General features: G+C 74.7%; 59 protein-coding genes and 3 pseudogenes (1 of these 62 running past the window's edge). 32 read left to right on the plus strand and 30 right to left on the minus strand.

The features are described 5' to 3' along the window. Positions 1-304: 304 nt before the first annotated feature. Positions 305-787, plus strand: a complete 483-nt coding sequence (locus tag ACGFIS_RS24685) for a DoxX family protein (protein ID WP_392972661.1) — start codon at positions 305-307, stop codon at positions 785-787. 91 nt (positions 788-878) lie between these two features. Here ACGFIS_RS24685 and ACGFIS_RS24690 read toward each other — a convergent pair whose 3' ends face one another. Continuing rightward, positions 879-1958: a 3-oxoacyl-ACP synthase III family protein gene (locus ACGFIS_RS24690; RefSeq protein WP_392972663.1), complete on the minus strand. Its 1080-nt coding sequence runs from the start codon at positions 1956-1958 to the stop codon at positions 879-881. Positions 1959-2086: 128 nt separating this feature from the next. On the opposite strand from ACGFIS_RS24690, the gene ACGFIS_RS24695 reads away from it, so the two are divergent. The 3 genes from ACGFIS_RS24695 (at position 2087) to ACGFIS_RS24705 (ending at position 5649) form a co-directional block, all read left to right on the plus strand. Further along, entirely contained in the window at positions 2087-3100 is a 1014-nt protein-coding gene (locus ACGFIS_RS24695) for an ACP S-malonyltransferase (protein WP_392972665.1), read from the plus strand. A 13-nt stretch (positions 3101-3113) separates the two neighbouring features. After that, positions 3114-4922 (plus strand): acyl-CoA dehydrogenase, encoded by a 1809-nt coding sequence (locus tag ACGFIS_RS24700; RefSeq protein WP_392904307.1) that lies wholly within the window; start codon positions 3114-3116, stop codon positions 4920-4922. Positions 4923-5073: 151 nt separating this feature from the next. After that, positions 5074-5649 carry a TerD family protein gene (locus ACGFIS_RS24705; RefSeq protein WP_392904304.1) on the plus strand — a complete coding sequence of 192 codons (576 nt, stop codon included), beginning with the start codon at positions 5074-5076 and terminating at the stop codon, positions 5647-5649. Positions 5650-5724: 75 nt separating this feature from the next. On the opposite strand, the gene ACGFIS_RS24710 is transcribed toward ACGFIS_RS24705, so the two are convergent. Further along, the gene (locus ACGFIS_RS24710) at positions 5725-7428 is read right to left on the minus strand and encodes a class I adenylate-forming enzyme family protein (RefSeq protein WP_392904301.1); all 1704 of its coding nucleotides are present in this window, start codon (positions 7426-7428) and stop codon (positions 5725-5727) included. A gap of 187 nt (positions 7429-7615) precedes the next feature. Between ACGFIS_RS24710 and ACGFIS_RS24715 the strand changes: the two genes are divergently transcribed. Beyond that, on the plus strand, positions 7616-8395 hold the full coding sequence (locus ACGFIS_RS24715) for an HAD-IIA family hydrolase (protein ID WP_392972667.1): 780 nt from the start codon (positions 7616-7618) through the stop codon (positions 8393-8395). A 20-nt stretch (positions 8396-8415) separates the two neighbouring features. Here the strand turns inward: ACGFIS_RS24715 and ACGFIS_RS24720 are convergent, their stop codons facing one another. Continuing rightward, positions 8416-8835 (minus strand): ester cyclase, encoded by a 420-nt coding sequence (locus ACGFIS_RS24720; RefSeq protein ID WP_392904297.1) that lies wholly within the window; start codon positions 8833-8835, stop codon positions 8416-8418. A gap of 88 nt (positions 8836-8923) precedes the next feature. Between ACGFIS_RS24720 and ACGFIS_RS24725 the strand changes: the two genes are divergently transcribed. Continuing rightward, positions 8924-9550 carry an IMPACT family protein gene (locus ACGFIS_RS24725; protein WP_392904294.1) on the plus strand — a complete coding sequence of 209 codons (627 nt, stop codon included), beginning with the start codon at positions 8924-8926 and terminating at the stop codon, positions 9548-9550. A gap of 22 nt (positions 9551-9572) precedes the next feature. Here the strand turns inward: ACGFIS_RS24725 and ACGFIS_RS24730 are convergent, their stop codons facing one another. Together ACGFIS_RS24730 and ACGFIS_RS24735 are read right to left on the minus strand one after the other, a co-directional pair. Beyond that, positions 9573-10562, minus strand: a complete 990-nt coding sequence (locus ACGFIS_RS24730; RefSeq protein ID WP_392972669.1) for a GlxA family transcriptional regulator — start codon at positions 10560-10562, stop codon at positions 9573-9575. A gap of 7 nt (positions 10563-10569) precedes the next feature. After that, complete coding sequence (locus tag ACGFIS_RS24735) at positions 10570-11196, minus strand: cysteine hydrolase family protein (RefSeq protein WP_392972671.1); 627 nt, start codon at positions 11194-11196, stop codon at positions 10570-10572. Positions 11197-11411: 215 nt separating this feature from the next. On the opposite strand from ACGFIS_RS24735, the gene ACGFIS_RS24740 reads away from it, so the two are divergent. The 4 genes and pseudogenes from ACGFIS_RS24740 to ACGFIS_RS24755 form a co-directional block, all read left to right on the plus strand. Continuing rightward, positions 11412-12701 (plus strand): glutamate--cysteine ligase, encoded by a 1290-nt coding sequence (locus ACGFIS_RS24740; protein WP_392972673.1) that lies wholly within the window; start codon positions 11412-11414, stop codon positions 12699-12701. Next, positions 12698-13840: an iron-containing redox enzyme family protein gene (locus ACGFIS_RS24745; RefSeq protein ID WP_392904285.1), complete on the plus strand. Its 1143-nt coding sequence runs from the start codon at positions 12698-12700 to the stop codon at positions 13838-13840. The genes ACGFIS_RS24740 and ACGFIS_RS24745 overlap by 4 nt, the downstream gene beginning before the upstream one ends. Beyond that, a complete protein-coding gene (locus ACGFIS_RS24750; RefSeq protein ID WP_392904283.1) occupies positions 13837-14577 on the plus strand; it encodes a HemK2/MTQ2 family protein methyltransferase in 741 nt (246 codons plus the stop codon). The genes ACGFIS_RS24745 and ACGFIS_RS24750 overlap by 4 nt, the downstream gene beginning before the upstream one ends. 97 nt (positions 14578-14674) lie before the next feature. Further along, positions 14675-14833 (plus strand): annotated as a pseudogene (locus tag ACGFIS_RS24755) (CDGSH iron-sulfur domain-containing protein); the annotation flags it as partial. 206 nt (positions 14834-15039) lie between these two features. Here the strand turns inward: ACGFIS_RS24755 and ACGFIS_RS24760 are convergent. The 6 genes from ACGFIS_RS24760 to ACGFIS_RS24785 form a co-directional block, all read right to left on the minus strand. After that, entirely contained in the window at positions 15040-15291 is a 252-nt protein-coding gene (locus tag ACGFIS_RS24760; protein ID WP_392904281.1) for a hypothetical protein, read from the minus strand. Positions 15292-15370: 79 nt separating this feature from the next. Further along, on the minus strand, positions 15371-16444 hold the full coding sequence (locus ACGFIS_RS24765) for an NAD-dependent epimerase/dehydratase family protein (protein WP_392904279.1): 1074 nt from the start codon (positions 16442-16444) through the stop codon (positions 15371-15373). Between the two features lie 129 nt (positions 16445-16573). Next, entirely contained in the window at positions 16574-17401 is an 828-nt protein-coding gene (locus ACGFIS_RS24770; RefSeq protein WP_392904277.1) for a methylated-DNA--[protein]-cysteine S-methyltransferase, read from the minus strand. Further along, positions 17398-18051 carry an RNA polymerase sigma factor gene (locus tag ACGFIS_RS24775; protein ID WP_392972675.1) on the minus strand — a complete coding sequence of 218 codons (654 nt, stop codon included), beginning with the start codon at positions 18049-18051 and terminating at the stop codon, positions 17398-17400. Before ACGFIS_RS24775 ends, ACGFIS_RS24770 begins: the two co-directional genes overlap by 4 nt. A gap of 55 nt (positions 18052-18106) precedes the next feature. Next, on the minus strand, positions 18107-18772 hold the full coding sequence (locus ACGFIS_RS24780; RefSeq protein ID WP_392904273.1) for a response regulator: 666 nt from the start codon (positions 18770-18772) through the stop codon (positions 18107-18109). Further along, complete coding sequence (locus ACGFIS_RS24785; RefSeq protein ID WP_392972677.1) at positions 18769-18903, minus strand: hypothetical protein; 135 nt, start codon at positions 18901-18903, stop codon at positions 18769-18771. The genes ACGFIS_RS24780 and ACGFIS_RS24785 overlap by 4 nt, the downstream gene beginning before the upstream one ends. Positions 18904-19241: 338 nt before the next feature. Here ACGFIS_RS24785 and ACGFIS_RS24790 point away from each other — a divergent pair, with 338 nt between their 5' ends. Continuing rightward, entirely contained in the window at positions 19242-21164 is a 1923-nt protein-coding gene (locus tag ACGFIS_RS24790; RefSeq protein ID WP_392972679.1) for a sensor histidine kinase, read from the plus strand. Then, positions 21161-21829, plus strand: a complete 669-nt coding sequence (locus ACGFIS_RS24795) for a response regulator (protein ID WP_392904265.1) — start codon at positions 21161-21163, stop codon at positions 21827-21829. Before ACGFIS_RS24790 ends, ACGFIS_RS24795 begins: the two co-directional genes overlap by 4 nt. A 32-nt stretch (positions 21830-21861) precedes the next feature. Here ACGFIS_RS24795 and ACGFIS_RS24800 read toward each other — a convergent pair whose 3' ends face one another. Together ACGFIS_RS24800 and ACGFIS_RS24805 are read right to left on the minus strand one after the other, a co-directional pair. Next, the gene (locus ACGFIS_RS24800; RefSeq protein WP_392904262.1) at positions 21862-22578 is read right to left on the minus strand and encodes a phosphatase PAP2 family protein; all 717 of its coding nucleotides are present in this window, start codon (positions 22576-22578) and stop codon (positions 21862-21864) included. Between the two features lie 105 nt (positions 22579-22683). Beyond that, positions 22684-23358, minus strand: coding sequence for a DedA family protein (locus ACGFIS_RS24805; protein WP_392904259.1), 675 nt, complete (start codon positions 23356-23358; stop codon positions 22684-22686). A 186-nt stretch (positions 23359-23544) separates the two neighbouring features. Here ACGFIS_RS24805 and ACGFIS_RS24810 point away from each other — a divergent pair, with 186 nt between their 5' ends. The 3 genes and pseudogenes from ACGFIS_RS24810 to ACGFIS_RS24820 form a co-directional block, all read left to right on the plus strand. Beyond that, the gene (locus ACGFIS_RS24810) at positions 23545-23976 is read left to right on the plus strand and encodes a DUF1707 domain-containing protein (RefSeq protein ID WP_392972681.1); all 432 of its coding nucleotides are present in this window, start codon (positions 23545-23547) and stop codon (positions 23974-23976) included. A 71-nt stretch (positions 23977-24047) separates the two neighbouring features. After that, positions 24048-24701 (plus strand): HAD family hydrolase, encoded by a 654-nt coding sequence (locus ACGFIS_RS24815; protein ID WP_392904255.1) that lies wholly within the window; start codon positions 24048-24050, stop codon positions 24699-24701. Positions 24702-24898: 197 nt separating this feature from the next. After that, positions 24899-25468: pseudogene (locus ACGFIS_RS24820) on the plus strand (sigma-70 family RNA polymerase sigma factor); the annotation flags it as partial. Between the two features lie 57 nt (positions 25469-25525). Here the strand turns inward: ACGFIS_RS24820 and ACGFIS_RS24825 are convergent. Continuing rightward, positions 25526-26110 (minus strand): dihydrofolate reductase family protein, encoded by a 585-nt coding sequence (locus tag ACGFIS_RS24825; RefSeq protein ID WP_392904253.1) that lies wholly within the window; start codon positions 26108-26110, stop codon positions 25526-25528. 117 nt (positions 26111-26227) lie between these two features. Further along, the gene (locus ACGFIS_RS24830) at positions 26228-27295 is read right to left on the minus strand and encodes a tyrosine-type recombinase/integrase (protein ID WP_392904251.1); all 1068 of its coding nucleotides are present in this window, start codon (positions 27293-27295) and stop codon (positions 26228-26230) included. A gap of 53 nt (positions 27296-27348) precedes the next feature. Between ACGFIS_RS24830 and ACGFIS_RS24835 the strand changes: the two genes are divergently transcribed. Beyond that, entirely contained in the window at positions 27349-27810 is a 462-nt protein-coding gene (locus ACGFIS_RS24835) for a hypothetical protein (protein WP_392904248.1), read from the plus strand. A gap of 33 nt (positions 27811-27843) precedes the next feature. Here ACGFIS_RS24835 and ACGFIS_RS24840 read toward each other — a convergent pair whose 3' ends face one another. Further along, positions 27844-28176: a YnfA family protein gene (locus ACGFIS_RS24840; protein ID WP_392904246.1), complete on the minus strand. Its 333-nt coding sequence runs from the start codon at positions 28174-28176 to the stop codon at positions 27844-27846. Positions 28177-28355: 179 nt separating this feature from the next. On the opposite strand from ACGFIS_RS24840, the gene ACGFIS_RS24845 reads away from it, so the two are divergent. The 7 genes from ACGFIS_RS24845 to cydC all read left to right on the plus strand — a co-directional run bounded on the left by ACGFIS_RS24845 (position 28356) and on the right by cydC (position 36456). Continuing rightward, positions 28356-28889: a GNAT family N-acetyltransferase gene (locus tag ACGFIS_RS24845; RefSeq protein ID WP_392904244.1), complete on the plus strand. Its 534-nt coding sequence runs from the start codon at positions 28356-28358 to the stop codon at positions 28887-28889. A gap of 229 nt (positions 28890-29118) precedes the next feature. Then, positions 29119-29685: a TIGR03086 family metal-binding protein gene (locus ACGFIS_RS24850; protein ID WP_392972683.1), complete on the plus strand. Its 567-nt coding sequence runs from the start codon at positions 29119-29121 to the stop codon at positions 29683-29685. 119 nt (positions 29686-29804) lie between these two features. Next, positions 29805-30953 carry an MFS transporter gene (locus ACGFIS_RS24855; protein WP_392972812.1) on the plus strand — a complete coding sequence of 383 codons (1149 nt, stop codon included), beginning with the start codon at positions 29805-29807 and terminating at the stop codon, positions 30951-30953. 120 nt (positions 30954-31073) lie between these two features. Further along, positions 31074-32324 (plus strand): cytochrome ubiquinol oxidase subunit I, encoded by a 1251-nt coding sequence (locus ACGFIS_RS24860; RefSeq protein WP_392905109.1) that lies wholly within the window; start codon positions 31074-31076, stop codon positions 32322-32324. A 13-nt stretch (positions 32325-32337) separates the two neighbouring features. Then, entirely contained in the window at positions 32338-33084 is a 747-nt protein-coding gene (locus ACGFIS_RS24865) for a cytochrome d ubiquinol oxidase subunit II (RefSeq protein ID WP_392904239.1), read from the plus strand. Positions 33085-33145: 61 nt separating this feature from the next. Beyond that, positions 33146-34723 carry a thiol reductant ABC exporter subunit CydD gene (cydD, locus tag ACGFIS_RS24870; RefSeq protein WP_392904237.1) on the plus strand — a complete coding sequence of 526 codons (1578 nt, stop codon included), beginning with the start codon at positions 33146-33148 and terminating at the stop codon, positions 34721-34723. Continuing rightward, a complete protein-coding gene (gene cydC, locus ACGFIS_RS24875; protein WP_392904234.1) occupies positions 34720-36456 on the plus strand; it encodes a thiol reductant ABC exporter subunit CydC in 1737 nt (578 codons plus the stop codon). The genes cydD and cydC overlap by 4 nt, the downstream gene beginning before the upstream one ends. A gap of 30 nt (positions 36457-36486) precedes the next feature. Here the strand turns inward: cydC and ACGFIS_RS24880 are convergent, their stop codons facing one another. After that, complete coding sequence (locus ACGFIS_RS24880) at positions 36487-38013, minus strand: PLP-dependent aminotransferase family protein (RefSeq protein ID WP_392972685.1); 1527 nt, start codon at positions 38011-38013, stop codon at positions 36487-36489. Between the two features lie 28 nt (positions 38014-38041). Here ACGFIS_RS24880 and ACGFIS_RS24885 point away from each other — a divergent pair, with 28 nt between their 5' ends. Further along, positions 38042-38893 carry a methyltransferase domain-containing protein gene (locus tag ACGFIS_RS24885; protein WP_392972687.1) on the plus strand — a complete coding sequence of 284 codons (852 nt, stop codon included), beginning with the start codon at positions 38042-38044 and terminating at the stop codon, positions 38891-38893. A 12-nt stretch (positions 38894-38905) separates the two neighbouring features. Here ACGFIS_RS24885 and ACGFIS_RS24890 read toward each other — a convergent pair whose 3' ends face one another. The 9 genes from ACGFIS_RS24890 to ACGFIS_RS24930 all read right to left on the minus strand — a co-directional run bounded on the left by ACGFIS_RS24890 (position 38906) and on the right by ACGFIS_RS24930 (position 43296). Continuing rightward, the gene (locus ACGFIS_RS24890; protein WP_392904228.1) at positions 38906-39403 is read right to left on the minus strand and encodes a gas vesicle protein K; all 498 of its coding nucleotides are present in this window, start codon (positions 39401-39403) and stop codon (positions 38906-38908) included. Beyond that, the gene (locus ACGFIS_RS24895) at positions 39400-39606 is read right to left on the minus strand and encodes a gas vesicle protein (protein ID WP_392904227.1); all 207 of its coding nucleotides are present in this window, start codon (positions 39604-39606) and stop codon (positions 39400-39402) included. Before ACGFIS_RS24895 ends, ACGFIS_RS24890 begins: the two co-directional genes overlap by 4 nt. After that, positions 39603-40505 (minus strand): GvpL/GvpF family gas vesicle protein, encoded by a 903-nt coding sequence (locus tag ACGFIS_RS24900; RefSeq protein ID WP_392972689.1) that lies wholly within the window; start codon positions 40503-40505, stop codon positions 39603-39605. Before ACGFIS_RS24900 ends, ACGFIS_RS24895 begins: the two co-directional genes overlap by 4 nt. Beyond that, positions 40502-40882, minus strand: a complete 381-nt coding sequence (locus tag ACGFIS_RS24905; protein WP_392904223.1) for a gas vesicle protein — start codon at positions 40880-40882, stop codon at positions 40502-40504. The genes ACGFIS_RS24900 and ACGFIS_RS24905 overlap by 4 nt, the downstream gene beginning before the upstream one ends. A gap of 49 nt (positions 40883-40931) precedes the next feature. Further along, complete coding sequence (gene gvpO, locus ACGFIS_RS24910; RefSeq protein WP_392904220.1) at positions 40932-41192, minus strand: gas vesicle protein GvpO; 261 nt, start codon at positions 41190-41192, stop codon at positions 40932-40934. A 10-nt stretch (positions 41193-41202) separates the two neighbouring features. Beyond that, positions 41203-41466, minus strand: coding sequence for a gas vesicle protein GvpG (locus tag ACGFIS_RS24915; RefSeq protein ID WP_392972691.1), 264 nt, complete (start codon positions 41464-41466; stop codon positions 41203-41205). Positions 41467-41469: 3 nt separating this feature from the next. Next, the gene (locus tag ACGFIS_RS24920; protein ID WP_392972693.1) at positions 41470-42255 is read right to left on the minus strand and encodes a GvpL/GvpF family gas vesicle protein; all 786 of its coding nucleotides are present in this window, start codon (positions 42253-42255) and stop codon (positions 41470-41472) included. Further along, on the minus strand, positions 42252-42689 hold the full coding sequence (gene gvpJ / locus ACGFIS_RS24925) for a gas vesicle protein GvpJ (protein WP_392904211.1): 438 nt from the start codon (positions 42687-42689) through the stop codon (positions 42252-42254). Before gvpJ ends, ACGFIS_RS24920 begins: the two co-directional genes overlap by 4 nt. A 199-nt stretch (positions 42690-42888) precedes the next feature. Then, entirely contained in the window at positions 42889-43296 is a 408-nt protein-coding gene (locus ACGFIS_RS24930) for a hypothetical protein (RefSeq protein ID WP_392972695.1), read from the minus strand. A gap of 288 nt (positions 43297-43584) precedes the next feature. Here ACGFIS_RS24930 and ACGFIS_RS24935 point away from each other — a divergent pair, with 288 nt between their 5' ends. Next, the gene (locus tag ACGFIS_RS24935) at positions 43585-43728 is read left to right on the plus strand and encodes a hypothetical protein (RefSeq protein WP_392972697.1); all 144 of its coding nucleotides are present in this window, start codon (positions 43585-43587) and stop codon (positions 43726-43728) included. A 213-nt stretch (positions 43729-43941) separates the two neighbouring features. Next, positions 43942-45147: a hypothetical protein gene (locus ACGFIS_RS24940; protein ID WP_392972699.1), complete on the plus strand. Its 1206-nt coding sequence runs from the start codon at positions 43942-43944 to the stop codon at positions 45145-45147. Positions 45148-45183: 36 nt separating this feature from the next. On the opposite strand, the gene ACGFIS_RS24945 is transcribed toward ACGFIS_RS24940, so the two are convergent. Both ACGFIS_RS24945 and ACGFIS_RS24950 read right to left on the minus strand, forming a co-directional pair. Next, positions 45184-45813 (minus strand): hemerythrin domain-containing protein, encoded by a 630-nt coding sequence (locus ACGFIS_RS24945; RefSeq protein ID WP_392972701.1) that lies wholly within the window; start codon positions 45811-45813, stop codon positions 45184-45186. An 85-nt stretch (positions 45814-45898) separates the two neighbouring features. After that, on the minus strand, positions 45899-46870 hold the full coding sequence (locus ACGFIS_RS24950) for a LysR family transcriptional regulator (protein WP_392972703.1): 972 nt from the start codon (positions 46868-46870) through the stop codon (positions 45899-45901). Between ACGFIS_RS24950 and ACGFIS_RS24955 the strand changes: the two genes are divergently transcribed. The 4 genes and pseudogenes from ACGFIS_RS24955 (at position 46869) to ACGFIS_RS24970 (ending at position 50940) form a co-directional block, all read left to right on the plus strand. Then, the gene (locus ACGFIS_RS24955; RefSeq protein WP_392972705.1) at positions 46869-47363 is read left to right on the plus strand and encodes a nuclear transport factor 2 family protein; all 495 of its coding nucleotides are present in this window, start codon (positions 46869-46871) and stop codon (positions 47361-47363) included. The two genes, ACGFIS_RS24950 and ACGFIS_RS24955, sit on opposite strands and share 2 nt — an antisense overlap. A 57-nt stretch (positions 47364-47420) precedes the next feature. Further along, positions 47421-47624 (plus strand): annotated as a pseudogene (locus ACGFIS_RS24960) (DUF1330 domain-containing protein); the annotation flags it as partial. A 114-nt stretch (positions 47625-47738) separates the two neighbouring features. Continuing rightward, a complete protein-coding gene (locus ACGFIS_RS24965; protein WP_392972707.1) occupies positions 47739-50048 on the plus strand; it encodes an ATP-binding cassette domain-containing protein in 2310 nt (769 codons plus the stop codon). A gap of 151 nt (positions 50049-50199) precedes the next feature. Beyond that, positions 50200-50940, plus strand: coding sequence for a class I SAM-dependent methyltransferase (locus ACGFIS_RS24970; RefSeq protein WP_392904193.1), 741 nt, complete (start codon positions 50200-50202; stop codon positions 50938-50940). A gap of 120 nt (positions 50941-51060) precedes the next feature. Here ACGFIS_RS24970 and ACGFIS_RS24975 read toward each other — a convergent pair whose 3' ends face one another. Then, on the minus strand, positions 51061-51486 hold the full coding sequence (locus ACGFIS_RS24975; RefSeq protein ID WP_392904191.1) for a VOC family protein: 426 nt from the start codon (positions 51484-51486) through the stop codon (positions 51061-51063). Between the two features lie 108 nt (positions 51487-51594). Between ACGFIS_RS24975 and ACGFIS_RS24980 the strand changes: the two genes are divergently transcribed. After that, on the plus strand, positions 51595-52572 hold the full coding sequence (locus ACGFIS_RS24980; protein WP_392972709.1) for a helix-turn-helix transcriptional regulator: 978 nt from the start codon (positions 51595-51597) through the stop codon (positions 52570-52572). 21 nt (positions 52573-52593) lie between these two features. Here the strand turns inward: ACGFIS_RS24980 and ACGFIS_RS24985 are convergent, their stop codons facing one another. Continuing rightward, the gene (locus ACGFIS_RS24985; protein ID WP_392904185.1) at positions 52594-53094 is read right to left on the minus strand and encodes a MarR family winged helix-turn-helix transcriptional regulator; all 501 of its coding nucleotides are present in this window, start codon (positions 53092-53094) and stop codon (positions 52594-52596) included. Between the two features lie 102 nt (positions 53095-53196). Between ACGFIS_RS24985 and ACGFIS_RS24990 the strand changes: the two genes are divergently transcribed. Next, positions 53197-53430, plus strand: partial view of a GNAT family N-acetyltransferase gene (locus tag ACGFIS_RS24990; protein ID WP_392904182.1) — the 5' portion only. It continues 111 nt past the right edge of the window; the window shows 234 of its 345 coding nt (coding positions 1-234); its start codon is at positions 53197-53199; its stop codon lies off the right edge, out of view.

Raw genomic sequence — 53430 nt, forward strand, 5'->3', positions numbered from 1 at the left:
TGAAGCGGCCGTGGTGAAGCGGCCGTGGTGAAGCGGCCGTGGTGAAGCGGCCGTGGTGAAGCGGCCGTGGTGAAGCGGCCGTGGTGAAGCGGCCGTGGTGAAGCGGCCGTCGTGATGCGGCCGTCGTGAAGCGGCTGTCGTGAAGCGGCCGTCGTGACGACTGCCCGGCGGCCTCTCTCACCTGCGCTGATACGGCCGCGGGAAAAAACTCGAAGAAAAATCCGGGGAGATGTCGATCCGGCGGGCGCCCGTGCGACGCGTCAGTGAAAGGCCGATGAGACACCCGCACGGAAGGACCACCGCCATGACCGCCACCCAGATCCCCGCCACCCAGATCCCCGCCGCCCGGAACTCCGCCGCCCGGAACTCCGCCCACGACACCGCCGCCGGCGAGAACCGCCGCGTCCTGCGCAAGGCGCTGTGGGGCGCGCAGATCTTCATCGCGGCGTTCCTGTTCTTCGCCTCGGCGCTGCCGAAGTTCGCCGGGCAGGTGGACGCGGTCGAGACCTTCAACGAGATCGGCTGGGGCCAGTGGTTCCGGTACGTCACCGGCGCCGTCGAGGCCGCCGGCGCGATCGCGCTGGTGATCCCGCGGCTGGCCGGGCTCGCCGCGGCCGGCCTGATCGGCCTGATGGGCGGCGCGGTCCTCACCCAGATCCTGGTGCTGGAGCCCGCGTGGGCGCTGCTGCCCGCCGCGTACGCCGCCGTGCTCGCCGCGGTCGCCTGGGACCGCCGCGCCGAGTCCCGCCGGGTGCTGCGCTCCCTGCGGGGCCGCACCGGGCGGTGACACCGCGCGCACCGCGACGGCGGACGACCCGAGGCCACCCGGCCCGGGTCGTCCGCCGTTGCGCGGGGCCGGGGCGTGCTCGGGACGGCGGTCAGGCGGGCGGCCAGGTGATGAGGGCGTGCCCCCAGGTCACGCCCGCGCCGAAGCCGGCGAGCAGGACCAGGTCGCCGGCCGCGATCCGGTTGTCGCGGACGGCACGGTCCAGGGCGTAGGGGAGGCTGGCGGCGCCGATGTTGCCGACGTCCTGCCCGGCGATCGCCAGCTGCGACGGGTCGAGGCGGGCCTCGCCGGCCAGCGCGGCGACCAGCCGCGGGTTGGGCTGGTGCGGGACGACCAGCGCCAGGTCGGCGGGCTTGATCCCGGCGTCCTCGCAGGCCTCGGCCACCAGCCGCGGGAAGACGTCGGCGATGAAGCCGCGCACGGCACGGGCGTCCATGTGGATGGTGTGGCCGAGCCCGGCGACGGTGCCGGCGCCGGCGGGGGAGCGGCTGCCTCCGGCGGGGATGAGCACGTCTCCGGCGCGGGAGCCGTCCGACCCGAGCGTGACCGGGCCGATCCCGTACGGCGGCGCGACGGGCCCGATCACCGCGGCCGCGGCGCCGTCCCCGAACAGCGCGGCGGTGGCCCGGTCGGCGGGGTTGAGGAAGCGCGAGTACACCTCGACGCCGATGACCAGCGCGTGCGGCGCGGGCTCGGGACGGCCGGCGAGCCAGCCGACCGCGGCCTGCAGCGCGTAGACGAACCCGGTGCAGGCGGCGGAGACGTCGAACGCGGCGGCGCGGCGGGCGCCCAGCAGCGCCTGCACGCGGCAGGCGGTGGAGGGGCCCAGCTCGTCGGGGGTGGACGTGCCGAGGACGATCAGGCCGATGTCGCCGGCGCCCAGTCCCGCCTCCTGCATCGCGCGCCCGGCGGCGGCCGCGGCCAGGTCCGAGGCGGCCTGCCCGGGACCGGCGACGTGCCGGTGGCGGATGCCGGTGCGCTCCTCGATCCAGGACGGATCCAGCCCCATCGACCGGGACAGCTCCTCGCTGTCCACCCGCCGGGCGGGCAGGTACGCGCCGGTTCCGCGGATCGCCCACCCCCGAGGCCCGCCGTGCTGGTGGACGCCGTGCTGGTGAACGGCCTGGGAGTGGACGCCGGGGGAGGGGAGTTCGTGCGGTGCTCGTGCCACTGACGGTTGCCAGACGGATCCCATAAGCGAATAATCCCATTTCAGGGCTTATGTTCCATAACTATTGGTTAAGCGGCCTTGTACCAAAAAGAAAAGAGAGCCTTCCTTCGAGGTAAGGAGACCCCCGCGTGTCGTTCTCTCATCTTCATCCGGCCGAGGAGCTCAAGCCCGACGACGTGTGCGCGTTCCTTTTCGCCGGCACCGGCTCGGCGGGGGCACCCGACCTGTCCGCGCTCGCCCGCACCGGGCGCGCCGCCGCCCGCGCCGTCGCCGACGTGCTGGACGCCGTCCAGGAGGGCCTGCCGCGCACCGGGTGGCCGTCCCTGCGCTCGATCCTGCTGGAGGACCCCGGCGCCTACCGCGCGGCGGTCCGCGCGCCCGGCGTCGCCCAGCTCACCGGATACGCCGCCTCGGTCGCCGTCGACCGGGTCCTGCGCACCGCCGGGGTGCACCCCGGCCATGTGGTCGGGCAGAGCTTCGGGGAGATCGCCGCGCTGGTCAGCGCGGGCGCGTTCGCGATCGCCGACGGAGCCCGCATGGCCGTCAGCCTCGTCGGGGTGCTGACGCGGCGCGGCCGCGGCGGCGGCCTGGCCCTGCTGGAGGCCGGTGAGGACGGCGCCCGCGCCTGCATCGAGGCCGCCGCCGCCCCGCAGGTCGTGGTGGCGTGCCTGAACGCGCCGTCGGTGACGGTCGTGTCCGGCCCGGACGGGCCCCTGGAGCGGGTCCTGGACGCGGCACGCGTCCGGGGGGTGCGGACCGTCCGGCTCGCCGTCCCCTACCTGTCGCACCATCCGGCGATGGCCGGAGCCGACGACGAGTGGTACACGATGATCCGCCGGTTCCCGCAGCGGCCGCTGGAGCTGCCGGTGCACTCGCCCGTGCGGGGCCGCGCCTACCGCGACGGCGACGACCTGCACCGCGCGCTGGCCGACTGCATCGTCAAGCCGGTGCGGCTTCCGCAGACGCTGCGCGCGGTCCACGAAGCGGGCGCGACGGTGTTCACCGAGGCCGGCGCCGGGAACGCGCTGGCCCAGTGCGCCCGGCTGACGCTGCCGGGCGCGCGCACCCTGACGCCCCTGCACGACCGCCCGGCCGGGCCGCGTCCCGGCACGCACGCCCCCGCCGCCCGTCCCCGAGCCTGACGGAGGAACCGCGATGGACACCTTCACCGGCGCCGTTCCCGACGCGGGCCTGCTCGGCTTCGTGCGGGGCACGTCCCTGGACGCCAAGACGCGGGCGCGGCTGGCCGAGGCCGTCCCCGACGAGTTCTTCGCCTACCCCGGCGGCCTCACCGCCCGCGACCACCAGGAACTCACCTACGAGCGGCTGCGGCGGGCGGGACTGGCCGCGCCTCCCGCGACCGACCTGCTGGACGACCCGCCGGCGCTGTGCGCGCTGCTGGAACGCGCCGCGATCGCCGACCCCGCCCTGTTCCACGTGATGCTGCTGCACTACACCCTGGCGCTCGGCCCGATCCTGCGGTTCGGCGCCGGGCAGGACGGCCCCCGGCGGGCGCGCGAGGACCTGGAGTCGATGACCTCGTTCGGGACGCTGCTGATGACCGAGGTGGGGCGCAGCAACAGCCACCTGTCGCCGCGCACCCTCGCCCGCCACGACCCGTCCACCGGCGGGTTCGTGCTGAGCACACCGGACGCGCAGGCCGCCAAGTTCCCCACCAATACCGCCCACCCCCGTGTCCCCAAGACCGCCGCCGTCTACGCCACCCTCGTCCACGGCGGCCGGGAGCAGGGCGTGTTCGTGTTCGTGGTGCCGCTGCGCGGCGCCGGCGGCGCCGTCCCGCCCGGCGTCCGGATCGTCGCGGCGCCCGAGACGACGGGCCTTCAGGTCGACTACGCGGCCGTGCTGCTGGACGATCTGGCGGTGCCCTACGAGTCGTGGCTGCGCGACGGCGCCCGCATCGACGCCGGCGGGGCCTTCCACGACCCGGCCGGGTCCCCGGCGGCGCGGCTGACGCGGTCGATGGGCATCGCCCCGGCGGTGTGGCGCGCCGTCATCTCCGCGTCGGCGGCGATCACGCGGGCGTCGGCGGGGACGCTGCTGGCGCACTCGGCGGGACGCGCCACGCTCGGCCGGCTGGCGCCGCGCCGCCCGCTGACCGACTACCGCAACCAGCAGGAGGCGGTGCTGGGCGCGCTCGCGTCCGGCTACGCCCTCACCGCCGTCGCCGCGCACGTCCAGGCGCGCCGCTCCGCCGGGCCCGCCGCCGGGGACGGGGGACCCGGCACCGCGTGGGCGCCATGGTCGGCGGTCGACCGCGACCTGGCGCTGCTGAAGGCCGCCGCGACCGCGCAGGCGCAGGAGACGGTGTCGGCGTGCCGGGTGCACAGCGGCGCGGCCGGGTTCGCCGCCGCCGAGCGCCTCAACGCCTACCGGGGCCTGGCGCACGCCTACACCAGCGCCGGCGGCGACAACGAGCTGATCCTCTACGACACCGCCCGCGCGATGGCCGAACTGGACCGCTACGCCCCGCCCGAGCCGGGGGCCGGGCCGCCCGACGGCGGCGACCTGGAATCCCCGCGGGTGTGGCTGTTCCTGGCCCGCGACGCCGAGCGCCGGATGCGCGACCGGCTCGCCGCGCGGGTGCAGGCCGCCCGCGGTTCGGGCGAGGACGCGTTCACCGCGTGGAACGCCAACCTGGTGCTGGCCGCGCGGACCGCGGCGGCCTGCGCCGACCGGATCGTCCTGGACATCCTCGCCGCCGCCGTCGAGGCGGGGCCGCCCGAGCTGCGCCCCGTGCTGCGCCTGCACGCCCTGAACCGGCTGGAGCACCGCGCCGCCGACCTGCTGAACGAGGGCGTGGCGCCGCCCGGCATGCTCGACGAGGTGTGGGCGTCGCGGCGGGCGGTGTGCGACGAGCTGGCCCCGCGCGCCGGGGAGCTGGCCGCCGCGTTCGGGCTTCCCCCCGCGATCGGCGCGCCCGCCGCGTTCCTCGGCGGCGGGTGAGGGCCGCGGCGGCGGGGAAAACCGGCACGCCACGCCGTGATTTTGCCAAGGAGGCGGGGGAACCCGCGTGAGGTGGCTACCGTTCTCGTAAGACAGACGAAACGCGCGCGGGTGAATCGCACCCGCAGAGGCCGATACGGAGGTAGACACAGTGGGAGTCAGTCTGAGCAAGGGCGGCAACGTCTCGCTGACCAAGGAGGCTCCCGGACTGACCGCCGTCGTGGTTGGTCTGGGCTGGGACGTGCGGACCACGACCGGCACCGACTTCGACCTCGACGCCAGCGCCCTGGTGTGCTCGGCGGAGAACAAGGTCCTGTCGGACCAGCACTTCGTGTTCTTCAACAACCTCAAGAGCCCGGACGGGTCGGTCGAGCACACCGGCGACAACCTCACCGGTGAGGGCGAGGGCGACGACGAGCAGATCAAGGTGAGCCTGTCGACCGTCCCGGCCGACGTCGCCAAGATCGTGTTCCCGGTGTCGATCTACGACGCCGACGGCCGCCAGCAGAGCTTCGGCCAGGTCCGCAACGCCTTCATCCGGGTGGTGAACCAGGCCGACAACTCCGAGATCGCACGCTACGACCTGTCGGAGGACGCCTCGACCGAGACCGCGATGGTGTTCGGCGAGCTGTACCGCAGCGGCGCGGAGTGGAAGTTCCGCGCGGTGGGCCAGGGGTACGCCTCGGGCCTGTCGGGCATCGCCTCCGACTTCGGCGTCAACGTCTGAGCGTCCGCGGCAGGGCGGGGCGTCCCGGGCAGGTCCCGGGGCGCCCCGCCGCATGTCCGGGCGCCCCGGGGCGGGTCAGCCGAGGAGCTCCTCGCGCAGCCGGGTCTTGAGGATCTTCCCGCCGGGGTTGCGGGGCAGGCCCTCGTCCCGGAACCAGTAGTGCACCGGGACCTTGAACGCCGCGATCCGCCCGGCCAGGAACTCCGCGATGTCCTGCTCGGTGACGGCGGCGCCGGGACGCGGCACGATCACGGCGCCGACCTCCTCGCCGAGGACCTGGTGGGGGACGCCGATCACGGCGCAGTCGGCCACGGCGGCATGCTCGTAAAGGGCCGCCTCGACCTCGGCGCAGTAGATGTTCTCCCCGCCGCGGATGAGCATGTCCTTGGCGCGGTCGACGATGTAGACGAACCCGTCGTCGTCCAGGCGGGCCAGGTCGCCGCTGTGGAACCAGCCGCCGGTGAACGACTGCGCGGTCGCCTCGGGCTTGTTCCAGTAGCCCTTGATGACGTTGGGGCCCTTGATGAGCAGCTCGCCGACCTCCCCGGCCGGCAGCTCCTCCCCGGCCGGATCGACGACCTTGACGTCGCATACCGCGACGGGCGGGCCGACGCTCTCGGGCCGCTCCAGGTAGTTGACGCCGCCGTTGTAGGTGGTGACCGACGACGTCTCGGTCAGGCCGTAGCCGTTGCCGGGGATCCGCTCGGGCAGCCGCTCCTTGATCTTGTCGACGAGGGCGGGCGCGGCGGGCGCGCCGCCGTAGCTGACGCCGGTCAGGCTGGAGGTGTCGTACTCGCCGAAGTCGGGGGAGGTCAGCACCTGCCACGCCATGGTGGGGACGCCGCCGAACCCGGTGACGCGTTCCCGCTCGATCAGCTCCAGCGCGGTCCGCACGTCCCACTTGTACATCATCACGACGGTGCCGCCCTGCAGGGCGCTGGTGACCAGGACCGAGTGGCAGCCGGTGGCGTGGAAGAACGGGACGCTCAGCAGCGTCACCCGCGGCTGCGGCGCCGTCAGCTCCTCGACCGTCCGGCCGGCGCGGACCCCGGCGGACATGATCCCGTAGGCGAGGCTGACGGGGTTGGTGGCGATGTTGCGGTGGGTGCCGAGCGCCCCCTTGGGGCGGCCGGTGGTGCCGGAGGTGTAGAAGATGGTGGCCTCGTCGTCGGGGTCGAGCGGCACGTCCGGCAGGGACGCGGCGGCGGGGTCGCCGGCGTCGCCGAGCACGTCCTCGAACGGCTCGCAGCCGCCGGGGACGGCGCCGCCGCCGCGGGCGACCAGGCAGGCGACGCCGAGCCCCGGCAGGACGCCGGCGAGGCGGCCGGCGCGTTCGGCGTCGGCGATGAGGACCTTCGCGCCGCTGTCGGCCAGGCCGTACTCCAGCTCGGCGGCGGTCCACCACGCGTTCAGCGGCACCACGACCGCGCCCGCGGCGGCGGCGCCGAAGAACGCCACCGACCACTCGGGGTAGTTGCGCATCGCGATCGCGACCCGGTCGCCCTTGGCGACGCCGTAGCCGTCGATGAGGCGGCGCGCGAACGCGGCGGCCCGCGCGTAGTGGTCGGCGAAGCTCAGCCGGTCGTCCTCGTACACCAGGTACGGCGCGTCGCCGTGGGCGCGGGAGATCTCCAGGATCTCGCGGAGGGTGGGCGGGGCGTTCTTCCAGACGCGGGTCCGCACGCCGCGGACATCGGCCTCGTCCATCTCGAACAACTGCCCGGGCGCCGTCATCGCCGCCCTGACCTCGGCGATGGCCGGCAATTGCTGGTCGTGCACGTCGCGCCTCCCGCGGGATGACGGCGCACCGCCGCACGACCCGATCGCCGAACATGATTCGGTGCGCCGTGCCCGAAATCTATGATCCGCATCACGCGCAGGTCAACGCCCCTGCCGCGGCGGGCGCGTCCGGTCCGGCGGCCCGGGCGAAGATCCCCGCCTGCGCGGATCCTGCGACAATGGGGGCATGAACGAGCGCGGGCCGATCGAATACTGGCTGTCGGACATGGACGGGGTCCTGGTGCACGAGGGCCGCCCCGTCCCCGGCGCCGAGGAGTTCATCCGGCGGCTGTCGGCGTCCGGCAAGCCCTTCCTGGTCCTGACCAACAACTCGATCTACACCCGCCGGGACCTGTCGGCGCGCCTGGCCGCGGCGGGCCTGCGGGTGCCGCCCGAGTCGATCTGGACGTCGGCGCTGGCGACCGCGCGGTTCCTGGCCGACCAGCGGCCCGCCGGGTCGGCGTACGTGATCGGGGAGGCGGGACTGACGACGGCGCTGCACGAGTCGGACTTCGTGCTGACCGACATCGACCCCGACTACGTGGTGCTGGGCGAGACACGCACCTACAGCTTCTCCCAGATCACCCGCGCGATCCGGCTGATCGAGGGCGGCGCGCGGTTCGTGGCGACCAACCCCGACCCGGTCGGCCCGTCCCCGGAGGGGTCGCTGCCCGCGTGCGGCGCGGTCGCCGCCATGATCACCCGCGCGACGGGCGTGGAGCCCTACTTCGTCGGCAAGCCGAACCCGCTGATGATGCGGACGGCGCTGAACCGCGTCGGCGGGCACAGCGAGTCCACCGCGATGATCGGCGACCGCATGGACACCGACATCGTCGCCGGCGTCGAGGCCGGTCTGGAGACGATCCTGGTCCTGACCGGCGTGACCCGCGAGGACGAAATCGCCCGGTTCCCGTTCCGCCCCAGCCGCGTCGTGCCCTCGATCGCCGACCTCCTCGACCTGGTCTGACCCGGCCCCGGGCCCGCGGGTCAGCCGAGGGCGCCCAGGGCGGTCATCAGGCCCAGGGCGTCGGAGACGACCCAGTACTCGGCGAACCGGCCGTCCCGCGCGCGGAAGATGTCCTGGCCGCGGAAGGAGACGGGGGTGCCGGGCGCGGCGGTGGCGCCGGGGATTCCGCCGCGGTAGGCGCCGTGGAAGGTCCATGCCGCGGCGACCATCCCGTCGTCCGCCACGCCCTGGACGACGGGTCCGACGTCCAGGGTGGTGCGGACGCCGGTGAAGTACGCGTGGGAGCGGCGGACCTGGTCGACGGCCTCCTCCGGCCCGTGGACCTCCAGGTTCGGCCAGTGGCCGGTGAAGTCCGGGGTGAGGATCCGCGCGGCCACGTCGAAGTCGCCGTTCCACACCTCGAACAGCCAGCGGCGGTACAACTCCTCCAGCGCATCCATCACGTCACGCTGCGTGCCCGCGGCGCCCCGGCGTCAAACGCCCGCGCCGGACCGGCCGGACCGGCACCGCATACACTCGGAGCCGACCATGCGCATGATCAAGCAGGCGGGCTCCCGCGAGCTGGAGATCCGCAAGTCCCGTTTCGTCTGCACCCTCGCCCGCGCCGCCGGCGAGGCCGAGGCGGTGGCGTTCCTGGCCCGGCACCGGCGGGCGCACCGCGACGCCACCCACAACTGCACCGCCTACGTGGTCGGCGAGCACGGCGAGATCACCAAGAGCAGCGACGACGGCGAACCGGCCGGGACGGCGGGCATCCCGATGCTGGAGGTGCTGACGCGGCGCGGCCTGACCGGCACCGTCGCGGTCGTCACCCGCTACTTCGGCGGCGTCAAGCTCGGCGCGGGCGGCCTGGTGCGCGCCTACGCGCAGGCCGTCGCCGACACCGTCGACGCGGTCGGGGTGGTGGAGCTGCGCCCGGTGGTGACGGTCACCGTGGGCGTGGACCACGCGCTGGCGGGCCGGTTCCTGGGCGACCTGCACGGCCGCGGCGTGCAGCCCGGCGACGTCCGCTACGGGGAGGGCGTGGAGGCCGACGTCGCGGTCCCGGTCACCGACCTGGACGACTTCGAGGCGTGGGCGGCGCAGGTCACCGCCGGGCGCGCGTCGCTGCGGCGCGGCGCACCCGGGTACGTCGAGGTTCCGGTCCCCCGCTAGCGGACGCCCCCGGTCCGGGCGGTCAGGGGGTGCGGGCGCGGAGGCGGCGGAGCATGCGGGCGTCGTTGAAGCCGACGGCGCGGGCGGCGGCGTCGGCGGTGGCGCCCTGCCCGAGGAGGTGCTCGGCGCGTTCCAGCCGGAGCTCCTGCTGGTACCGCAGCGGGGTGAGGCCGGTCGCGGCGGTGAACCGGCGCGTGAGGGTGCGTTCGCTGACGCCGGCCTCGGCGGCCAGGGCCGCCAGCGGCAGGGGCCGGGTGTAGCCGGCGTCGATGAGGTCCTGGGCGCGGTGCACGGCGTCACTGAGGTGGCCGCGGTGGCGGAGCATGATCCCGGCCTGGGGTTCGTCGCCGTTGCGGCGCGTGTACACGACCATGGCGCGGGCGGTGCGGGCTGCGGCGCCGGGGCCGTGCCGGGAGGCGAGCAGGTGCAGGGCCAGGTCGATGCCGCTGGCGATGCCGGCGGAGGTGACGACGCGGCCGTCGGTGACGTACAGGACGTCGCGGACGACGGCGGCGCGGGGGTGGCGGCGGGCCAGGGCGTCCTGCAGCTCGTGGTGGGTGGTGCAGCGGCGGCCGTCCAGGAGCCCGGCGTGGGCGAGGGCGAACGCGCCGGCGCAGACGCTGGCGACCAGCCCGCCGGCGGCGTGGTGGGCGGCCAGCCGGCGGGCGGCGCCGCGCGAGACGGGCGGGGCGTGCGGGCCGCCGCGGCCCCACCGCCATCCGGGGACCATGACGATGTCGGCGGCGGTCAGGTGCGGCCAGGCGGAGGAGGCCAGCAGGGGCAGCCCCTGGGCGGCGGCGACGCTCACCGTCCCGGCGTCCCCGGCCCCCGGTGGTCCGGTCGTCCCCGTGTGCTCGCCTGCGCCGGTGTCCGGCTCGGCGCCGGGCCGGTCGGCGACGTAGGACAGCCGGTAGGGCAGGCCGCCGTCGGCGGCGGTCGAGAACACCTGGGCCGGGCCGGCGAGGTCGAGCAGGTGCACTCCGGGGACGAGAAGGAAGGCGATCCGGGTCACGATCCGGTCAGTTTACAGCGCCGGCGGGGCCGGGAACGGGGGCGAGGTCGTCGAGCGCGGCGATGTCGGCGAACCTCCCTGCCAGGGCGTACTCGGTGCGGGCGATGATCTGGTCGGGCAGCAGGGTGGCGGGGTCGGCCAGCACGTCGGCCAGGGACCGTCCGGGCGGGGCGTCGCGGTGGGGGATGGGGAAGGTGGCGGTGGCGTCGGTGACGAAGGTGACGCGGTAGCCGAGGTCGGCGGCCAGGCGGGCGGTGGTCTCGCAGCACTGCTCGGTCTGGATGCCGCAGACGACCAGTTCGCGGATGCCGCGTTCGGTGAGCATCTGCTGCAGCGCGGTGGTGGTGAAGGCGTTGCGGGAGGTCTTGGTCAGGACGGGCTCGCCTGCGGCCGGGGCGAGGCCGTCCATGAGGCGGACGTGGCCGATTTCGGGGTCGAACACGCCGCCGGTGCCGGGCTCGGCGTGCAGGACCCACACGACCAGGTCGCCGGCGGCGCGGGCGGCGCCGGCGAGCCGGGCGGCGCGGGCGTCGATGTCGGGGGCCGACACCGCCCGCCAGTTCGGGCGGCGGCGGAAGGACTCCTGGACGTCGATGACCAGCAGGGCCCGGTCGCTGTCGGTGTCGTGGTTCATGCCCGTGATGCTGCCCGGCCGGCGCGGCGCCCGGTAGGCATCATCGCGGCGCGATGCGGAACGATCCGGTCACCGGACCCCACCCGGCGGAAAGGATCTTGGGCGAGGGGAGGGAGGGGCCGTCCTGTACGGGCATCCCCGGGTAGACGGGCCCCCGGGGTGTGGCGGGTCCGCACGTCCGCGGGGACCGGCGCGGGGATCAGGGGGGATGCGGCATGGGCGGGCACGACGCGGACGCCGGAGCGGGCGGGGGCGCCGGGGAACCGGGGGTGACCCTCGGGGTCGAGGAGGAGTTCCTGCTGGTCGACGCGCAGTCGGGGGTGTGCGTCCCGCACGCGGAACGGGTCCTGGCGGAGGCGGAGCCGCACCCGTGGCGCGCCTCGGGCGCCGCGTTCCACGCCGAGCTGCTCACCTCGCAGGTGGAGGCGGCGACCGGGGTGTGCCGGGACCTCGCGGGCCTGCGGGCGCAGCTGCGCGGCAGCCGGGCGCGGCTCGCCGGTGCCGCGCGGGCCGCCGGCGCGCGGCTGGTGTCGGCGGGCGCGCCCGTGCTGGGCGGACCGCCCCCGCCGCCGGCGGCCGGCGACCGCTTCGCCGCGATCATGGAGGCGTACGGGGAGGTGGTGGAGGACTACCAGGCGTGCGGCTGCCACGTCCACGTGGGCGTCGCGGACCGGGAGACGGCGGTGGCGGTGGTGAACCATCTGCGGCCGTGGCTGCCGGTGCTGGTGGCGCTGTCGGTGAACTCCCCGTTCGGCCACGGCCGCGCCGGCCGCCACGACAGCCGCCGGATCGTGGAGATGGCGCGGTTCCCGGGTGCGGGGACTCCGCCGTTCTCGGCGTCGGCGGCCGAGTACGACGGGCGCGTCGCGGCGCTGGTGGAGGCGGGCGTCCTGGTGGACGAGGCGATGAGTTTCTGGCTGGCGCGGCCGTCGCCGCGGTGGCCGACGGTGGAGGTGCGCGCGGCGGACGCGGCGGCGACCGCCGACGAGGCGGTGCTGCAGGCGGCGCTGGTGCGGGGCCTGGTCGGCGCGGCGCTGGCGGACCTGGCCGGCGGGCGGGAGGCCGCGCCCGTGGACGGGCAGGTGTGCGCGGCGGCGCTGTGGAACGCGGCCCGCCACGGGATGGCCGGCCCGGCGCTGGACCCGTTCACCCGGCGGGCGGTGCCGGCGTGGCGGCGGGCCGAGGATCTGCTCACCCGCGCCGGCCCGTCCCTGGCCGAGACCGGGGACCTGGCGGCGGTGGTCGCGCTGGTGGAGGGCGTCCGCCGCGCCGGGACGGGCGCGGACCGGCAGCGCCGCGCCGCCCGGCGGGGCGGTCCCCGCGCCGCGGTGGACCTGCTGGCCCGGCAGACCGGGTCCGGCGGGCTCGCGGGCGGCCCCCCGGACGCCGCGGCGGACGGGCCGGGCCGGCCCGCCGGAGCGGCACCGGGGGAGGAATCGGGCGTATGGGACGCGTGTGAGCGGGTACCGCAGCCGGACATCCCCCGCACCACGGAGGAGACATGACCGTTCTGCACCACCCCGGGCACCTCCCGCGCCCCGCGCACCGGCGGCCTCCGCCACCGCCGCGGCGGGCGGGGGACGCGGCGCCGGCACTGCCCGCCCCGCGCGGGCCGCTGTCGCGGGCCGTCGTGCAGGCCCTGGCGGCCGGCCCGCCGCCCGGTGCCGCGCGGAGCCGGGCACCGGCCGCGCACGCGGTGCGGCGGGCCGGGTCGGCCGACCCGTACGGCGAGGATCTGCAGCTGGCGCTGCACACCTGTTTCGAGCTGCACTACCGCGGGTTCACCGGGGTCGACCCGGACTGGGAGTGGGATCCGGGGCTGCTGCGGCTGCGCGGGACGATGGAGGAGGCCTTCCTGGCGGCGCTGCGCCGGGACACCGCGTCCCACCCCGGCGGGACCGGCGTGCAGGACGCGCTGGAGGAGCTGCTGATCGAGCCGGTGGGCGCACGCGGCGTCACCCACCACCTGCGCGACGACGGGCAGTGGTGGCAGCTGCTGGAGCACGCGGCGCTGCGGTCGGTGTACCACCTGAAGGAGGCCGACCCGCACGCGTGGGTCGTGCCCAGGCTGCGGGGGCGCGCCAAGACGGCGCTGGTCGCCGTGGAGCACGACGAGTTCGGCGGCGGCCGGCCGGAGATGCTCCACCAGGGCCTGTACGCCGATCTGCTGGACGAGCTGGGCCTGGACCCCTCCTACGGCGCGTACGTGGACGCGGCCCCGGCGGTGATGCTGGCGACGGTGAACATGATGTCGCTGTTCGGACTGCGGCGGTCGCTGCGGGGCGCGCTGGTGGGCCATTTCGCCGCCGCGGAGATCACCACGGCGCCGTCGGCGCGGCGGATGGCGCGGGCGCTGGAGCGGCTGGGAGCCGGGCCGCGGGCCGTGCTGTTCTACACCGAGCACATCGAGGCCGACGCCGTCCACGAGCAGGTCCTGCGCCACGACGTGATCGGCGGGCTGCTGGAGGACGAGCCCGGCCTGGCGGGGGACGTGGTGCTGGGGGTGCGGGCGACGGGACTGCTGGAGGACCGCCTGGCCGCGCACCTGCTGGGTTCCTGGCGGCGGCCCCCGCGGTCGTCGCTGCGCCGCCCGCTGCCGGGCTCGCCGGCGGGTTCCGCGGCGGCGGGTGAGGGGGAGCGATGATGCCGCTGCTCAGGCCGCCGGGCGTGTACCGCCCGCAGTCCGACACGCGGCTGCTGGCGGGCGCGCTGCGCGGCGCGCGGATCCCGCCCGGCGCGCGGCTGCTGGAGATCGGCACCGGGACGGGCGCGGTCGCGATGGCCGCCGCCCGCGACGGCTGCGAGGTCGTGGCGGTCGACGTGTCGGCGCAGGCGGTGCTGGCGGCGCGGGTGAACGCGCTGGTGCGGGGCCTGCCGGTGCGGGTGCTGCGCGGCGACCTGTTCGCGCCGGTGGCGGGCGAGGTGTTCGACGTGATCGTCGCCAACCCCCCGTACGTGGCGGGCGGAACCGACCCCGCGGCGGCGCGGGGCCGGGCCCGCGCGTGGGAGGCGGGGCCGGGCGGCCGGGTGCTGCTGGACCGGATCTGCGCGGCGGCGCCGGGGCATCTGACGCCGTCGGGGACGCTGCTGGTGGTGCATTCGGCGCTGAACGGGGTGGCGGAGACACTGCTGTCGCTGCGGCGCGCCGGGATGCGGGCGTCGGTGGTGGCGCGGCGGCGTGAGCCGCTGGGCCCGGTGATGCGGCGCCGCGCCGCCGACCTGCGGGCGCGGGGGCTGCTGCGCCCCGGGCAGCAGTACGAGGACCTCGTGGTGGTGCGCGCCGACCGCGTCGAGGGCGGTGCGCGGCACGGGGGCCTGGCCGGACCCGGCGGGCACGCGGGACCGCAGGGACGTGGGGGCCATGGCCGCCGCGCGGCGTGAGTGCGACGCCGCCGCGCGGCGTGAAGGCGACGCGGTCGCGGGGCCTGAGCGCGGCGTCCCGCCCGGCGGCGGCGAGCGGGACCGGCGGCGGGTGAGGATGGTGCCGGGCGGGCCGGTGCTGGTGGAGGGCCCGGTCGAGGTGGTCCTGCCGGACGGGCGGACGGTGGTGTCGGACCGTTTCCTGGTGGCGCTGTGCGCGTGCCGGCGCAGCCGCGCCTACCCGTTCTGCGACACCAGCCACCGCCGCCGCGTCCGCGCGGGCGCCTCGGACCTGCCGGACACGGCGGACTCGCCGGATGATCCGCCCGGGCCGGACGGGCGACGTCCGTGCACCGGCCACGGCGAAGACCTTGAAGGAAAGCGCGGGGAGGGCCGCTGAGCGCTCCACCCCCCCGCCTCCCGGGGACGCCCCCGGCGGGCCGCAGCTCCATCGCTCGGCTTTGCGGCCCGCGAGGCGGCGGTTCAGCCGCCGAGGCTTTCGAGGGCGACGTCCAGGCGCTGGGCGAGGGTTTCGATCTGCTCCTCGTTGGCGCCGGTGTCCAGTTCGGCGATCACCGCGTCCCGGGTGGTGATCACCAGCGCATCCTCGGGTCCCCCGCCGCGGGACGGGTCGGCCGGGACGACGGTGGCCTCACCGGCGACGACGACGAGCGCGGCGTCGCGGTCGGCGGAGGCCAGCAGGGCGTGCAGGTGGTCGGGAGTGATCGTCGGCATGGTGACCTCCGTGTTCTGGGCAGGTGTTCTGGGCAGGTGTCGCGGGCGGGTGCGGGTGAGTGTCCCGGTGTGCCGCGGTTCAGGGTTTGCGGCCGATGCCGGTGGCGAACTCGCGGGCGCGCACCGGACCGCCGGTCTCGGGCGACAGCGGCGGGGTGTCGCGCCCGGCCCCGGCCCGAAGTCCTTCCAGGAACTCCTCGATGGCCTCGCGGGCGGTGCGCCGGGGCGTCCAGCCCAGCTCGTCGCGTGCCCGCGACACGTCCATGATCGGGACCTCCAGGGCCAGGTCGAACAGGCCGGGGGATGCGGGCACCAGGTGCAGCGTCCACGCGGCGGCCAGCGCGGCCCGCACGCCCCGCGCCGGGAGCCGGACGGTGCGGGCGCCGAGGATCCCGGCGAGTTCGGCGGCGTCCAGGACGGGGTCGGCGGCGATGTTGAACGCGCCGCGGGCGCCGCCGGTGGCGGCCAGCCGGAACGCCTCACCGGCGTCGGCCGAATGCAGGGCCTGCAGCCGCAGCCCGGGCAGGTCCGGGACGGCGGGGATCAGGCCGGGGCGGGCGAGGCGGCCGGGCAGCAGCGGCCCGGCGAACAGCCGCCGCTGCTGGGACGCGCTCTGCCGCTCGAAGATGAACCCCGGCCGGATCCGCACGACGCGGCACCCGGGGTTGCGGGCCTCGAACACGTCCAGGAGCCGTTCGACGTAGGCCTTCTCGCGGCTGTAGGCGGCGCCGGGCCAGCCGTGCGTGGGCCAGGACTCGTCGACCGCCCGGTCCTTGGGGCCGGGGGAGTAGGCGCCGACCGACGAGGAGTACACCAGGTTGCGCACACCGGCCTCGGCGGCGGCGGCGAACACGCGGGAACTGCCGACCACGTTGGCGTCCCATGTCACCGCCGGGCGGTGGGTGGGCTGGAACAGCCAGGCCAGGTGCACCACGGCGTCGGCGCCGCGCATCAGCGGGACCAGGTCGCTGTCGGTGACGTCGGCCTCGGCCCACTCGACCTTCCCGGCGGCGGCGCCGGCCCCGGCCGGATCGGCGCCGCCGGGTTCACGGCGGGCCAGGCCGGTGACGGCGGTGACGCCCGGGTCCGCGGCGAGCGCACGGACGGTTCTGGTTCCGATGTTGCCGGTGGCGCCGGTGACGACGACGCGCATGGCGGCCTCCCCCTGGTCGCCCGCCCCCACGGGGCCGTTCCCGCAGGTGGACGGGACCGCCCCATTCCCGCCCCGGGCCGATCTATGCGCCCCCGGCCCCGCACCGGCCCCGGGCCGCGGCGGGACCGGTCAGGCGGGACGCGGGTCGCCGGGCCGGCAGCGCAGGCACGGCCGGTACCCGGCGGCCTCCGCGGCGGCCAGGTCACCGAACCCGCGCCGGTGCCGCGGCGTGATCCGCCGCGCGTCACCGCAGGTGGGGTAGCACACGATCCCCGTGGTGTCGCTGCCGACCAGCCGCACGCCGCGCCGCGCCAGCGCGGTGACCTCGTCGACGTCGACGTCCTCGGCGCGCAGCAGCCGCTCCTTGGCGCCGGCGCCGAACACGTAGTCGCCGAGCGTCCCGTCCGAGCGGGTGACGCGGTGGCAGGGGATCAGCAGCGGAACGGGGTTGCGGCCCAGCGCCGACCCGACCGCGCGGACCGCCTTCGGACGCCCCGCCGCCCGCGCCACCCACGCGTACGGCCGGACCTGCCCCCGCGGGATCTGCGCGGCGGCGCGCAGCACGGCGGCCTCGAACTCGCTGAGGCCCCGCAGGTCCAGCCGCAGGCCGCCCAGCCGCCCGGTCCGCAGCGCGGGCACCAGCCCGGCGGGCGGGCCGGCGGCGGGCAGCAGCGGCCGCCCGAACCGGGCACGGAACGCGGCGGCGAACTCCCGCTCGTCCATGCCGGCGCGCAGGTAGGCGACGCCGTGGTCGGTGAAGGCGACCTGCAGGCCGGTGCTCAGCCCGGACGCGGGGCCGGGCAGCGGCCCGGGGACGTGGACGCGGCGCGCCGCGATGCGGTCCAGCAGGCCGGGGGGCGCGTCTGCGGCCAGCCCCGCCAGATCCGCCGCCAGATCCCCGGTCGTCTCGGCGGCCTGCGGGCGGGGTGCCTCGCCGGCGGGGTCGTTGCGAATCATCTGATGCCCCCTCGCTCCTGCTGCCGATCATGTCCTCCCGGGCCGGGGGTCCCCGCGCCGCGCAGGTCGCGCAGGCGGGCCAGGCCCCGGGAGACGTGCGATTTGACGGTGCCCACGGGCATGCCGAGGACGGCGGCGATCTCGGCGACGGGCAGGCCGGTGACGTGCCGCAGCACGACCGCGGCGCGCTGGTCGCCCGGCAGCCGCGCCAGCAGCGCCGCCAGCTCACGCCCGGTCTCGCGGCGCGCCGCGGTGTCCTCCACGCCCTCGCCGGGGTCGGGCGGGTCGGGAACGTCCTCGATCGGGCCGGGCGGCGGGCGCCGCGCCGCCGACCGCACGCTGTTGCGCCACACGTTGGTCAGGATCGTCAGCAGCCACGCCCGCGGCCGCAGTTCCGCGATCCGCTCCGGCCCGTAACCGCACAGCGCCCGGTAGGCGCGCAGGAACGCCTCCGCGGACAGGTCCTCGGCCTCGGCCCACCGCCCGCACAGCCGCAGCGCGGTGGAGAACACCGCGCTGCGGTACGCCTCGTACAGGACCGCGAACCCGTCGTCCAGGTCACGCGACAGCGCCGCGACGACCCGCGCGCCCGCCGCGTCGCTCGCGCCCGCGCCTGCGGGAGGGATGAGAGCTTCGTCCGTTGCCGTCACATCCGTTCAACACCACCGCGCCCCGCCGGGTTGCACCCGGGCCGGGACGGCCGTGTCAGCCGAGCCATCCGGGACGGATCATGCCCGTCTCGTAGGCCAGCACCACAAGCTGCGCCCTGTCCCGCGCCCCCAGCTTGGACAGGATGCGGCTCACATGGGTCTTGGCGGTCGCGGGCGACAGCACCAGCCGCCCGGCGATCTCCTCGTTCGACAGCCCGGCCGCCACCAGCTCCAGCACCTCGCGCTCCCGGTCGGTGAGGGAGTTCAGCTCCACCGCCGGCGGCGGCGCGGTGATCCGGGACGCGAACTCGGCGATGAGCCGCCGCGTCACGGTCGGCGCCAGCAGCGCGTCACCGCGCGCCACGACCCGCACCCCGTGGATCAGCTCGGGCGGCTCGGTGTCCTTGACCAGGAACCCGCTCGCCCCGGCCTTGATCGCGCCGTAGACGTAGTCGTCCAGATCGAACGTCGTCAAGATCACGACCCGGACGGCGTCCAGCCGCGGGTCGGTGATGATGCGGCGGGTGGCCTCCAGCCCGTCCAGGACGGGCATCCGGATGTCCATCAGCACCACGTCGGGCCGCAGCTCCGACGCCCTGCGCACCGCCTGATCCCCGTCCCCGGCCTCGGCGACGATCTCGATGTCGTCCTCGCCTTCCAGGATCGACCGGAACCCCGCCCGCACCAGCGTCTGGTCGTCGGCCAGCATCACCCGGATCACGCGATCTCCTCCATCTGCTCCCGCTCGCCGCCGCGGCCGCCGACCGGCAGCCGCGCCCACACCCGGAACCCGCCCGCCGGGCCCGGTCCCGCCGTCATCTGCCCGCCCACCGAGGCGGCGCGCTCGCGCATGCCCCGCCGCCCGTTCCCGCCCGCGCCCGCCCGCGCCCGGCTCCCCGGTGCCGCCGGAGCCGTCGTCGTCGACCTGCACGATCACCGCTCCGGGCACACGCGACACCGTCACGGTCACCACCGCGGCGCACGCACCGCCGCGCGGGCCGCGCGGGCCGCGCGCACGGCACCGCGCACACGGCTGCTGGGGGGCGACGCTGTCACGGGCCAACCGTAGTTCAGCCGCATCCCCTCCCACACCAGACCCCAAGATCACCGCAGGGAGCCGGCCGCCGCCCCGCCGCACCCCTGACTTTCGTCAGTAACACCGCAGTTCACCGGCTTGTAGCGTGGAGCGCGTGAACGACACGGCGTCCCCCCGCCCCGCCTCCCGCCACCGGCGCGCCGCCGCGGCGGCGGCCCGCGCCCGCGCGGCCGGTGCCGCCGCCACGCGGATCACCAGGCCCCGGACGCTGCGCGAGGCCGTCCGCCGACCGTCCCGGTCCGCTGTGGTCAAGGACGTCCTGCTGTACGGGGCGCTGGCGTTCCCCGTCGCCGTCGACATGATCTCGCCGCTGCAGCCCCTGCTGGCGTCCTGGTGGCTGCTGGCCGGCGGCCTGGCCGTCCTGGCCGCCGCCGTCGCGATGTGCCGCACCTGGCCCACGGCCGCGCTGCTCACCTCCATCTCGCTGATCCTCCTGCACGGCAACTTCGTGTTCGCCATGCCGGTGCTGTCCTACCTGACCGGACGGCGGACCCTCCGAGCCCAGCCGCTGCTGTGGGTGTTCACCACCGTGTTCGTCGCCGGGACGGCCCTGGCCGTCGCCCGCGGCCTGGCCGTCACCGCCTGGTTCCCCTCCACGGTCTGGCTGGTGCTGCTGGGCGTCCTGCCCTGGCTGGTCGGCCGCTACTGGCGCCAGTACCAGGAACTCCTGCACGCCGGATGGGAGCGCGCCGAACGCCTCGAACACGAGCAGCGCATCATCGCCGAACGCGAACGGCTCCGCGAACGCGCCCGCATCGCCCAGGACATGCACGACTCCCTCGGCCACGAGCTCGCCCTCATCGCCGTCCGCGCCGGCGCCCTGCAGGTCGCACCAGGACTGCACGGCCGCCACCGCGACGCCGCCGCGCAGCTGCGCGCCGGCGCGGCCGAAGCCACCGAACACCTCCGCGAGATCATCGGCGTCCTCCACGAGGACACCGCCCCCGGCACCGCCTTCCCCGGCGAGACCGGCCCGCATGAGGGCGGCCCGAGCGAGGGCGGCGGGGACGGGACGGCTCCGGTCCGGCCCTCCCGCGAGAGCATCTCCGAACTCATCGCACGCGCCCGCGCCTCCGGCGTCCCCGTCCGCCTCGCCGACGCGGACGCCGCCGCCGACCTTGCGGACCTGCCGCCCATGGTCGCGCTCGCCGCCCACCGCGTCGTGAAGGAGGCCGTCACCAACGCCGCCAAGCACGCCCCCGGCGCCGCCGTCACCGTGCACCTGACCCGCCACGACCCGCCCGAACCCGGCCCGCCCCCCGAACCGGGCGGAACGGGCGGCGCGGTGACCGTCACGGTCACCAACCGCCCCCCGCCCGGCGGGCCGCCGCTCCTGCCGTCCGGCGGTCACGGCCTGACCGGCCTCACCGAACGGGTCCGTCTCCTCGGCGGCACCCTGCACGCCGGCCCCACCCCCGCGGGCGGCTTCGAGGTCACCGCCGACCTGCCCCCGACCCCGGCCGAACCCCGCACCGGACCCACCGGCCCGCCCGCCGCCGGCACCACCGCGACCGGGCCCGCCACCGGATCCGCGGCCGCCACGGCACTGCGCACCGCCCTCGGCCTCACCGGCCCGCCACCGGGGGAGTGGCCCTCCGAATCGGCCCGCCACCTCGCCAGCGAACGCCGCCAGGTCCGCCGCGGCCTGATCACCGCGATCGCCGTCCCCGCCGCCCTCATGACCGCCCTCGGCGCCGTCATGGCCGGCTACCACATCTACGCCACCCTCAACTCCGTCCTGCCGCCCGCCGACTACGCCGCGCTGCGCCTCGGCACCCCCCAAGCCCGCGCCCAGCACACCCTCCCGCCGATGCAGGCGATGGGCGCCGGAACCGTCCGCGAAACCGTCCCCGAACCCCCGCACGCCGACTGCCGCTACTACCGCCCCGACGCCGACCTGCTCGGCATCTCCCGCATCTACCGGCTCTGCTTCACCGGCGGCCGCCTCACCGACAAGAACGCCTACGACACCAGCCTGCTCAGCGCGCAGCGCCGGCAACGACAGGAGAACCAGTGATCCGGGCACTGCTCGCCGACGACGAGGCCATGATCCGCGCGGGCGTCCGCGCGATCCTGGCCGCCGACCCCGGCATCGACGTCGTCGCCGAAGCCGCCGACGGGCACGAAGCCGTCGAACTCACCCTGCGCCACCGCCCCGACGTCACCCTCCTGGACATCCGCATGCCCCGCCTCGACGGCCTCGCCGCCGCCGCCGAACTGCGCCGCGCCGCCCCCGCCACCGGCGTCATCATGCTCACCACGTTCGGCGAGGACGAGTACATCGCCCGCGCCCTGGCCGGCGGCGCCAGCGGCTTCCTCCTCAAATCCGGCGACCCCCGCGAACTCATCGCCGGCGTCCGCGCCGTCGCCGGCGGCGCCGCCTACCTGTCCCCGAAGGTCGCCCACCGCGTCATCACCGAACTCGGCGGCGGCCGCCTCGCCGGCGGCGCCCGCGCCCGCCACCGCACCGCACGCCTCACCCCACGCGAACGCGACGTCCTGGCCCTGCTGGGCGCCGGCCTGTCCAACGCCGAGATCGCCGCGCGCCTCCACGTCGTCGAAGGCACCGTCAAGGCCTACGTCAGCGCGATCCTCACCCGCCTGGACGTCCGCAACCGCGTCCAGGCCGCCGTCATCGCCTACGAGGCCGGCCTCGTCGACGCCACCGGCGACACCCCCTGACAACCCGCCGGGGGAGCGGCCCGTTCACCCCGCTAGGACCACCGGCCGCCCCCGCGGGTCACACCACCCATCACGTCCGGCATCGTCACCGACGCCTCATCCACCGGCCGCACAGCCCCGACGGCCACACCGCGGCCACCCGCCGCCACCGGCCGCGCCCCCAGCACCACCGCACCCACAGCCACGCCCCGCAACGACTCCACCAGCGGACGCAGCACCGCCACCAGCACCAGCGCCACCACCGAAGCCACCACCACACCCAGCACGAACCCCGCCGCCACATCATGCGGATAATGCACACCCACGAACACCCGCGAGAACGCCATCAGCGCCGCCAGCGGCAACACCAGCGGCGCCATCGCCCGCCACGCCACCACGATCGCCGCAGCCGACGCCGCCGCGATCGTCGCGTGATTACTCGGAAAAGACCAGTCGCCCGGCGACGGGCACGCCGCGATGTGAACCGCCCCCCGCACCGCCCGGCACGGCCGCTCCTCCTCGATGAACGTCTTGGAAACCTCACTCACCAGATACGCCGCCACCACCGCGAACGGCGCCGCCAGCGCCAGCCCCATCGCCCGCGCGTCCCCCGCCCGGGCCCGCCACCAGCCCGCCACGAACAACACCGCGAACAACAGCAGCCCCGCGTCCGTCCCCACCTCCGCCGCCGTATGCACCCACGACGGCGTGCCCTCCGCGAACCCCGTGATGTCCCGGTACAGATCGGCGCTGAACTCCGGCGCTCCCATGCTCTCCCTCACGATCGACGACGGCCCGACACCCTTGAGACACCGCACGTTCCGCCGAAGTTCACCCTACGGCCACACGCCCGCCACTTCCGGCGCTTCCGGCGATCACACGCCCGGCAACGACCCCACCCGCCGCGAACCGCGCCCCTCCGGCGACGACCCCGCCTCCGCACGACGCCCCCGCCGACGCCGCCGCGCGAACCGGATCCCCTCCACCAACGCCGTCACCGACAACGCCAGCCCGATCCCCACCACAACGCCCTTCAACGGATCATCCTCGAACGCCACCCCGCCGACATAACCCAGCACCGCCCCGTACAACCCCCACGACACCGCCGCCACCGCCGCGAACAACGAGAACGACCGAAGCCGGAACCCCACCGCCCCCATCGTCAGCGTCACCGCCGTCCGCCCACCCGGCACATAACGCGCCACCACCAAGATCAGCCCGCCCCGCTCGGCCATCGTCCGCCGCGCCCACCCGAACGCCGCGAACCGCCGCGTCCCCGGCCGCAGCCCCCGCACCACCCGCCCACCCGACCCGCGCCCCACCAGATACGACACGTGATCCCCGACGAACGCCCCCAGCGCAGCCACGACCACCACCAGCACCAGATCCGGCCGCCCCGACACCGCGTACACACCCGCCGTGATCACCATGCTCTCGCTCGGCACCACCGGGAAGAACGCGTCCAACGCCGCCACCGCGAACAGCGCCAGATAGAACCACGGCGACGTCACCGCCGTATCCACCACACCCATGACCGCGTCCATGTCCATGAACCCGACGCTAGAAAAACACCACCCGCCCCCGAACCACCCGAACGACCACGGCCACCCCCGACCTTCGGCAGAGGGCCCACTACGTCCTGCGAACGAAGTACACCCGCTTCCTCACCACGAAGGACGCCCCGCACCCCCACCCCGCGCAACCCTGGAAACACACACCGACCAGGGGAACCGACCATGCACCACCAGCCCGCCCACGACCGGACCCGCGCCTCCGACCACGACCGCGACACCACCGTCCAACGCCTCGGCGACGCCCTCGCCGACGGAGCCCTCGACCCCGCCGAACACGGCCGCCGCCTCGACCGCGCCCTCACCGCCACCACCCACGGCGACCTGCACCGCCTCACCGCCGACCTGCCCCCCTCCCAGACCGCCCGCCACCGCGCCGAAACCGCCCGCCGCACCGCCAAGACCAAAGCCGACAAACGCGCCTGGCGCGACGAATGGAACTACTGGACCGGCGCCGCCGCCATCATGACCGCCATCTGGGCCATCTCCGCACTCCGCAAAGGGGAGTGGACGTCCTACTGGCCCGCCGTCCCGCTCGGCATCTGGGCCGCCATCCTCATCTCCTACGCCATCTGGCCCTCACGCGACGACCACTGACACCGGCCCGGCCCGGCCCGGCCCGGAAACAAGTGGATGGGCGTCCCGGCGTGCGACCACACTGCACCCCTGTGGGACACCTGCACATCTTCGACATGGACGGCACCCTCCTGACCGGCACCACCGCCAACCTGGAAGTCGCCCGGCACCTCGGCACCCTCACCGAACTCCACGACCTCGAGGCCCGCTTCACCGCCGGAACCCTCGACACCCGCGGCTTCTCCCAGGAAATCCACCGCCTCTGGCGCCACCTCACCCCCGCCATCGTCGCCACCGCCTACACCGCCGCCACCTGGCTCACCGGCATCGCCGACGTCTGCGCCGACATCCGCGCCCGCGGCGAACACTCCGCCGTCATCACCATGTCGCCCGACTTCTTCGCCCACCACCTCCTCGGCCTCGGCTTCGACGACGTCATCGCCTCCCGCTTCCCCCCGATGCCCTTCACCGGCACCCTCGACCCCGCCGGAATCCTCACCCCCGACGACAAAGTCCACATCACCGAGGACCTCCGCACCCGCCACGGCCTCACCACCGAACAATGCACCGCCTACGGCGACTCCATGTCCGACGCGCCCCTGTTCCGCCACCTCACCAACACCGTCGCCGTCAACGCCGACCACCACCTCGCCGACATCGCCGCCCTCGACTACCGCGGCACCGACCTCACCGAGGCGTACACCCTCGCCCGCACCCTCCACCCCACCCGACCACCAACGGAATGACCACCACGGCGAACGTGGTCTCCTTCGACCCCGGCGGCACCCCGGCAGACGGACCACGAGGAACACCTCCGCCGGATCGACTCCGACCCGCCCGGCCCGACCAACGACCCGGTGCCAGCACCCTCACCGATCAGAACCCCTCCGCCACGTCGTCAGTCCTGGTTGCACCCCCGCCACCTGCGGAAGGATCGACGACCATGACCGACGCCGGACTGCCAGGCGCGGAAAACGCCGCGTTCATCGCGGCGGCCCGCTCACGTGACACAGCACAGTTCGCGCTCATCACCGAGCGCCACCGGCGTGAGCTGCAGGTGCACTGCTACCGGATGCTCGCCAACTACGAGGACGCCCAGGACATGACGCAGGAGACGTTCCTGCGGGCGTGGAACAAACGGGAGTCGTTCAAAGGCCACGCCGCGCTGCGGACCTGGCTGTACCGGATCGCGACGAACGCCTGCCTCGACTTCCTGGACAAACGCAACGACCGCACACCCCTGCCCGCCGAACTGCCGGACGCGGGCTCAGAAGTGCGCTACCTCCAGCCCTACCCGGACCGGATACTCCCCGAGGACCCCCAGGAATCGGCGGTGGCGCGGGAGACGAGCGAACTCGCGTTCATCGCCGCCGTCCAGCACCTGCCGCCGCGGCAGCGGGCGGTGTTCATCCTCCGCGACGTCCTCGGCTGGCCGGCGTCGAAGGCCGCCGACACCCTCGAACTGACCAGCGCATCGGTGACCAGCGCACTGCAGCGGGCGCGCGTGACCATGCGCGAGCAGCTGCCCGACCGCCGCCTCGACTGGCGCTGCATCGCCACGACGCCGTGCTCATCGCCTCGTCTCGTAGCGCGTCAGCACCACGCCGCCGGGGAACGTCCGCGTCTCGACCAGGTTCAGGTTCACCCAGCCGTCCAACGCGGTGAAGAACGGCGTGCCGCCGCCCACCAAGACCGGATGGGTCATGATCACGTACTCGTCGATCAGCCCGGCCCGCATGGCCGCCCCGGCGAGCGTCGCGCCGCCGATGTCCATCGGGCCGCCGTCCCCGGCCCTGAGCCGGGCGATCTCGGCGACCGCATCGCCGCTGACCAGACGGGTGTTCCAGTCGACCGTGTCGATCGTCGACGAGAACACCACCTTCGGCATGTCCCGCCAGCGGCGCGCGAACTCGATCTCCGCCGGGGTGGCGCCGGGCCGCCGGTCGGCGGTCGGCCAGTCGGAGCTCATCACCTCCCACAACCTGCGCCCATACAGCGCCAGGCCCGTCGCCCCCACCCGGTCGGACCACCACTGGAAAAACTCGTCGCCCGGCGACGAGTCCGGACCCTCCCCGCCACTCCAGCCGAGGTCGTCGCCGGTCGCGGCGATGAAGCCGTCCAGGGTCACGTTCATGCCGAAGATCAGTTTCCGCATCGTGCCAGCCTCCCGTAAGTCGATCTCACACCTACAAACGGACGCGGCGCGGAAACCTAACCGGTGCGCGAACGGCCAGACCCGCGAACCCCGACACGACCCGGCCGGCCAGGACCGTCACCCGCGGCGGCCCTCCACCGGCCCCAGCAGCGGATGCACCCGCATCGCCGCCTCCAGCTCACCCGGCAACTCATCCCGGTAACGCCCCAGCGTCGACAGATCCGCATGCCCCAGCACCCGCCGCACCGCATCCATGTCCGTCGCCGCCGCCAGCAGATGCGTCGCCGTCGTATGCCGCAGCCCATGCGGCGTCACACTCCGCCGCCGCCCCGGCTCCACCCGCGCCAGAACCCGATCGATCACCGCCTGCACATCACCCCGTGCCAGCCGCCGCCCCCGCCACGACAACAGCAGCGCCTTCGGCTCCCGCCCCCGATCCAGCAGCCCCCGCCCCTCCGCCAGATACGCGTCCAGCACCTCCACCACCGGACCCGGCAGCGGCACATCCCGCGTCCGCCCGCCCTTACCGAAGATCCGCCAATACCGCGTCCCCCCGTTGACGAAGAAATCCTCCGCGTTCGCCGCCGTCAGCTCCGACACCCGCGGCCCCACCGCCGCCAGCAGCAACACGACCAGCCCGTCCCGCAACTCCGTCCGCTGATCCGCACGCCCCCGCCCCGGCGCCGCCGGCCCCGCCTCCGCCAAACCCCGCGCCGCCCCCAGCAACCCCTCCGCCTGCTCCACCGTCAACGCCCGCCGCTGCGCCCGCAACCCACCCCGCTGCCGCGGACGCACCGTCACCGCATCCATCGGATTCAGCTGCACCCACCCCGCCACCAGCGCATACTTGAAGAACGCCGACACCGACCGCCGGAACCGCGCCTGCGACGCCGCACTCTGCACCGCACCACCCCGCGCCCCGGCGCCCCCCGCGTCCACCGCACCCCGCCGACGCCCGTCAGGCTTGCGCGCGAAACCCAGCAGCACCTCATCGACGTCCTCGCCCGTCAGATCGTCCAGCACCCGATCCCCGCCCGCCAGCACCGCGAACGTCACCACATCCCGCACGTACACCTCCGCCGTCTTCGGCGTCAGCGCACCCGTCGAGGTCTTCGCACGCACCATCTCCCCATACCGGTCGACGCTCTCGGCAACGGTCAGGCGCTGAACATCAGAGGGACGCACGCGCCGGACGCTACATCCCCCCACCGACAGCGCACGCCGTAAGATCGACCCCGATGACCGACAGGGCACTCTTCGAACAGGTCGGCGAGATCATCCGAGGATCCACCCCACCCGCCCTCGGAACCCCGCACGTCCACGTACGCCACAACGGCGTCAAAGCCTGGTTCGGCGACCCCGCACCCCAGCGCGAACACTACGAAGCCCAGATCATCCCCGCCGGCATCGCCCCGGGCACCCGCACCCACGCCATCGAGATCGGATTCCACGCCGAACACCGCGACGAACCCGACAACGAAGCCGCCCTCAGCCGCCTCCTCGCCACCGAACCCGCCTGGCGCGCCGAACTCGGCGACGACCCCCTCACCGGCGTCTTCCTCGGCCGCGGCACCTGGCGCCGCGTCTCCGAGACCTGGCCCGACCCCGACCTCACCGAATCCGACATCCCCTTCGACATCGGCGTCCGCCTCGTCGACTACATCCGCGCCCTCGAACCCCACCGCCGCCACCTGGCATGACCACGGCAAGGCCACGGAACCGGGGGAGAGGGATCAGCCGCGCGGCGCGTACATGATCACGGCCACTCCGGCCAGGCAGATCAGGGCCCCGGCGATGTCCCAGCGGTCGGGGCGGAAACCGTCCACGACCACGCCCCAGGCCAGGGAGCCCGCCACGAACACACCGCCGTAGGCCGCCAGGATCCGCCCGAAGTCGGGGGAGGGCTGGAACGTGGCCGCGAACCCGTAGGCGCCGAGCGCGAGGACGCCGGCGGCGATCCACAGCGGTCCGCGCTGCTCCCGCCATCCCTGCCACACCAGCCACGCCCCGCCGATCTCGGCCATGGCCGCCAGCACGAACAACCCCACGGACCGAAGCACGCTCATTCGGCTCACCCTACGAACCCGCCGGGCGGGCCCGGGCAAGAGGGACCCATAAGAACAGGTCAATCCGCACAAAGTGCGCATACCAGACAGAATTCAGCTTCTGTCTGGTTAAGTGAACTTCTTCGCCACGGACACCGGGCACGCATCCGATCGCGACGCCCGCCGGGGATACTCGGACCGTGCCCGAGCTTCTCCATCCGCCGCGCCTCGTGCGGCCGACCACGGCGGTCCGCGAGTCGTTCCTGGCCGGGGAGTGGGCGGACCATCTGGCGAGCGGCGACCACGCCGGATGGCTGGAGAACGCCGCCGAGGACTTCGCGGCGTTCGTCGCCGAGCGCCACGGCGTCCAGCGCCGGTGGGGCGTCCCGTGCACGACCTTCTGGTACGTGGCGGACGAGCTTTACCTCGGCACGCTGCTCGTGCGGCACCGCCTGACGCCCGAGCTCGCCGAGGCCGGCGGCCACGTCGGCTACCACGTCGTCCCTGCGTGGCGGCGGCAGGGTCACGCCACGCGGATGCTGGCCGCCGGGCTGATGGAATGCCGCCGCCTCGGCCTGGAACGCGTCCTGCTGACCTGTGCCGCCGGCAACGAGCCGTCGCGCCGCGTGATCCTGGCGAACGGCGGCGTCGAGGACGGCCGCGCCCGCGGCGAAGACCGTTTCTGGATCGACCTCGGCGGCTCCGGCGGCGGGAACCGCGCCCACTGCACGTGAAGAAGGCGGATCACGGGTGATTCGCCCCGCTTCCAGTTGCGCTGATCGTTGGTCGATAATGCACATTATGTTAAGTAGAGAGTCGATCGGGGGCGCTGGGGCGGTCCGCCCGATCGCACACCGCCCCCGGCCAGCGTCATTTCTTGGCGGTGTGGGGAACGGGTGTCGCGTGCGGTGCGATCGTGTGATGATCGTGTGAGGACGATCTGATGTGGGCGGTGCGGGTGCCGTGATTCCTGAGCGTTTCGTTCGTGCGCTGGACGGTTTCGAGGCGGTGCTGGCGGCGACGCCGCCGGACCGGTGGTTGTCGCCGTCGCCGTGTGAGGGCTGGTGCGCGGTCGATGTCGCCGGGCACGTCATCGCGGGGCTGCTGGTGGTCGAGATGCGCGCCGCCGGCCGGCCGCTCCCCCGGGACGATCCGGATTGGCGCGAGGTGGCGGGTGAGGATCCGGTGGCGTCCTGGCGCGAGGTGCGGGCCCGGATGACGGCCGAGTTGGTGCCCGATGCGCTGGCGCGGCGGATCACGCTGGGTGTCGGGCTGGAGATGACGGTGCGCGAGTGGCTGGAGCAGTATCCGCTGGAGTTGCTCGTCCACACGTGGGATCTGGGGCAGGCCACCGGGCAGCCGGTGGTGTTCGACGCGGATCTGGTGGGTCCGGCGCTGGAGACGGCGCGGCGGATGGCGCCCGGCGGGCGTGAGCGGGGAATGGTCGGTTCCGAGCGTCCTGTCCCCCAGGGCGCCGATGACCAGGCGCGCCTGCTCGCGTTGTTCGGCCGCGATACTTCCGGTGGGTGAGATCTCGGCCGCTCCCCTCCCCCGGGAATTCGGGGGTGCGGTGGCCGGGGCGGTGTGGTTATGGTGCTGGTATGGCTCGACGACATTGATCTTCACCTGAGGCGGGGCTCGCGCGCAGGCTGTACGTCTACGCGTTCCTCGAGGATTTCGTTCTTCTGTACCCGGTGTACGCGGTGCTTTTCGCCGATGCCGGGTTGTCTCCCGCTGCGATCTCGTCGCTGTTCGTGATCTGGTCGGTCACGACGTTCTCTTTTGAGCTGCCGTCCGGTTTGTGGGCGGATGTGTTCTCGCGCCGGTTGTTGCTGGTGTTCGCTCCCCTGCTGGCGGGTGTGGGTTTCGGGTTGTGGGTGGCGTTTCCTTCGTATCCGGCGTTCGCTGCGGGTTTCGTGTTGTGGGGTGTGGGGTCGGCGCTGCGTTCGGGGACGATGCAGGCGCTGGTGTACGAGGAGCTGGGGCGTGCGGGCGCGGCGGGGGCGTATGCGCGGTTGATCGGGCGGTCGGAGGCGGTGTCGCTGCTGGCGGTGGTGGCGGCTTCGGCGGTGGCGGCGCCGGTGCTGGCGGGTGGGGGTTACCGGGCGGCGGGCGTCGCGAGTGTGGCGGTGTGCGTGCTGTGTGCGGTGGCGGGGTGGTTCCTGCCGGAGTCGCGGGGTGCCGGCCGTGGCGGGGACGCGGATGGGGGCGGGGCGTCGCTGGCGTCGGTGGCGGGTGAGGGGTGGGCGCAGCTGCGCGGGGAGCCGGCGGTGCGGTGGGCGCTGGTTCTGGTGATGGTGGTGGAGGGTGTGACGGCGCTGGATGAGTATGTGCCGTTGCTGGTGCGGTCGACGGGGGTGGCGGCGGCGTCGGTGCCGTTGCTGGTGATGGTGGTGACGGTGGGTGATGCGGTGGGGGGCTGGTTGGCGGGGCGTGGGGTGCGGTGGCTGGCGCCGGTGCTGGCGGTGGGTGCGGTGTGCCTGGCGGCGGGGTCGTTGGGCGGGCGGCCGGGCGGGTTGGTGTTGGTGGCGGTGGCGTTCGGGGTGTTCCGGTGGGCGATGGCGGCGGCGGACGCGCGGTTGCAGGAGCGGATCGGTGATGGGGCGCGGGCGACGGTGACGTCGGTGGCGGGGCTCGGTTCGGAGACGGTGGCGGTGCTGATGTTCGCGAGTTGGGCGTTGGGGTCGCGGTGGGGTGATGCGGGGGTGCTGATGGGGTTGGCGTCGGTGCCGTATGTGGTGGTGGCTGTCGTACTGGGGTTGGCGGGGCGGCGTGGTGGTGTACATCGGGAGATGTAGGGGCGGGGTTGGGGCTGCGCGAAAGGTGCAGGGCGGTTGAACACTCGCGCCTGATTCGCGGGTGTGGTGTGTGCGCTGAGGATCGTGGAGTCGGTTCGGAGCGATTCTTGGGGCGTGCTCATGGGTGTGGACCCGTTGATGTTGGCGCGGGTGCAGTTCGCGTTGACGGCCGGTACCCATTTTCTGTTCGTGGCGTTGACGTTGGGGCTGGCGACGCTGGTGGCATTGACGCAGACGCGGGCGGCGGTGTCGGGCAGTGCGGTGCATGAGCGGATGGTGCGGTTCTGGGGGCAGCTGTATGTCGTGAACTATGCGGTGGGGATCGTCACGGGGTTGGTGATGGAGTTCCAGTTCGGGTTGAACTGGGCGGGGATGTCGCGGGTGACGGGTGGTGTGTTCGGGGCGCCGCTTGCTTTGGAGACGATCGTGGCGTTCTTCGTGGAGTCGACGTTCCTGGGGTTGTGGATCTTCGGGTGGGATCGGCTGAACCGGTGGGTGCATCTGGCGCTGATCTGGGTGGTGACGCTGACGGCGTATCTGTCGGCGTATTTCGTGCTGGTGGCGAATGGGTGGCTGCAGCGTCCGGTGGGGTTCGAGATGGTGGACGGTGCGGCGCGGCTGACGGATGTGGGGGCGTTGCTGACCAATCCGACGGCGGTGCTGGCGTTCTTCCATGTGCTGTTCGGCGGGTTGCTGACGGCGGGGTTCTTCATGGCCGGGGTGAGCGGTTATCACTTGTTCCGGCGGACGGCGGAGGTGGAGTTCTTCCGGCGGTCGATGCGGATCGGGTTGCTGACGGTGATCTTGTCGGTGATGCCGGTGGTGATGTTCGGTGGGGCGCAGTTCGCGTATGTGCAGCCGACGAAGATCGGTGGGGATGACGCGCCGGCGGCGGTGGCGGATTTTTCGGCGCGGTTCGGGCCGGACGAGTACATGGCGCCGGGGCTGGCGGCGGTCGGTGAGGGCCTGATGACGGGCATGTGGTCGTTGATGGTCTTGGTGGCGCTGGTGGCGCTGGTGAAGTTTCCGTTCCGGGGGTGGCTGGTGCGGGGGCGGGTGTTCCACGTGGTGATGGTCGTGGCGGTGCCGCTGCCGTATGTGGCGATGGTGTCGGGGTGGGTGTTCCGTGAGGTGGGGCGGCAGCCGTGGATGGTGTACGGGGTGCTGAAGACGCGGGACGCGCTGTCGCCGGGTGTGGGGCCGGGGACGATGACGGTGTCGTTCGTGGCGTTCACGGTGCTGTTCGCTTTGCTGTTCGTGGTGAACGCGTGGCTGCTGGTGCGGTTCGCGCGGCGGGGGCCGGAGGGGTCGGGTCTTGGTGCCTCTCCCCCGGTGGAGCCGGCCGCGCCGGTGATGAGCCCGACGTTCTGACTGGAGTTCGGTGATGGAAGCTCTTGCGGTGGTGTTGCTGGCGGTGTTCTCCGGCGGGTACCTGGTGCTGGCCGGTGCGGATATCGGGGTGGGGATGCTGCTTCCGTGGCTGGGGCGGGATGAGCGGGAGCGGCGGTTGGTGATCGCGTCGTTCGCGCCGTTCTTCCTGGGCAACGAGGTGTGGCTGGTGGCGTCGGCGGGGCTGGTCGCGGGTGCGTTCCCGGGGTTGGAGCACGATCTGCTGGAGGAGCTGTATCCGCTGGTGGCGGTGCTGCTGATCGGGTGGGTCGTGCGGGACATGGGGTTGTGGCTGCGGGGCCGGGTGGATGCGGTGGCGTGGCGCGGCGGGTGTGATGCGGCGATCGTGGTGGGGAGCTGGGCGCTGGCGCTGGCGTGGGGTGCGGTGCTGGGTTCGGTGCTGGGGGGCGGCGGGTTGAACGCCGGGAGTGTGCTGGGTCTGCCGCTGGCGGTGGTGTTCGCGTGGCATGGTGCGGGGTTCGCGCGGTGGCGTTTGCCGGTGGGTGTTCTGGCGGCGCGTGCGGGGCGGGTGCCGTCGCGGTATGCGGTGTCGGCGGTGGTGATGGTGGCGGCGCCGGTGGTGGCGGGTGTGCGGTTGCCGTGGTCGGAGGCGGTGGCCGGGGGTGCGGGGTTGACGATGACGGCGGTGACGACGGTGGTGGTGCTGCCGTTGCTGCTGGGGTCGCAGGCGCTGGTGTGGTGGACGTTCCGTGGGCGGGTCGAGTCGCCCTCGTACCTGTAGCCGGGTGGCCCGGGGTCTGGGGGCTGGGGTGAAGGGTGTCGAGCGTCGTCTGCTGGGGTGTGTGCCCCGCCGGGTGACGGTGGTGCTGGGGGTGCTGGCGGCGGGACAGGGTGTTCTGCTGGTGGTGCAGGCCGAGCTGCTGGTGCGGGCGGTGGCGGGGTTGGACGCGGGTCCGCTGCCGTGGCTGGTGGGTGCGGTGGCGGGGCGTGCGGTGCTGGCGTGGGCGGTGTCGCTGGTGGCGGGCCGGGCGGCGGCGCGGGTGAAGCGGAATCTGCGGGGGGCGCTGCTGGACGCGCCGGCGGGTGATGCGGGGTCGCGGGTGACGTTGCTGACGCGGGGGCTGGACGGGGTCGATCCGTTCTTCACCGGTTATGTGCCGCAGCTGCTGGCGGCGTGTGTGATTCCGGTGGTGGTGCTGGTGCGGCTGGTGGCGGCGGATTGGGCGTCGGCGCTGGTGGTGTTGGTGACGGTGCCGCTGGTTCCGGTGTTCGGGGCGCTGGTGGGGATGCGTACGGCGGCGTTGACGGGGCGGCAGTGGGGGCTGCTGCACCGGCTGGGCGGGCATTTCCGGGATGTGCTGGCGGGGCTGTCGACGTTGCGGGCGTTCGGGCGGACGGGGCATCAGTCGGTGGTGGTGCGGGAGCTGGCGGAGGGGCATCGGCGGGCGAGTGTGCGGGCTTTGCGGGTGGCGTTCTTGTCGTCGCTGGTGCTGGAGCTGGTGTGCGCGTTGTCGGTGGCGTTGGTGGCGGTGCCGGTGGGGTTGCGGCTGCTGGCGGGTGAGATGGCGTTGTCGGCGGGGTTGCTGGTGCTGGTGCTGACGCCGGAGGTGTATTCGCCGTTGCGGGCGCTGGGTCAGCGGTTCCATGCGTGTGCGGAGGGTGTGGCGGCGGCCGGGGAGGTGTTCGCGGTGCTGGACGCGCCGGTGGTGCGGCCGGCGGGGCGGGTGGTCGTCGCGGGGGGTGCGCCGGAGATCGTGCTGCGGGATGTGACGGTGCGGTATCGGGGGGCGCGGGAGCCGGCGCTGGCGGGTGTGTCGTTGCGGGTGGCGGCGGGTGAGCGGGTGGCGGTCGCGGGTCCGTCGGGTGCGGGCAAGTCGACGCTGCTGCTGGTGCTGGCGGGGCTTGTGGTGCCGGATTCGGGGCGGGTGCTGGTCGACGGCGTGGATCTTGCGGAGCTGGACGTGGAGGGGTGGCGGTCGCGGGTGGGGTGGGTGCCGCAGCGTCCGCATCTGTTCGCGGCGTCGGTGGCCGACAACATCCGGCTGGGTGATCCGGGTGCGGGTGATGAGCGGGTGGTGGAGGCGGCGCGGGCGGCGTCGGCGGAGTTCGTGGAGGATCTGCCGGAGGGGTTCGCGACGGTGCTGGGTGAGGGGGGTGCGGGGTTGTCGGCGGGGCAGCGGCAGCGGCTGGCGATCGCGCGGGCGTATCTGTCGGGTGGTCCGGTGATGTTGCTGGACGAGCCGACGGCGCGGCTGGATCTGCACAGTGAGCGGGTGCTGGTGGACGCGGCGGGGCGGCTGCTGGAGGGGCGGACGGCGGTGCTGGTGGCGCATCGTCCGGCGCTGCTGGGGGTGGCGGACCGGGTGGTGCGGTTGGAGGGGGGCCGGGTCGCGGGCGGTGTGTGCGGGGAGGCGGCGTGAGCGGCGTGCGGGGTGTGTGGGGTGCGGTGCGTCCGCATGGGGTGCGGCTGGTGGGTGCGGGGCTAGCGGGGGCCGCGGCGGAGTTGTGCGGGCTGGGGTTGATCGCGGCGGCGGCGTGGCTGGTGGCGCGGGCGGCGCAGCGGCCGGAGCTGGCGGCGTTGTCGCTGGCGATCGTGGCGGTGCGGGGGTTCGCGCTGGCGAAGGGGTCGCTGCGGTATGTGGAGCGGTTGGCGGGTCATGACGCGGTGTTGCGGGCGCTGGCGGAGCTGCGGGGCCGGGTGTTCGACGCTCTGGCGGCGGGCCCGGGGCGGGTACGTCCCGGGCCCGGCGGGGCGGCGGGGCGCGGGGTGCGGGACGGTGATGCGCTGACGCGGATGGTGTCGGATGTCGACGCCGTCCAGGATCTTCTGCTGCGGTGCGTCCTGCCGGCGGTGGCGGCGGTGGCGTGCGGTGCGGCGGGTGTGGTGGTGTGCGGGGTGGTTCTGCCGTCGTCGGCGGTGGTGCTGGCCGGGGGTCTGCTGGTGGCGGGGGTGGTGCTGCCGGTGGCGGCGTCGGTCGCGGGCGGGCGTGCGGCGGCGCGGGTGGCGGCCGGGCGTGAGGTGCTGGCGGTGCGGGCGCTGGACGTGCTGGAGGGTGCGGCGGAGCTGGCGATGTTCGGTGCGTCCGGCCGGTTCGCTGCGCGGGCGGGGGACGCGGCGGGGCGGCTGGAGTCGGCGGAGCGGTCCGGTGCGCGGGTGTCGGCGATGGTGGCGGCGGCGGGTTTCACGGTGCAGGGCGCGACGGTCGCGGCGGTGGTGTGGGTGGGGTTGCGCGGGGGGCTCGACGAGGTCGGTGTGGCGGTGTCGGCGTTGACGGCGCTGGTCGCGGTGGAGTCGGTGCTGCCGCTGGCGTCGGCGGCGCAGCGGTTGCGGGAGGTGGTGCCGGCGGTGCGGCGGGTCGGGGTGCTGCTGGCCGCTCCCCCGGCGGCGGTGCCGCGGAGTCCGGTGCGGATGCCGCGTGGGCCGCTGGGTGTGGAGCTGCTGGGCGTCCGCGTCGCCTACGGCGGTGGGGCCGCGGCGTTGGACGGGGTGGATCTGCGGGTGGAGCGGGGCCGCCGGGTCGCGGTCGTGGGGGCGAGCGGCGCGGGCAAGAGCACGCTGCTGGCGGCGGTGTCGGGTGAGGTGCCGGTGGCGTCGGGCGCGGTGGTGCTGGGCGGGCATGCTCTGGGCCGTTACGCGCCCGGTGATGTGCGGGCGGCGGTGCGGGGGCTGGCGCAGGACGCGCATGTGTTCGCGGCGACGGTCCGGGCGAACCTGCTGCTGGCGCGGCCGGACGCGAGCGTGGCGCAGTTGGAGGCCGCGGCGGCGCGGGCGCGGTTCGCCGAGGTGGTGGAGGCGCTGCCGGACGGGTGGGACACGGTGGTCGGGGCGGGTGGGCGGGGCCTGTCGGGGGGGCAGCGGCAGCGGCTGCTGCTGGCGCGGGCGCTGCTGGCCGATCCGCCGGTGCTGGTGCTGGACGAGCCGGCCGAGGCGCTGGATCCGGCGATGGCGGACGCGTTGACGCGGGATCTGCTGGAGTGGCCGGGCGGGGGGACGCTGCTGCTGGTGACGCACCGGCTCGCGGCGCTGGACGCGGCCGACGAGGTGGTGGTGCTGGACCGGGGGCGGGTGGTGCAGCGCGGTCGGCACGGTGATCTGGTCGCGGCGGCGGGGGCGTACCGGGATCTGTGGGAGGCGGAGCTGCTGGCCGCGTGACCGGCCGGGTGCGCCCAGGGGCGGGCGGGGTCAGGTGAGGTCGCGCAGGGCCCGTCCGATGGTGGTGATGCCTTCGGTGATGCCGGTGGCGGGGACGGCGGCGTAGCCGAGGACGAGGCCGGGCCGGGTGGGCCGCTGGGCGTGCCAGGACAGCGGCTGGGTCTTGACGCCGTGGTGCAGGGCGGCCGCGGCGAGGTCGGCGTCGTGGAAGGCGGCGTCGAAGGTGACGGTGAGGTGCAGGCCTGCGGCGGTGCCGTGGACGGCGGCGCCGGGCAGGTGCGCGGCGATCGCGTCGATCATGGTGTCCCGGCGGCTGCGGTGGCGGCGGCGCAGCAGCCGCAGGCCGCGTTCCATCTCGCCCGAGTCCATCAGTTCGGCGAGGACGAGTTGGGGCAGGGCGGCGCTGCCGAGGTCGGCGAAGCGTTTCTCCTCGACGGCGGCGTCCAGGTGGGCGGGCGGCGGCAGGAGCCAGCCGGTCCTCAGTGCGGGGGCCAGCAGCTTGGACACGCTGCCGGTGTAGAAGGTGCGGTCGGTGAGCAGTGAGCGCAGCGCGGGGGTCGGGGGGCGGTCGTAGCGGTGTTCGGCGTCGTAGTCGTCCTCGATGACCAGGCCGCCGTCGGCGGCCCAGCGCATCAGCTCGCGGCGGCGGTGCCCGGTGAGGACGGCGCCGGTCGGGAACTGGTGGGCGGGGGTGAGCAGGGCTGCGGGTGCGCCGGTGTCGCGGAGGCGGTCGACGCGGACGCCGCCGGCGTCGACGGGGACGGGCGGGGTGGCCATCCCCCAGTGCCGCAGGTGCTGGCGGACGCCGAGGGAGCCGGGGTCCTCGACGGCGACGGCGGTGATGCCGTCGCGGGCCAGGACGCGGGCGATGAGGCCGAGGGCCTGCGCGGTGCCGGCGACGATGATGATCTCGGCGGGGTCGGCGCGGACGCCGCGGTTGCGGGCGAGCCAGGCGGCGGCCGCGGCGCGCAGCGGGAGGGCTCCGCGCGGGTCGCCGTATCCGAGGGCGGGGGCGGGAAGGTCGCGCAGGACGGCGCGTTGTGCGCGTTGCCAGGCGGCGCGGGGGAACGCCGACAGGTCGGGGAGGCCGGGTGACAGGTCGACGCGTGCGGGGGCGGCGCGCAGGACGTCGAACACGTCGGCGGCCGGTTCGCCGGGGAACGCGAGGCCGGGCCGGGCGTCCTGCCGGGTGCCGGGCAGGGCGGCGGGCCGGGTGGGCGGGGCGGTGAGCGGGGCGGCGACGACGACGGTGCCGGCGCGGCCGCGGCCGGCGAGGTGGCCGTCGTCGATCAGGCGGTGGTAGGCCTCGGTGACCACGCCGCGGGACACGCGCAGCTCGGCCGCCAGGACGCGGGTGGCGGGCAGCCGGGACCCGACGGGCAGGTGGCCGTCGCCGATCGCCTCGCGCAGCCGCCGGGCGAGCCAGTCCGACAGGCCGCCCGGCGGCGCGTCGGCCGGGTCCAGCTGGAGGAAGTCCGACCCCCGCGGTTGCGGGCCCGGCTGTTCCGCGCCCCGTGTTATGGACCGGTCGGGTTCGTTGGCTTTGGATCTGTTCATCAGGCCATTGTGCGGCCACGGTGGTGCCATGGAGACAACGACGACGACCGGTCCCGCTGATCACGCGCCGGGTGATTACGTGCACGGCTACTCAGGTCGTGAGGCGCGGCGGCTGGGCGACCAGGCCGACACGCTCGCCGGGCTGCTGCACGACGGCACGTCCTACCCGGCCGGGAGCCGGGTGCTGGAGGCCGGCTGCGGGGTCGGCGCGCAGACGGTGCATCTGGTGTCGCGCTCCCCCGGCGCGCTGCTGACCGCCGTCGATGTGTCCCGCGGTTCCCTGGAGCAGGCCCGCGCCCGCGTCGCCGCGTCCGTCCCGGGCGCACGTGTCGCGTGGGCGCACGCCGACCTGCACGACCTGCCGTTCGGCGACGGCGAGTTCGATCACCTGTTCGTGTGCTTCGTCCTGGAGCACCTGCCCGACCCGCGCGGCGCGCTGGCGGCGCTGCGGCGGGTGCTGCGGCCCGGCGGGACGCTCACCGTGATCGAGGGCGACCACGGGTCGGCGTTCTTTCATCCCGACTGCGCCCATGCCCGCGCCGTGATCGGCCACCTGGTCGCGCTGCAGGCCGCCGCGGGCGGTGACGCGCTCATCGGGCGGCGGCTGCGGCCGCTGCTGGCCGGCGCCGGATATGGCGGCGTCACCGTCTCCCCCAGGACCGTGTACGCCGATCCGGGGCGCCCCGCGCTGGCGCGGGGGTTCACCCTGGACACTTTCACCGCGATGGTCGAGGCGGTCGGGGACGAGGCCGTCGCGGCCGGGCTGTCCACGCGGGCCGGCTGGGACCGCGGCGTCGCCGGGCTGCGCCGCGCCGCCGGCCCGGACGGGACGTTCTGCTACACGTTCTTCAAGGCCGTCGCCGTCAACCCGCCCGTGTGAGCCGGCCGGCGGTCAGTCTTGCGGCAGGAGCGGGCCGAGGGGGCCGAGGTCGAGGTTGAGGTCGTGGTCGTCGAGGTCGAAGTGGTCCTTGAGGCGGGTCATCGCCTCGTCCAGCCGCATCAGCGCCAGCCCGAGCGCCTCGATCTGGTCGTCGGACAGGTCGCCGCCCTCGGCGCGGCGCAGCGCCTGGCGCTCCATCAGCTGGCGGATCAGCTCGACCAGGGTGAGGACGAGTTTGACCAGGTCGCGTTCCACGGTCTCGGGGTCGGACCGCAGCCGCTGCATCGTCCGGGACGAGCGTTCCCGCGGCCCCATCTCGCGGTCGGGGCCGCGGGCGGGCGCGGCGCGGACGGGGGCGTGGGCTGATGAGCCGCCGGTGCGGCCCGCCAGGATGTCGTCGGTGAAGGGGTCCCCGGCGGCGGGGTCGCGCACCGACACCTCCCCTGTCACCGGCTCGCGCTCGCGGCCGGTGGGCTCGCGGCCGGTGGGGGCGTGGTCCGGTCGGGTCACGGCAGGTCCTCCTCGGGCAGCAGTTCGTCGCGGACGCTGGTGATCAGCGCCCGCAGCGACACCTGCACCAGGTCGATGCCCGCGATGGAGATCACCAGGTCACCGGTGATGACGACGCCGCCGGCCAGCAGCCGGTCGAGCAGGTCGACCAGCGCGATCCGCTCCATCGGCGCGTCGCCGGCGTGGTCCAGGACGGCCGTCACCGGGTCGCGTCCCCCGGCTCGGGCGCGGGCGTGGTGTCGGCGGTGTCGATGAAGGAGTAGGGCGGCCACGGCCCCGTCACCTCCACCTCGATGCCCGCCATCCGCTCGGCGGCCGCGCGGGTCACCGCCAGGAACCCCTCGACCTGCTCCTCGTCCAGCAGGTAGGCGACATTGAGGATCTGGGTTCCGCGGCGGCCCGACAGGCCCGGGTCCTGCGGCGGGTGGTGCCGGAACGCCACGGCGTGGTCGGCGAGTTCGGCGTGCACGCCGTCGGCCTGCTCGCCGGTCCGGCGTGCCGCGTCGGCGCGGCGGCGGCGCTCGTCCTGGCGGCGGCGCAGGTACGCGGTCCCCACGCCGCCGGAAGAGCCGCCGGAGGGGGCGTCGGGCCGGGGGCCGGTGAGGGGCTCGGCGCTGGGCGCGAGCCCCCCACCGGGGTCTGCGGGGGCGGGGCCGCCCGCGGGTGCGTCGCCGCGCAGCGTCCCGGGGTCGGCGTAGGCCTTCACGCCCCATTCCGAGCGGCCGGCGATGCGGTCGAGGGCGGCGTCGAACCGCTCGCCCTGTGTGGTGAGGACCTCAGCGACGCGGGTGTCGTCGCGGTAGAGGGTGGCGATGCGGACGGGGGCGGTCGGCGCGGCGTGCGCTGCGCGGTCGACGACGTCGTGGTGGGCGCGGGCGGTGGCCTCCAGCCACGCCAGGTCCTCCAGGTTGGCGCGCAGTGCCGCTTCGCCGTACTCCTCCAGCCGCACGGTGCTGACCAGTGCGGTCAGCCCGCCGGCGACCACGCCGCGGACCGGTGCGCCCGCCACTCCGGCGGCGTCGCCGAGCGCGGCGGGGTTCAGGTCCCGCGCGACCCCGTACAGGTAGACGGCGGTGTCGCCGGTGAACGGTGTGCCGGTCATGGTCTGGGCTCCTTCCCCCGCCCGGGCCGTGCCGCCGGCGCGGCGGCGGCCCTGTCGTCCGCGCCGTCGCCGGCCTCCAGGGCGGCCAGCCGCTCGCGCAGCCGCCGGTTCTCCTCCTGCAGGGCGCGGTCTCCGCCGCCGTCCTCCACCCGCCGGTCGGCCTGCCGGGCCTTGGACGACAGCGACGGGTCGTGCTCCCACCAGTCGATGCCCATCTCCTTGGCCCGGTCCACCGATGCCACCAGCAGCCGCAGCTTGATCGTCAGCAGCTCGATGTCGAGCAGGTTGACCCGGATGTCCCCGACGATCACGATGCCCTTGTCGAGGATGCGTTCCAGCAGGTCGGCCAGGTTGGCCGACGTCTTCTCCCCGGCCATCGACCGTGTGGGAGACCGCGTTCCGCTCCAGGAGGTCTCACTCAATGCTCTAGTCCCTCTCGACTCGTCCGCGCGGATAGCGGCGGGCGCGGCGGTAGCCGACCAGCTCCCCGTCCGCGTCCACCTCGGTCTCGTAGATCGCGAGGATGTCGGCGGAGTCGGGGATGCGGCGGGTCTCCACCACCTCCACCTGCACGCGCCAGGCGTCCTCGCCGGCGCGCTCCACCCCCACCACGCATTCGGCGCTGCGGCCGGTCATCGCGGTGACGTGTTCGGCCGCCCGCTTGGCGGCCTCGGACGCGGACATCATCACGTGCCCCCTAGCCGCCGGCCTGCTCGCGGCGGGCCTGCTCGCGGGCACGGCCCTCGTTCAGGCGGCGGATCAGGTCCTCCTCGCGCTCGGCGGCCTCGTCATCGGTGATCTCGCCGGCGGCGGCCTCATCGGCGACCTGCTGCATCTCCGCGGCGATCCGCCCCGGGTCGTACAGCTGCGCCTCGGCCTGCTCGGTGAGCGTCTCGGCCAGCCACATGACGCCGCGCACGGGCGCCAGCGGCAGCGTCACCAGCCCGGTGAACAGCCCCATCGCCTACTCCTGCGGGACGAAGTCGTAGGGCGGCAGCGGCCCGATCAGCCGGACCTTGACGCGCTCGGCGTGGTCGCGGGCCAGCTTGTCGACGGCCTGCTCGAACTCGGCGCGCCGGTCGGCGTGGACCAGGAACGAGGCGTCCAGGACGTCCTCCTCGCGGACGGGCGTCTTGGCGGCGACGGCCTCGGCCGCGGGGGCGGCGCCGTCCAGCAGCGCCCGGCCGTCGGCGTCGCGGAGCCGCTCCATCGACTGGGTGATCAGCTCGCCGAGCCGGATGCGGTCGTAGTAGACGGCGTCGGCGACGTCGGGTGAGACCTCGCGCAGCCGCCGCGACAGCTCGGCGATCTCCGGGTCGGCCGCCATGATCTCGCGGAGCACCGCGTCCTGGACGTAGGTGGCCTTCAGGCGCAGTTCGATCCTGCCGTCCAGCTGGTCGAGGATGTGCCCGAACCGCTCGGAGTTGTCGGCGAGCAGTTCCTTCTCCACGGCGGCGCGGTCGGCCAGCGCCGCGCCGAACCGGAACGGCAGGACCACGGTCCCGGCGTCGACGAGCGCGTTCAGGACCCGCTGGTGGGCGACCAGGTCGGCGCGTTCGCCGAGCGCCCGGTCGCGTGGCAGGTCGCTGACGAGCGCGGCGCACACGCCGCCGTCCTCGACCAGGGTGACCGGCAGGTCGTCCAGGCCGTGCACGTCGCCGGGCAGGGCCGCGCCCGATCGGGTCACCCCGTACACGTACTGGGGGGTGCCCCCGGGGGCGGGGGCGCCGGGGGGTTGCGGCGTGGTCATGACTCCTCGTCCTCCTTCTTGCGGGACGAGCGGCGCCGTGCGGGCTGCCTGTCGTCGTCCTCGGAGTCGTCGTCGCCGCCGAAGGTCTCCTTCAGCCGCTCCTGGGCGCCTTCGAGGGCGCCGCGGGTCTTCTTCTTGGCGCCCGACTCCTGCATGCCCTCCACGAACTGCGGCAGCCCCTGTGAGGTGCCGTCGTGGGCGATGTCGAGGCGGTTGACGGCCTCGGCGAAGCGCAGGTAGGTGTCGACGCTGGCGACGACGATCCGCACGTCCACGGTGAGGATCTCGATGCCGACGAGCGAGACCCGGGCATAGATGTCGATGACCAGGCCCTTTTCCAGGATCAGGTCGACGACGTCGGCGAGGCTGCTGCCGGATCCGCCGCGCTGGACGGAGTTGCTGCCCGAGGTCTGCTGGGCGATCGGCCCAGTCATGTCATTCACTCCCTGTGGGGGTCGAGGGTTTGGTGTTATTTGGGGGGGTTTCGGCGGTTGTTCACGTCCCCCCTGTACCCGCACTGATCTCCCTAAACTGACCGCCCCGATTCGGTAACCCGCCGGTCAAGGACGCGAAGGCGCCCCCGGAGGGCCGGGACGGCCGCTCCGGGGGCGCCTGCGGGGCCGCGCCCGGGGGTCAGCGTTTCCGCGCCGTGAGCCGCCCGACGACGACGCCCGCGGCACCTGCCACCGCCACCGGGACGGCGCGCAGCAGCCGCGCCAGCGTCATCAGCCTGGCCAGCCCCGCCACCCGGCCCGGCAGCGCCGCCACCCGGCCGCCGGCCTGCGCCGCGCCCTTGCGGACGCCGGCCGCCGTGCCCCGGGCCGCGCCGGCCGCTCCCTGCGCGCCGCCCTCGGCCGCGCCCTTGGTGCGCCCGGCGGCCGCCGCGCCGCCCTTGGCGGCTCCTCCGGCGGTCTTCTGCGCGGTGCCCGCACCGGCCTTGCCGGCCCTGCCCGCACCCGCCTTTCCCGCCTTGCCCGCGGCGCCGGCCGCGTTCCTGCTCGCCTTTCCGGGCCCGTCACCGGGCACCGAGGAGGTGTTCATGTCCGTCCTTCCATCGGGGGGGTGTACCGCCCGGGGCGTCGCCCCGGGACGTGCCGGCGTCGGCCGCCGCGCAACCGCTGCGGCACCTCACCGGCGTAGAAGTCGAAGAGGCCGTCCCGCGCCGGGCCGATCCGCGCCCGAACCCGGTCGCCGGCGCCTCCCCCGCCCCGTTCCGGGCTCGCTGAACGGGGCCTGAAACCACCGGCCTACCCGGCCCGGCCGCGGCAAACATCCCGGCCCGCCGACGGCGGCGACGGTTGGATCCGCCCCTCCGGGTACGCGCAAGCCATGCCCGCCCACCCGCGGGCCCGGCTGCCGCCGTCCGGGCCGCACGCCGGGCGGACGGTCACCGGGCACGCCGCCCTCGACCCGGGCTGGTGGTGGTTCATGCCGCTGTCGATCGCCGCGGCCGCGCTCACCGCCCGCTTCTGAGACACCCGCTTGTGAGACACCCGCGCCGGACCGGCACTCGCGGCGCCGTTTGCCCACCGGCCCCGCGACAGGCCACTCTGTGAGACCCACCGCCGAGCCGCACCCACCGGCCCGGCCCGACCACCGCCCGACCCGCGCCGGCCCGAGCCGAGCGCGGGCCGTCGTCACCGAAACCCACCCGCAACCGCGCCGCGCCCGGGAAGGAGGGCACCGTTGACCCGCCGCCTTCCCCGTGCCCGCATCTGCCTGGCCGCCGCGGTCGCCGCCCTGCTCGCCGCGGTCATCGCCGTCGCGGCCGGCATCTCCTCCTCCCCGCCCCGCCCGCCCGGTACCGCGCCGCCCGCCCGCGTCCTGTCGGCCTACGAGACCGCCGCCCCCGGCAACACCATCGACCGCGACTGCGGCTACAGCGCCCCGCTGCCCGGCCGGCCCGGCCGCAGTATCTGGCTGTTCTGCGACACCGTCTGGAAGGGCGCCCGCCCCGGCCTGTGGCTGGGCACCACCGCCGCCACCGGCCCCGCCGACCCCGGCCGCGTCCCCGCCCCCCTCACCGAACTGCCCACCCCCGACGGCGGACCCAGCCCGCCCGCCACACCGGACGCCGGCCCGTCCACCGGGCCGTCACCGTCCGGGCGGGCGCGGCCCCCGCAGGGCATGCTCGGCGCGCCGCCCGGCCTCGTCCTGCCCGGCGGCCGGGCCTGCCACATCCCCGGCACCGCCTACGGCGCCTCCTGGGCCTCCGGCGCCGCCCGCCCGCCCGGCACCGCCACCCTCCTGATCGCCTACACCGACGTGTGCGTGCACGGCACCACCATCAGCACCCAGGGATTCGGCCTGGTCACCTACCGGCCCGACGGCCACGCCCTCACCGGCCGCGCCCGGCTGTTCAACTCCCCCGCCGGGCTGCCGTTCCAGCACAACCTCGGCTCACCGGTGTTCGCCCGCGGCCACCTGTACCTGTTCGCCTCGGTGTGCGACACCTCCGCGTTCGGCGCCTGCCACGGCGGGCGCGTCACCCTCGCCCGCGTCCGCGCCGACCCGGCCGCCTGGCGCGACCCCGCCGCCTACCGGTACTGGACGCCCGGCGGCTGGACCCCCGACGCCGCCCAGGCCCGCACCGTCGTGCGCGGCGCCGCGCCCTACCTGGTCCACGTCGCCGACTACAGCGCCCACGGCAAGGGCCTGGTCATGGTCGAGCAGCGCGGCCTGGACGGGCGGTACCGCCTCTGGCGCGCGCCGGCCCCCGAAGGCCCCTGGACCCCCGCCGCGGACGGCACCGTCCCCTGCTCGGGCGGGTCGGGCCTCAACCAGTGCCGCGCCCTCATCGGCCACCCCGGCCTCAGCACCCGCGACGCGCTGCTGCTGTCGTACTACGACCCCGCCGACCACCACATCACCGCCCGCGCCGTCCCCTGGTGACGCATCCCGAGGCGTGCGGGCGGGCGGGTCAGGCCCTCAGGTGCTCCACAGGCGCCGCTTGCGGTACCGGGGCTCCCACGCCACCCGGTTGCGGTCCCGGACCGGCGCCGGCAGCGCCGTCAGGAACCGGCTCCGCTCGACCGGCGCGATCCCGTCCACGACCCACGGGACGAACAGCGGCGTGCCCGCCTCGCAGCCGCTCCCGGCCTCGTCGGCGAGCTCCCGCCAGTCCGCGGGGCCCAGCACCGACTCGGCCAGCGGCAGCGCGGTCATCTCCTCGTGCCGCAAATGCGCCTCCACCGCCGCGCGCAGCTCCCGCACCGCCGCCGGCAGGTCCCCGCCGTCGCGCATCACCGCGTCGACCCGCCCGATCAGCGGCCCGATCCGGGCGTGCTCGGCGCCCATCTCCTCCATCACCGCCCGCTCGGCGCGGCGGCCCGCGACCGCCCGCCGGACCCGCGGCCACAGCAGGCGGTCCTCCAGATCGTGATGGATGCGGATCTGGTCCTTGAGGTTCTCCCAGCCCGCGCGCACGTGCGCCGCCCCGCCCTTGCCGGCCGCAGCCGCCGCCGCGAGCCGGTCCAGGTCCCGGCGGAACGCGTCGTGCGCGGCGTACAGGAGGGTGTGGCAGGTCACGTCACGCGGCTCAATCGCGAATGTTCCCATGCACATAAGAGCCCCGGCCCGCCCCCGGATGTGACGGCCGCGCGGCCGGAGAGACACACTTCACACCCCCGCCCGGCCCTCGCGGTCAGGGGCCGCGCAGCAGGTCGCGCGCCGCCTCGGCGAAGGCGCGGACGCGGGCGCTGTCACCGCCCGCCCGCCACAGCAGCCCCCACTCCACGGGCGGCGCGTCCTCCAGCAGGACGAAGGCGACATCGGGCCGCGCGTGGTAGCGGCGGACATGCGCGCCCACGCGGAACACGCCCTCGCCCGCGCCGACCAGCGTGAGCGTCTCCAGCAGCGTCGCCCCCGGCGCCAGCACCCGCGCCCGGGCCAGATCCGCCACCGGCACCGACGCGCGGCGCGCGAACGGGTGACCGGACGGCACCGCCAGCATCGCCGCCTCCCGCACCAGCACCGGCCCGGCCACGACACCCGCCTCGTCCACGACACCCGGCCCCGCCACGACACCCGGCCCGGCCCCCGGCGACGCCGCCAGGCACACCTCCACCTCACCGTCGCGCAGCCACGCCGCGACGTCACCGGCCCGCACCTCCCGGATCCGCACCCGGCAGCCCGGCTCACGCGACCGCAGCAGCCCGGCGGCGCCGGCCAGCAGCTGCCCCGCCGCCGCGCCGGTGAACCCGGCCACCAGCGTGCCGGTGACCCCTCGGCCCTCCTGCACCGCCCGCTCCACCGCCGCGCCGATCCGCGCCCACGCCGGCCCGATCTCGTCCGCCAGCCGCCGCCCCGCCGGAGTCGGCTCCACCCGCCGCGACGTCCGGTCGAACAGCCGGACCCCCACCCGCCGCTCCAGCCTGCGGATCGTCTGGCTCACCCGGGCCGTCGACACGTGCAACCGCTCCGCCGTCCGGCCGAAGTGCAGTTCCTCGGACAGCGTCAGCAACGCCTCGATCTCGTGCCGCTCCAGCACCGCCCGCCCCCCGTCGTTAAGTCTGGCTTCACGATCCTTGCACGGGACCGCGTTGATCGCCACGGTGTCCGCCGCGACGCTGGACATGTCCGGAAATGCCCGCTGATCTGCATCGGAGCCTGTCATGTACGTCACCCGCCCGCACGCGCTGTCCTCCGGCGCCGACGCCGCCGCGCTGCACGACCGCACCGAGATCATCGACGCGCTCTACCGGTTCGGGCTCGGCCAGGACCTCAAGGATCCCGGCCTGCTGGCCTCCGCCTTCGCCGCCGACGCCGGCCTGGACTTCCGCCCCGCAGCCGCCGCGTGGGGCGCCGAGCCGCCGCCGATGTCGGGACGCGACACCATCGTCGCCACCATCCTCGGCGGGTTCGAGGGGCGCGTCGACACCACCCACCAGGTCACCAACCCCCGCGTCCACATCCAGCCCGACGGCACCGCACGCCTGACCGCGCTGGTCGAGGCCCAGCACCTGCTCACCGCCGACCACCGCGTGCACGCCCTGCTGAAGAACCTCTACGACACCGAACTCGTCCGCGACGGCCACCGATGGGTCATGCGCAACGTCGTCATCGACAACCTCTGGTACACCGGCGACCCCACCGCGATCTTCGGCTGACCCGGAGGCGCCCGCGGACCGGGCCCGGCCACCGGGCGCAGGCGGCCACACGCGGTCCGAGCCGGGGGCGGGCGGCTCCTGTCCCGCGGTGTCCGGGTCGTCGCCCACGACGCGGGAATCGCCGAGCGCACCGTGCTGGTCGAGTTCGACAGCTTCGAGCAGGCCGTCGCGGCCCGCGAGAGCAAGGTCTACCAGGAGGCGCTGGCCGCCCTCTCCGACGGCGTCGAGCGCGACTTCCGCATCATCGAAGGCATTGACTGACCGATGGGTTGTCGACCGGACACGACCACCCCGTAACTCTTTATGGTGTAAACTGTTGCGCCGAGCGCCAATTGCCGACATCTCTTCACCACCTGAAGTGAGCGAGGAAGCCGCATGTCCCTCCCGACCACGACCGCACCGGCGCCAGCAGGGCCGGGCGGGCGCACGGCCGCCGACGCCCACGACGTCATCGAGGTCCGCGGCGCGCGGGAGAACAACCTCGCCGGCATCGACGTGGACGTCCCCAAGCGGCGCCTGACCGTCTTCACCGGGGTGTCCGGCTCGGGCAAGTCGTCGCTGGTGTTCGGCACCATCGCGGCCGAGTCGCAGCGGCTGATCAACGAGACCTACACCGCGTTCGTGCAGGGGTTCATGCCGAGCGCCGGCCGCCCCGACGTCGACACGCTGCGCAATCTCAGCGCCGCGATCATCGTCGGCCAGGAGCCGATGGGCGCCAACTCCCGCTCCACCGTCGGGACCGCCACCGACGCCCACGCCATGCTGCGGATCATCTTCAGCCGGCTCGGCGAGCCGCACGCCGGCACCTCCTCGGCGTTCAGCTTCAACAACGCCGAGGGCATGTGCCCCGAATGCGAGGGCCTCGGCCGCGCCTCCCGGATCGACCTCGGCGAACTCCTCGACCGGGACCTGTCGCTGGACGAGGGCGCCATCACCGTGCCCGGCTTCGGAGTCGGGTCCTGGTACTGGAAGGTCATCGCCGAGTCCGGCCTGGTCGACCCCGCCGTCAAGCTGCGCGACTACACCGCCGGGCAGTGGGACGACCTGCTCCACAAACCCGCCACGAAGATCAAGAGCAGCGGGATCAACACCACCTACGAGGGGCTGCTGGTCAAGGTGCGGCGCCTCTACCTCGGCAAGGACACCGAGTCCCTGCAGCCGCACATCCGCGCGTTCGTCGACCGCGCCGTCGCCTTCAGCGCCTGCCGCGCCTGCGGCGGCGCCCGCCTCAACCCCGCCGCCCTCGCCAGCCGGATCGGCGGGCGCAACATCGCCGACTGCGCCGCCATGCAGATCAGCGACCTGGCCGAGTTCGTCCGCGGCATCGGCGACCCGTCGGTCGCGCCGCCGGCGGCCACCCTGCAGGGCACCCTCGACTCCCTGGTCGAGATCGGCCTGGGCTACCTCAGCCTGGACCGCGAGTCCACCACCCTGTCGGGCGGCGAGGCCCAGCGCGTGAAGATGGTCCGCCACCTGGGCTCCAGCCTCACCGACGTCACCTACGTCTTCGACGAGCCCACCGCCGGGCTGCACCCCCACGACATCGCCCGCATGAACGACCTGCTGCTGCGCCTGCGCGACAAGGGCAACACCGTCCTGGTCGTCGAGCACAAGCCCGAGACCATCGCGATCGCCGACCACATCGTCGACCTCGGCCCGGGCGCCGGCGCCGCCGGCGGACGGGTCTGCTTCACCGGCGGCGTCGCCGGGCTGCGCGCCTCCGGCACCCCCACCGGACGCCACCTCGGCCACCGCGCCCGGCTGCGCGACACGCTCCGCCGGCCGTCCGGGCACATGGCGATCAAGGGCGCGGACCTGCACAACCTCAAGAACGTCGACGTCGAGATCCCCCTCGGCGTCCTCACCGTCGTCACCGGCGTCGCCGGCTCGGGCAAGAGCTCCCTCATCCACGGGTCCCTGCCCGGACGCGACGGCGTCGTCGTGGTCGACCAGTCCCCCATCCGCGGGTCCCGCCGCAGCAACCCCGCCACCTACACCGGCCTGCTGGACGCGATCCGCACCGCGTTCGCCAAAGCCAACGGCGTCAGGCCGGCCCTGTTCAGCGCCAACTCCGAAGGCGCCTGCCCCGCCTGCAAGGGCATCGGCCTGATCTACACCGACCTGGCGATGATGGCCGGCGTCGCCTCGGTGTGCGAGGAATGCGAGGGACGCCGCTACACCGCCGAGGTCCTCGGCCACACCCTGCGCGGCAAGGACATCAGCCAGGTCCTGGCCATGCCCGTCGCCGAGGCCCGCGAGTTCTTCACCACCGGGCAGGCCCGCGCCGTCCTGGACCGCCTCGCCGACGTCGGCCTGGGCTACCTCGGCCTCGGCCAGCCGCTCACCACCCTGTCCGGCGGCGAGCGCCAGCGCCTCAAGCTCGCCATCCACATGGCCGGCAAGGCCGCCGTCTACGTCCTGGACGAGCCCACCACCGGCCTGCACCTCGCCGACGTCGACCGGCTCCTGGCGCTGCTGGACCGGCTCGTCGACGACGGCGGCACCGCCATCGTCATCGAGCACCACCAGGCCGTCATGGCGCACGCCGACTGGATCATCGACCTCGGCCCCGGCGCGGGCGCCGACGGCGGCGAGATCGTGTTCACCGGCACCCCCGCCGACCTGGTCGCCGGCGCCGCCACCCGCACCGCCCGCCACCTGCGCGACTACACCGCCGGCGCCTGAGCGCCACGGTGGCCGTCCTCCTATCCCGGCGCCAGGCCCGCAGGCGGGCTGACGCGCCGGGGCCGCCCTGCGATGATCCCGGCCTGCGATGATCCCGGCCCGCGCCGAAATCGTGTTGACCGCCCTCGGCAGGCAGTGCTGGAGTCGGCACGTGGACGGCATCCCCGCCAACCGGCGGTTCTGGAACCAGATCAGCAGCGCCTACCAGCACGAGCACGACCCGCAGATCGGCGCCGCGCCCCGGCTGTGGGGCATGTACGCCATCCCCGACGCGCACCTGCACGCCCTGGGCGACGTCACCGGCAAGCGCGTCCTCGAACTCGGCTGCGGCGCCGGCCAGTGGTCCAGGTCACTCGCCGCCGAGGGCGCCACCGTGGTCGGGCTCGACCTGTCCGAAGCCCAGCTCGCCGCTGCGGCCCGCGCGATGGGAGCAGCCCGCTACCCGCTGGTGCAAGGCGCCGCCGAACTGCTCCCGTTCGCCGCCGACAGCTTCGACCTGGTGTTCTGCGACCACGGCGGGCTCAGCTGGGCGCCCCCGCGCCTGGCCGTCCCGCAGGCCGCACGCGTCCTGCGCCGCGGCGGGCGCCTGGTGTTCAACGCCGCCAGCCCATGGTTCGAAGCCTGCTACGACGACACCGCAAGCCGCGTGACCACCACGCTGCACCACGACTACTTCGGGCTGGACACCATCACCGAAGGCCACGACGCGACCAGCTATCAGCTCACCTACGGCGACTGGATCAAGACCCTTCGCGGCGCGGGCCTCATCATCGACGACCTCGTCGAACCGCGGCCCGAACCCGGAACACCCAACGGCTACAACAAAACCGACCCGCCCGACTGGGCACACCACTGGCCGGCAGAAATGCTCTGGGTAACCCACAAACCGTGAACGCGGCCCCTCTCCGGTGAGCCCCAGACCCCCCGGGCCCGGTTCGCCGGATCCTTCCGCCCCGGGTAGCCCGGGGCTTTCAGCCGGCGGACGGCGTCCAGGTAGACGCGCGCGGCGCGGTCAGCCGCGCGGACCGGCGGCCAGGACCTCCAGGTAGTGCGGGTTGGTCATCACGCCCAGGATGTTGCCGAACGGGTCGACGACCGACGCGGTGACGAACCCCGTCCCCTCGCCCCGCTCGGTGATCTTCTCGTGCGCGGTGGCGCCCATCGACAGCAGCCGCTCCACGGCCGCCTCCAGATCGTCGACGTGCCAGTACATCACCGCGCCGCCCGGGCGGGCGTCCGCGCCGCCGGGACGGAACCGGTTGTCGATCAGGCCCAGCTCGTGCTGGTAGTCCCCGATCCGGAACTCGTAGTACCCGGCGCGGCCGTCCGGCCCCGGGACGCTGAAGTACGGCTGCGTGCCCAGCAGCTCGGCGTACCAGTCCTTGGCGGCCTCCACATCGTCGGCCCAGAAGGAGATGGTGGCGAATCCTCGCAGCATGTCGTGCCTCCGTTCACGGGGGCCGGCGATCGTCCCCGGCCCTGCATTCACCACGGTAGGACCCCAATAGGTCAGCGAACGTCCTACTGCGGCGGCAGGATGGAGAACATGCGCGACCCCTCCGCACGACTCCTCCGCCTGCTGTCCCTGCTGCAGACGCCCCGCGAGTGGTCGGGCGCCGAACTCGGCGGCCGCCTCGGCGTCACCGCACGCACCATCCGCCGCGACGTCGACCGGCTCCGCGAGCTGGGCTACCCCGTCCACGCCACGCACGGCAGCACCGGCGGGTACCGGCTCACCGCCGGCGCCGCCATGCCGCCGCTCCTGCTGGACGACGACGAGGCGATCGCCATCGCGATCGGGCTGCGCACCGCCGCCGCCGGCGCCGTCACCGGCATCGAGGACACCTCCCTGCGCGCCCTGGCCAAGCTGGAGCAGGTCCTTCCGCACCGGCTGCGCAACCGCGTGGCCGCGCTGACCGAGGCGGCGGTGTCCCTCCCGCCGCAGGAGGGCGCCCCGCCGCCCGCCGACCCCGGCGTCCTGGCCCTGCTCGCCGGCGCCTGCGTCACCCGCGAGAAGGTCCGCTTCGCCTACTCCGCCGCCGGCGGCCGGGAGACGCGGCGCCTCGCGCAGCCGCACCGCCTGGTCACCGTGGGCCGCCGCTGGTACCTGGTCGCCTACGACGAGGACCGCGGGGACTGGCGCACCTTCCGCGCCGACCGGATCACCGGTCCGCACCGCACCGGCATGCGCGGCCCCGAACGCGAACTGCCCGGCGGCGCCGACGCCGCCGCCTGGGCCATGGACGCCCTCGCCGGCGGGTCCGGGACGATCCGGGCGCGGCTGCTGCTGCACGTCCCGATCGAGGAGGCCGCCGAGCACGTCACCGCCTGGCAGGGCGTCCTGGAGCCGGTCGACGACCACACCTGCCGCCTGCACACCCGGTCCGACTCGCTGCGGTTCCTGGCCTACCGCATCACCCTGCTGACCGTCGACTACACCCTGCTCGACCCGCCCGAACTCGCCGCCCACCTGGCCGCCATCGCCGGCCGCGCCACCCGCGCCGTCCGGGCCTTCACCCCCTGACCGGCCGTGCGCGCCGCACCCTCAGCCGAGGGACGTGTCACCCAGCGACTCCAGGAGGGTGCGCAGCGCACCGGCGAGACGCTCGCGTTCGGCCGGGCCCAGCGCGGCCAGCAGCCGCTCCTCGTTGGCGGCGTGCAGGCCCACCATCTCGTCCACGACGGCCAGGCCCCGCGAGGTCAGCCGGATCCGGACCGACCGCCGGTCCCCCGCGTCGCGGACCCGCTCGACCAGGCCCTTGGTTTCCAGCCGGTCGATCCGGTTGGTGATCGCACCGGAGGTGACCATCGCGGCCTTCAGCAGCGCGCCGGCCGTCAGCTCGTAGGGGGCGCCGTGGCGGCGCAGCGTCGCCAGGACGTCGAACTCCCAGGTCTCCAGGCCCCGCTCGGCGAAGAACTCCTTCAGCTCCCGGCCCAGCAGCTGCTGCGCCCGCGAGATCCGCCCGACGACGCCCATCGGCGAGGCGTCCATGTCGGGACGCTCACGCGCCCACTGCGCCAGGATCGCGTCCACCGCATCCGCCATCGCCCCTCCAGGATCATCTCAACGTTGAGATTATCAATCAGAGGAACGCTCCGGGCGCCGGATACCCCGGCCGGCCTGTCGGCCTCGTGACCCGGCGCGGCGGTGCGGTTAGGGTGGCCGGTCTCGGCGTTCCACCGCGACGCGTTCTGCCTCGTCGCCGCAGACCGCGACGCCCGCATCGCCGGGTTCGTGAACGGCCGCGTCACCGCCGAGGACGGGCTGCTGCCCTGTGTGGACGGCGAGATCGACTCCCTCTACGTCGTCCCCGAAGAGCGCGGCAAGGGAATCAGCCACGCCCTCGCCGAAGCGGCCGTCGGGTGGCTGCGTACCCGCGGC

The sequence above is a fragment of the Spirillospora sp. NPDC048824 genome, from assembly GCF_043198455.1.
In the GTDB taxonomy this organism is placed as follows: Bacteria; Actinomycetota; Actinomycetes; order Streptosporangiales; family Streptosporangiaceae; genus Spirillospora.

Excerpts from the sequence above, each read along its gene's own strand:
- ACGFIS_RS24985 (WP_392904185.1), bottom strand. The coding sequence starts at position 53,094 with ATGGCGGATGCGGTGGACGCGATCCTGGCGCAGTGGGCGCGTGAGCGT.
- ACGFIS_RS24765 (WP_392904279.1), bottom strand. The coding sequence starts at position 16,444 with ATGCGCGTCGTCGTCACCGGCGCCACCGGCAACATCGGAACCAGAACC.
- ACGFIS_RS24965 (WP_392972707.1), top strand. The coding sequence starts at position 47,739 with ATGTCCCTCCCGACCACGACCGCACCGGCGCCAGCAGGGCCGGGCGGG.
- ACGFIS_RS24760 (WP_392904281.1), bottom strand. The coding sequence starts at position 15,291 with ATGCCGACGATCACTCCCGACCACCTGCACGCCCTGCTGGCCTCCGCC.
- ACGFIS_RS24860 (WP_392905109.1), top strand. The coding sequence starts at position 31,074 with ATGGGTGTGGACCCGTTGATGTTGGCGCGGGTGCAGTTCGCGTTGACG.
- ACGFIS_RS24920 (WP_392972693.1), bottom strand. The coding sequence starts at position 42,255 with ATGACCACGCCGCAACCCCCCGGCGCCCCCGCCCCCGGGGGCACCCCC.
- ACGFIS_RS24905 (WP_392904223.1), bottom strand. The coding sequence starts at position 40,882 with ATGGCCGGGGAGAAGACGTCGGCCAACCTGGCCGACCTGCTGGAACGC.
- ACGFIS_RS24900 (WP_392972689.1), bottom strand. The coding sequence starts at position 40,505 with ATGACCGGCACACCGTTCACCGGCGACACCGCCGTCTACCTGTACGGG.
- ACGFIS_RS24915 (WP_392972691.1), bottom strand. The coding sequence starts at position 41,466 with ATGGGGCTGTTCACCGGGCTGGTGACGCTGCCGCTGGCGCCCGTGCGC.
- ACGFIS_RS24720 (WP_392904297.1), bottom strand. The coding sequence starts at position 8,835 with ATGGATGCGCTGGAGGAGTTGTACCGCCGCTGGCTGTTCGAGGTGTGG.
- ACGFIS_RS24975 (WP_392904191.1), bottom strand. The coding sequence starts at position 51,486 with ATGCTGCGAGGATTCGCCACCATCTCCTTCTGGGCCGACGATGTGGAG.
- ACGFIS_RS24745 (WP_392904285.1), top strand. The coding sequence starts at position 12,698 with ATGACCGTTCTGCACCACCCCGGGCACCTCCCGCGCCCCGCGCACCGG.
- ACGFIS_RS24980 (WP_392972709.1), top strand. The coding sequence starts at position 51,595 with ATGCGCGACCCCTCCGCACGACTCCTCCGCCTGCTGTCCCTGCTGCAG.
- ACGFIS_RS24800 (WP_392904262.1), bottom strand. The coding sequence starts at position 22,578 with ATGGGAGCGCCGGAGTTCAGCGCCGATCTGTACCGGGACATCACGGGG.
- ACGFIS_RS24685 (WP_392972661.1), top strand. The coding sequence starts at position 305 with ATGACCGCCACCCAGATCCCCGCCACCCAGATCCCCGCCGCCCGGAAC.
- ACGFIS_RS24810 (WP_392972681.1), top strand. The coding sequence starts at position 23,545 with ATGCACCACCAGCCCGCCCACGACCGGACCCGCGCCTCCGACCACGAC.
- ACGFIS_RS24945 (WP_392972701.1), bottom strand. The coding sequence starts at position 45,813 with ATGGGAACATTCGCGATTGAGCCGCGTGACGTGACCTGCCACACCCTC.
- ACGFIS_RS24700 (WP_392904307.1), top strand. The coding sequence starts at position 3,114 with ATGGACACCTTCACCGGCGCCGTTCCCGACGCGGGCCTGCTCGGCTTC.
- ACGFIS_RS24715 (WP_392972667.1), top strand. The coding sequence starts at position 7,616 with ATGAACGAGCGCGGGCCGATCGAATACTGGCTGTCGGACATGGACGGG.
- gvpJ (WP_392904211.1), bottom strand. The coding sequence starts at position 42,689 with ATGACTGGGCCGATCGCCCAGCAGACCTCGGGCAGCAACTCCGTCCAG.
- ACGFIS_RS24935 (WP_392972697.1), top strand. The coding sequence starts at position 43,585 with ATGCCCGCCCACCCGCGGGCCCGGCTGCCGCCGTCCGGGCCGCACGCC.
- ACGFIS_RS24955 (WP_392972705.1), top strand. The coding sequence starts at position 46,869 with ATGTACGTCACCCGCCCGCACGCGCTGTCCTCCGGCGCCGACGCCGCC.
- ACGFIS_RS24885 (WP_392972687.1), top strand. The coding sequence starts at position 38,042 with ATGGAGACAACGACGACGACCGGTCCCGCTGATCACGCGCCGGGTGAT.
- ACGFIS_RS24805 (WP_392904259.1), bottom strand. The coding sequence starts at position 23,358 with ATGGACATGGACGCGGTCATGGGTGTGGTGGATACGGCGGTGACGTCG.
- ACGFIS_RS24865 (WP_392904239.1), top strand. The coding sequence starts at position 32,338 with ATGGAAGCTCTTGCGGTGGTGTTGCTGGCGGTGTTCTCCGGCGGGTAC.
- ACGFIS_RS24740 (WP_392972673.1), top strand. The coding sequence starts at position 11,412 with ATGGGCGGGCACGACGCGGACGCCGGAGCGGGCGGGGGCGCCGGGGAA.
- ACGFIS_RS24750 (WP_392904283.1), top strand. The coding sequence starts at position 13,837 with ATGATGCCGCTGCTCAGGCCGCCGGGCGTGTACCGCCCGCAGTCCGAC.
- ACGFIS_RS24880 (WP_392972685.1), bottom strand. The coding sequence starts at position 38,013 with ATGAACAGATCCAAAGCCAACGAACCCGACCGGTCCATAACACGGGGC.
- ACGFIS_RS24840 (WP_392904246.1), bottom strand. The coding sequence starts at position 28,176 with ATGAGCGTGCTTCGGTCCGTGGGGTTGTTCGTGCTGGCGGCCATGGCC.
- ACGFIS_RS24825 (WP_392904253.1), bottom strand. The coding sequence starts at position 26,110 with ATGCGGAAACTGATCTTCGGCATGAACGTGACCCTGGACGGCTTCATC.
- ACGFIS_RS24725 (WP_392904294.1), top strand. The coding sequence starts at position 8,924 with ATGCGCATGATCAAGCAGGCGGGCTCCCGCGAGCTGGAGATCCGCAAG.
- ACGFIS_RS24770 (WP_392904277.1), bottom strand. The coding sequence starts at position 17,401 with ATGATTCGCAACGACCCCGCCGGCGAGGCACCCCGCCCGCAGGCCGCC.
- ACGFIS_RS24835 (WP_392904248.1), top strand. The coding sequence starts at position 27,349 with ATGACCGACAGGGCACTCTTCGAACAGGTCGGCGAGATCATCCGAGGA.
- ACGFIS_RS24735 (WP_392972671.1), bottom strand. The coding sequence starts at position 11,196 with ATGAACCACGACACCGACAGCGACCGGGCCCTGCTGGTCATCGACGTC.
- ACGFIS_RS24785 (WP_392972677.1), bottom strand. The coding sequence starts at position 18,903 with ATGCGCGAGCGCGCCGCCTCGGTGGGCGGGCAGATGACGGCGGGACCG.
- ACGFIS_RS24950 (WP_392972703.1), bottom strand. The coding sequence starts at position 46,870 with ATGACAGGCTCCGATGCAGATCAGCGGGCATTTCCGGACATGTCCAGC.
- gvpO (WP_392904220.1), bottom strand. The coding sequence starts at position 41,192 with ATGATGTCCGCGTCCGAGGCCGCCAAGCGGGCGGCCGAACACGTCACC.
- ACGFIS_RS24930 (WP_392972695.1), bottom strand. The coding sequence starts at position 43,296 with ATGAACACCTCCTCGGTGCCCGGTGACGGGCCCGGAAAGGCGAGCAGG.